This window comes from Halorubellus amylolyticus (assembly GCF_034808145.1).
GTDB lineage: Archaea > Halobacteriota > Halobacteria > Halobacteriales > Natrialbaceae > Halorubellus.
In genome coordinates this window covers 491,473-548,010 of sequence record NZ_JAXHGM010000001.1, presented here as the reverse complement: position 1 = coordinate 548,010, position 56,538 = coordinate 491,473, and the positions used below count along the sequence as shown (strand labels likewise).

Genomic DNA, 56,538 nt, shown 5'->3' with positions numbered 1-56,538 from the left:
GTCAGGACACCGGCGCCGCGAACGACGCCGAGCGAGACGGTGACGGCGACGCCGACGACGTAGAGGACGACGCGGACGCGGACGGCGATGCTGACGCGGACGGCGACGCTGACGAGAAGGAGGAGAACGCTGACGCTGCCGCGGACGAGGGCGAGTGGGGTGTCGACGCCGACGAGAGCGAGTGGGGCGTGGACGCGGACGAGGGGCAGGACGCGGAGGCCGCGGATGCGGTCACGCAGGCGGCGTTGAACCGCGACGAGGCGGTCACGCAGGCCGTCCTGCTGTCGTTCGTCGCGGGCATCCCGTTCGTGGCGTTCGGCGTCCTGTTCGGTGAGCCCGCGATATCGCTCCTCGGCGCGCCCGACGAGGTGGCGCGGGTCGGCAGCGCGTACCTCGCCATCATCTTCGCCACCGCACCCGCTCGCATCGTCGGCCTCACGGCCGCTCGCGCGCTCCAGGGGACCGGCGACACGCGGACGCCGATGGTCGTGAACGTCGCCGGGAACCTCCTCAACATCGCGGGGTCGCTCGTCCTCGGTCTCGGACTGCTCGGCGTGCCGAGCTATCGCGTCGTCGGCGTCGGCGTGGCGACGGCCGCCGGGAACGTCTTCATCGCGCTCGTCCTCGCCGCCCTCATCGCGTCCTCGTACACCGACGTCGGGTTCGTCCGCCCGCGGTCGACGGTCGTCGGCCGCCAGCTCGTCGCGGTCTCCGCGCCGCGCATCGTCGAAGGGCTGTCGAACACCCTCGCGAACTTCCCGTTCAACGCGCTCCTCCTGTCGTTCGGGACGGACGTGAACGCCGCGTACCAGATCGGTCTCCGCATCTACCAGCAGGTCACCGGCCCGCTCTCGCGCGGGTTCAACGTCGCGGCGAGCGTCGTCGTCGGGCAGGCCCTCGGCGAGGGCGACGCCGCGGCGGCGCGGGAGAACGGGTGGGCGACCGCGGCGCTCGGCCTCGTCACCGTCGGCACCGCGGGCGCGCTCATCTTCGCGTTCGCGCCGACGCTCGTCGGCCTCTTCACGGACGACGCCGGCACGGTTCCGAACGCGATCGGGTTCACGCGGACGTTCGGCGTCGCCGCGCCGTTCCTCGTGACGTTCGTCGTCGTCTCCGGCGCGCTCCAGGGCGCGAGCGATACCCGCACGCCGCTCGTCGCACGGGTCGTCAGCCTCCTCGTGTTCTACCTCGGGTTCTCGTACGTCGCGAGCGTCGAGTTCGGCTGGGGCGTCCCCGGCATCCTCACGGGCGTCGTCCTCCACTACGCGAGCGCCGCGACCATGGTCACGCTCGGGTTCTGGCGCGGCGACTGGGCGAGTCGCGCGAGCGACATGTTGCGCGAACGCGGCAGCGCCAGCGACGACTGACCGAGGCGCTGACCCGCGTTATCCGTTGCTTTCGTCGAAGCGAGTTGTGCACAAGACACTTGTAGTATCTCTCGGAATTCCGTGACGTGCGAACCGAGTACCTCCTCCTCGGCGTGGTCGCGCTCTCGGTCGTCCTCGGCGTCGGCGTCGCCGTGGGCGTCCCCGACGCGCTCGACCCACCAGAGGACACGCCCGACCGCCCCGAGCGGCCCGCGCACGTCGACGTCGTCGAGATGACGATCGCGCCCGGCGCCGTGGGCGGCGAGAACGCCACCCTCCGCGTCCGACCGTTCGTCGCGCAGCGCGGTGGCGCGGCGACGAACGTCACCGTCCTCCTGCGCGCGGTCGACCACGACACGGGGTTCGTCGCGGCGACCCAACGCCTCTCCTACGGGACGCTCGACGGCGACGTCACCCGGACGCGCGAGGGCGCGCTGACGGTCGCTCGCCAGGGCGGCTACGACGTGCAGGCCATCGTGTACGTGAACGGGACGCGCGTCGAGACCGGCACCCGGGCGGTCCGGGGCGTCGGGACGCTCACGCCGGACTACCGCGACACGCCCCTCCAGTTCCAGGAGTTCGACGCCGGGATGCCAGTCATCGAGTACAACATCGAGGCCGTCGAGGACGGCCGGTCGACGCTCGCGGTGTCGACGTACCTGACGAACACCGGCGACCGCGCGGTCGGCGACCTCGAACTCGTCCTGACGGCGCGCCAGAACGGTTCGAACGTCGTCGCGGACCGGACGACCATCCAGGTCGGCGAGGTCGGGAGCGGGAAGACCGTGCAGCCGACGGGCGACCTCGTCGTCCCGGCCGACTACAACTACTACCTGGACGCGGTCCTGTGGCGCGACGGGACGGTCGTCGCGACCGCGCGCTCCACCGCGAACCTCGCGCCCGGGACGGGCCTGGAGGTCGACGACAACACGACCGCCGGCGGCGAGGGGTTCCAGGCGAGCGACTTCGAGGCGACGGAGTCCGGCCGCGAGCAGGGCACCGGGACGCCGCCGACGGAGACGGCGTCCGGCGGTACCGGCGGGTCGCCAGGGTTCGGCGCCGCCGTCGCCGTCGTCGCGCTCGTCGCCGCGGCACTCATCGCGAGGACCAGACCATGACTGACGAGACCACCTCGACGAACGCATCGACGCAGGACCACGACGCCGACGACGGGACCGCCGACGCGGACCGCGACGCCGATGCAGCCGAGCGGCGGGACGCCGACCGTCGAGCTACCGACCGGGAACCTCGCGGCCGCTCCCGCACCGGGTTCTTCGGTGGGGACCTCTACGAGCGCCTCCAGTGGCTGGCGCTCGTCGTGCTCGTGCTCGTCGCCGTCGCGACGCTGTTCTCGTTCTACACGAACGTGACGCGACTCATCTCCATCTGGGCGAGCCGGCGGTACGAGCCGGCGCTTCAGGCGGCGTTCGCGCTCGCGGTGCTCGCGACGTCGCTCGCGGGCATCGTCGCACTGTCCCGGAACCTCCGCTGAGCGCCCCGGGTTTGGGGCAAGGGTCAAAGTCCCTCCCGTCGAACTACCGGGTGATGAGAGCGAAGCGGGAGTTCCGGGACCGCGACGACGTCTCGGTCTCTGTACTCGACGCCCTGGTCGAACGGGGGGAGGAGGGGATGACCGTCTTCGAACTCCGGTCGCACGTCGACGCCGCCATCGACGAGATCGAGCCGGCGTTGACCGAGTTGAAGGACGACGACCTCATCGAGGTCGACCGGTCGGGCGGACAGATGATCCTGAAACCCGATCCGCGCGTCGTCCCGGAGGAACCGGAGGACGACGACCCGTCGCTGTTCGACGCGCTCCGCGACAGACTCCCGTTCTGACGGGGGCGGCGCTGACTCTCGTTCTGAATGGGTCGGTTCGTGTTCGGGCGAGCGACCCGGGACCGTACTGGTTTTGCCGTTCGGGCGTCCACGCCTCCACATGACCATCATCGATGACGTGCACGAGGCCCACGGGGCGACGTTCGTCGAGCGAGGCGGGCGGCGCGTCGTCCGGGATTACGGGCGGCCGGCGCGGACGGCGATGGCGGTGCGGCACGTCGTGGGCGCGTTCGACGCGGCGTACGGCGTGGTGACGGTGTCGGGGAGCGACCGTCGGGCGTTCGTGAACGACGCGGTGACGAACGTCGTGCCGCGCGAGGACGGCGAGGGCGTGTACGCGCTCCTGTTGTCGCCGGAGGGTCGCGTTCGCACGGACATGTACGTCTACGAGGCCGACGGGCGGTTGCTGTGTTTCACGCCGCCGGGGCAGGCCGGGTGGCTCGCCGAGGAGTGGGATTCGCGGACGTTCGTGCAGGACGTGGACGTGGCGCGCGCGAGCGACGAGTTCGCGGTGTTCGGCGTGCACGGCCCGAAGGCGACGGAGAAGGTCGCGAGCGTCCTGAACGGCGCGGGGACGCCCGCGGAGCCGCTGTCGTTCGTCCGCGGGTCGATGGGTGACGCGGGCGTCACCGTGATCCGGAACGACGGGCTCGCGGGCGAGGAGGGCTTCGAGGTCGTCTGCACGGCGAGCGCGGCCGAGCGAGTGTGGGACACGCTCCTGCATCACGGGAACAACGCGACGCCGTTCGGGTACGCGACCTGGGAGACGTTGACGCTCGAAGCCGGAACGCCGTTGTTCCAGACGGAACTGGACGACCGGGTTCCGAACGTCTCCGGCGTCCGGAACGCGGTGGACTACGAGAAGGGCTGTTTCGTCGGGCAGGAGACGGTGGCGCGCGTCGAGAACGTCGGTCGGCCCTCGCGGCGGCTCGTCGGCGTCGAGCTCCCGAGCGTCGAGGCGGCGGGCGTGCTCCCGGGTGCAGGTGCCGCCGTCAGCGTCGACGACGAGGCGGTCGGCGAGGTGACCCGCGCCGCGTGGAGCCCGCACCGCGAGGCCGGGGTGGCCTTCGCGTTCGTTCCCTACGACACCGACGTCGACCGCGTCGAGGTCACCGTTGACGCGGCCGGCGACGACGATGAGGGGGACGAGGAGGACGCGGTCGTCGGCGGCGAGGTCGTCGCGCTCCCGTTCGTCGACGGGAGCGACCGGTCCGCGCGCCGCCCGTCCTACGAGTGACCACGGGTTCGGTCGACGAAACAAGCGACCCGAGAACGAGCGCCGACGCTCGTATCCGTCGTTGTCTGGCGGTTTGAACGGTCAATATCGGTGAGCAAGTTTATCTGTCGCGGCAACCAGTTCTCAGTCATGTCTACCGCCCCCCACTCTCGCCTCTCCACGGGGGTCGAGGGTCTCGACGACGTCCTCGAAGGTGGCCTGGTCCCGAACCGGGCGTATCTCCTGCGCGGCGGCCCCGGGATGGGGAAGACCATCCTCGGCGAGCACTTCCTGACCGCGGACGACGACGCCACCAGCCTGTTCGTCTCCCTCGAGGAGTCCGCGAGGAACCTCGAATCGAACGCGGCGAGCGTCGGCATCGACCTCGCTGACGTCCACGTCGTCGACTACAGTCCCGACGCCACGGAGTTCGGCGACGGCGGCGCGTACGACGTGTTCGCACCCGGTGACCGCGGCGAGTCGCTCTCCGAGCGCATCCGCGACGCCGTCGAGGCGCACGACCCCGACCGCGTGTTCGTCGACCCGTTGTCGCGACTCCGCCAGTTCACGTCCGACGACGCGACGTTCTACGAGGAGGTCGGCGCGTTCACGTCGTACGTCCGGGAGACCGGCGCCACCCTCCTGTTCTCGACGCAACCGACGATGACGTCGCCCGACGAGGAACTCGAGTTCGTCGCCGACGGCAGCATCGAGCTGGCGAGCGAACGCAAGGGGCGGACCGTCAGCGTCCGCAAGCACCGAGGTGCGGCCTTCCAGTCAGGCGCGCACACCGTCACCATCGACGGCGACGGGATGCACGTCTACCCGAAGCTCGTTCCGGACTCGCGGAGCCGCGAGTTCGACGCGGCGATGCAGTCCACGGGCGTCGCGGAGCTCGACCAACTGCTCGGCGGCGGGATTTCCCCCGGCACGGTCACCGTCATCAGCGGCACGACCGGTGTCGGGAAGACGACGACAGCGGCGCAGGTCGCGGTCGCGGCGGCCGAGCGCGGCGACCGCACGGTCGCGTACCTCTTCGAGGAGGCCAGGGACACGTTCGTGCATCGCGCGGACGCCATCGGGATGCCGGTCGCGTCGATGCTCGACGACGACAGGTTCGCGCTCGAGACCGTGGAGGCGCTCGCGGTGTCGCCCGACGAGTTCGCCGCGGGCGTCCGCGAGGAGGTCGAGGAGCGCGGCGCGCGCGTCGTCGTCATCGACGGGATCGCCGGGTACCGGACCGCGATTCGCGGTGCCGACGACGACCTCGTCAGGGAACTGCACGCGCTCTGTCGGTACCTCCGCGGGATGGGCGTCACCGTCCTGCTGACGGACGACGTCCACACCGTCACGGGGGACTTCGAGCCGACGAGCGAACGCATCAGTTACCTCGCCGACAACATCCTCTTCCTCCGGTACCTCGAGCACCGCGGCGAGCTCCGGAAGGCCATCGGCGTACTGAAGAAGCGCTCCAGCGACTTCGAGCGGACGCTGCGGGCGTACGAGATAACGGCGACCGGTATCCGCATCGGCGACCCCCTCAGGGAACTCAGGGGTATCCTGACCGGGACCCCGGACTGGTCGCGCGAAGATGAGTGACCGCTCGAGCGACCGGTCCGCGTCGAACGACCACGAGTCGACCTGGCTGGGGACGGACACGTCGACGGTCGTCGTCGGCGTCGCGGACGCTGGCGTCCGCCGGTCGCTCGAGTCGTGGTTCGACGACGGCGCGTACGACGTGCGGGTGGCGTCGCCCGACGACCTGCCGCCGGACGGCGACCTGTACGTCGTCGACACGGGCGCGCTACGAACCGCCGCACCACAGATAGAGCGCTGGAAGGCGGCGGCGTCGGTGTTCACCCCGTGCCTGCTCGTCGCCGAAGGCTCCCGGAGCGAGCGGATCGCGGCCAGCACGGACGAGGTCCTCGATGCCGTGGACGACGTCCTGGAGACGCCGCTGCGGACGCCGTCGCTCAAACGGCGCGTCGACAGCCTCCTCAGGGCGCGCGTGCTCGCCGCGCAGCTCCAGGAGCGCTCCCGCGAGCACGAGCGCCTCGTCGAGCTGCTCCCCATCGGGTTGTTCGTGCTGGACGACGCCGGAACGGTGACGTACGCGAACGAGCACGCCGGGTCGCTCGTCGGCGTCGACGCCACCGCGGTCTCGGGGACGTCGTTCTCGGCGTTCGTCCGGCCCGCGGACCGGGACGCGCTGGCGTCGGTCCTCTCGCCGGACGGTCCGTCGACGGTCACGGTCCACTTCGAGTGCGAGCACGCCCCGGAGCCGCTCGACCCGGTCGACCGCGTCGTGATGGACGCGTCCGGCGACCGCGTCGTGGAACTCACCGCGGGCATGATGGCGGACGACACGACGCAGGTGCTCGCGCAGGACGTCACCGACCGGGAAGCCCGCGTCGAACGGCTTCACGTGTTCGAGCGAGCGGTCGGGGAAGCCGGGGTCGGCGTCACTATCGCGGACGCGCAGGCCGACGACCTCCCGCTCGTGTACGTCAACGACGCGTTCTGCGCGCTCACCGGCTACGACCAGGAGGCGGTGCTCGGCCGGAACTGCCGGTTCCTCCAGGGCGAGCGCACCGAGCCGGCGGTCGTCGACGAGATCAGAGCGGCGCTCGAGGTGGGAGCGCCGGTGTCGGTGACGATACGGAACTATCGCGCGGACGGCACGCCGTTCTGGAACGGACTCACGATCACGCCCGTCACCGACGCGGACGGCACCGTCACGCACTACCTGGGGTTCCAGCGCGACGTCACGGAGCGCCGCGAACGGATGCGGTTGTTCGAGCACCTGCACGAGGCGACCGAGCGACTGCAGGGCGCGCGGACCCCGACGGCGGTCGCGGAGTCGGCGGTCGAGTCGCTCCGTGACATCCTCGAGCTCGACGTCGTCGTCTGCTGGTTCCCGAACGCGGATCGGACGCGTCTCGAACCGGTCGCGATGGCGGGCGTGGACGAGGGGCTCCCGCTCGAACCCGGGTCGCCGGACTGGACGGCGTTCGTCGACGGGACGAACGTCACCGAGGTCCCGGTCACGGAGCACGGCACCGACGCCGAGCGAGGGTTGCTGTTCTCGCTCGGCGAGCACGGCGTCATCGGTGCCGCCGACCCGGACCGCGAGTACACGCAGGCGGTCCGGGACGCCGGACACGCGTTGGCGGACCACGTCACCGTCGCGCTCGACCGCGCCGAACGCGAGGCCGAGCTCGCGGCGACGACCGCGGACCTCGAGAACACGCTCGAACGCATCAAGGACGGCTTCATCGCGCTCGACACCGACTGCCACATCACGTTCGCCAACCAGCAGGCGGAGTCGCTCCTTCCCTACACTGCCGCGGAACTGCAGGGCAAGAGCCTCTGGGACGCGTTCCCGGACGAGGTCGGCGGGACGTTCTGGACGGAGTACCACGAGGCGGTCGCGACCGGGGAACCTCGGACGTTCCAGATGCACTACGGCGAGCTCGAGCGCTGGTTCGAGATGACGGCGTACCCGAGCGACGACGGCCTGACGCTCTACTTCCGGGACGTCACCCGCGAGCGCGAACGCAAGCGCGAGCTCGAGCGGTACGAGACCATCGTCCAGACCGCCGGCGACCCGATATACACGCTCGACGAGGACGGGTACTTCACGAGCGTGAACGACGCGTTCCTCGCCCTCACCGGGTACGAGCGGGACGACGTCGTCGGCGAGCCCGCACGGATCATCCTCGCGGAGTCCGACATCGAGGCGTGCGAGCGCGCCATCGCCTCGCTCCTCTCGTCGGGGGGACCGGACCGGGAGACGGTCGAGCTCGACGTCGTGACCCGGTACGGCGACCAGCGCCGCTGCGAGATCGCCATCGCGCCGCTCCCCGGCGAGGTCTTCGGTGGGACCGTCGGCGTCATCCGCGACCTCACCGAGTTCAAGGACAACGAGCAGCGGCTCGCGGTCCTCGACCGCGTCCTCCGGCACAACCTCCGGAACAACCTGAACGTCGTCACGGGTCGCACGACCGCGCTCCGGGACCACGACGACGAGAACGTCCGCGAGTCCGTCGAAGCGGTCGAGGAGGCCGCGGCGGACGTCCTCGACATCGCGAACAAGGCGCGAGCGTTCCAGCAGGCGCTGGAGGACGCGCACGCGTCGCGAGAGACCGTCGGTATCTGCGCGGTCGTTCGCGAGGTCGTCGACGACGCCGCGGCGGCGAACGGCGACGCGTCGGTCGCGCGCGAGCTCGACGTCGACCCCTCGCTGCGCGTTCGCGGGAACGAGGCGGTCGAGCTCGCGGTCAGGGAGCTCGTCGAGAACGCCGTCGCGCACAACCCGGACGTGACCCCGTCGGTCCGGGTGACGGTGACGCGAAGCGGCGACGAGGTACGGGTCGTCGTCGCCGACGACGCGCCGCACATCCCCGAGCAGGAGGTCACCGTGCTCGAATCGGACGTGGAGACGCCCCTCGAGCACGCGAGCGGCCTCGGTCTCTGGCTCGTCCGCTGGACCGCGACGACGTTCGGCGGTCGACTCGCGTTCGACACCACGCCGGGCGGGAACCTCGTGACGTTCGCGCTCCCCGTCGTCGAGGACTGACCGAGCGACCGGAGTCGCGCGTCTCCGACCGGCGCGTAGCGGGCCGCGGACGGGGACGGCGCGTGCGGCGGTTCAGACGTCTCGGAGTCGCGCGCTCCCGTCGCCGGCGCGTTCGAGCACCCGGAGCCCGTCCGGCGTCTCCACGGTCATCGCCTCCCCACCCGCGCCGCCGACGTTCTTCCTCGTGACGTCCTCGCAGACGACGTTCCCCTTCCGCGTCACGCGCTCGTGAGGGGTGTGCCCGACGACCTGGTTCGGGGCGTCAGCGGGAAGGTGCTCCCAGCCGAGCCAGAGCGGGCCGGCGTCCCGCCCCTTCGGGTGCGCGCCACCGGCACGCGTCACCCACTCGTCGTCGAACGCGCGCTCGAACGTCCGGTACGCGTCGGCGTCCGTGCCGACGACGTCCGCGACCGACGCCGCGACCGCCTGGAACACGTCGTTCGCGCTCGCCGGGTCGACGCCCTCGACCGCACCCGCGTGACTGTACGTGTACGCGTAGCCGTCGTACGCGACCGCGAGGTCGCCGTCGGCGACCGCGTCGAAGAACGACCGACGGGTCGCGTCGTCGACGCGGTCGCAGTACCAGCCCGGCGACCCGACGCCGCCCGCGAGCACGAACTGCTCGTGGTTCCCGCAGTGATAGCGGACGTGGCCGTCGGGCGCCTCGCCCCGGAGTCGGCGGACCGTCTCGACGACGCGTTCGCTGTCGCCACCGCGGTCGACGAGGTCGCCGTTCGCGACGAGGACGTACTCCCGGCCGTTCCGCCCGCCGGCCCAGTGGAGGTCGCCGTCCGCGTCGCGCTCGACGAGCGGCGCGAACTCGGGGTGGTCGGCGGGGAGCGAGAGCGCGGACGCGAACGACTCGTAGTAGCCGTGGACGTCGGAGAGCGACAGCACCGTCGGCGGGGACGTCTCGTCGTCGACGAGCGCGAGCACGGTGTCTCGCGGTGCGTTCGCGTCCGACGACATCGTCACGACCGCCCGAGCCAGCTCGCGAGGTGCTCGCGCGAGAACACGCTCGTCGGCTTGTCCATGTGCACGCCGATCTCGCCGGAGAACGCCTTCAGGCCGACGCGTTGGACCGGCTCTGGGAGCGAGTACGCTCGCCGGATCGCGTGCCCGAGCCGTATCTCGGTCGCGAGTTCGTCGCGCCACGCCGCCTCGTACGCGCCGAGGGTCCCCGGCCGGTCCGGTTCGATCTCGCGGGCGGCGTGGTCCGCGCTCCGCATCCCGTAGAGGATACCGCCGCCAGTGAACGGCTTCGTCTGCGCGGCCGCGTCACCGATCAGGAACCCGCGGTGACTCGTGACGGTGTCGGGCGGGCCGACCGGGATGAGCCCCGAGCAGCGCTTCGCGACGTCGACGTCGTACCCGCTCGCGCCGACGAGGTCGTCGAACAGTTCGTTCACGTCCGGGCCCGGGGACGCCGCGAGCCCGTACTCGACGCCGGCGTCGCCACGCGGGATGCGCCACGCGAAGAACTCCGGCATCGTCAGGTGGACGTCCACGCGGTCGCCGTGGTCGGCCTCGTCGCTGAACCCGAGCACGCCGTGCAGGAGTTCGCCCGGTTCGGGGAGGCCGAGGTCGCGGCGGACGCGAGAGGTCGGGCCGTCGCAGCCCGCGACCATCTTCGCCTCGACGTCCTCGACGCCGTCGGGGCCGCGGACCGTCACCGTCACCGACTCCGTGGCCTCGTCGACGTTCGTCACGGTGTGCTCCTCGCGGACGTCCGCTCCCGCATCGCGCGCCAGGTCGGCGAGGTGGCGGTCGAGACCGACGCGGTCGATGACGTTCGACACGACCTCGGTCTTGTAGAAGTCCTCGAAGTCGCTCCCCGGTCCCTCGACGTGGAAGCGCGCGCCGTACACCTCGTTCTGCAGGAGCGTCTCGCGAGCGTCCTCGCCAGCGTACGCCCAGATGTCCCCGGAGACGTGCCCCGAACACGCGAGCGGCTCCCCGAGCCGCCCCTGTTCGAGCGCGAGCACGTCGTATCCGGCCTCGGCCGCCCGGCGCGCGAACCGCGCTCCGGCGGGGCCGACGCCGACGACGACGAAATCGTACATGCACGGAGAGAGCGAGGCGAGCGGTAAATTCTTCCCGATTGCACGCGCCGCCGGTCTCCTCGCCGACCGGCTCAGACCGCGACGAGACCGCGCGCCGTCCCGCCGCCCTCGTCGAAGGGAACGTCGACGTCGACGCGCGTCCACGACTCGCCGGCGTCGGTCGTCCGGAACAGGCCGCGGTTCGACGCGGCGTAGCACTCGCCCGCGTCGTCGCCTGCCGCGAGCACGGGTCGGGTCGTGCCCTCCGGGTCCGGGAGGCCGTCCATCGCGCGCTCCCAGGGGTCGTCACCGCGCTTCCGGTACACGTACGATTCGGCGCGGCCCGGCGTGTGCGCGGTTCGCGCTCCCGAAGCCGCACTCACCAGGCGAACCGCGGGGTTCGCAGGGTCGACCGCGACGCTCCAACAGTACCGATGCCCGAGGCCCTCCTGGGGGTGCTCCCACGCGTCCCCGTGACGGGCGCTCTCGGCGTACCCGTCGCCGGCGGCGGCGTACACGCGCCCCGGCGCGTCCGGATGCGTCGCCATCGCGTGCGTGTCCCGGCGCGACCCCGGCGGCCGCTCCACGAACGACGCCGTCCCCTCGTCGACGTCCAGCACGACGAGCGCGCCCGCCTCCACCGCGACCAGCACGCGGCCCTCCCGGCCCGGGTCCGGTTCCAGCCACCGCACGTGATGCGTGTGCGGTCGCGGCGGGAACGCCCACTCGCCGCTCGACGGCAACGCCATCAGTCCCGGAAGGTGCGCGAACGTCTCGCCACCGTCGACCGACCGGTAGACGCGCGACGGTTCCGTCCCCACGAACACGACGTCCGCGTCCCACGGCGCCACCGCGACCGCAGTCACGTGCGACGCGTCCACGCCCGCGCCCGCAACTGCCGCGTCGAGGTCGACGCGCGACCACGACCCGCCACCGTCCGTCGTCCGGAACACCCCCGCCCCCGCCGTCCCGGCGAACGCACGCTCCGGTCGCGCCCGCGACGACGCCACGCACTCCACGCGAACGCCGTCGCCCGCATCACCAACGTCGCTCGAATCGCCCGCGTCGCCCGTCGTGGGCACGAACGTCTCCTCGACCACCGGTGCCGTCGGGTCGACCACCGCCACGCGGCGGTCCGTCGCGACGTACAACATACCCCCACACACGCGTCGCTCCCCGAAAAACGACGTGCCGAAGGTGACCGATCGACGACCGCCGACGAACCACCGACGAACCGCCCGTCAGGGGAGGTCGCCGTTCGCGAGAATCTGCGAGCCCGACCCGTCCGGCGTCGTCCACAGCACGAGCACCTGCTCGTTCTCCCCGAAGTCGCCGCCTCCACCGGTATCCTCGAGCACCCACTCCTCGCCGGGGCGCCACGCGTCGCCGCTCGGCGGCGTCGAGTCCACCCACGACAGCGTCCCCGAGGAGACGTCAGTGCCCGCGTACTGCACCTCGACCCGGTCGAGCTCGACGTCCTCGCCGCCGTCGTGCTCGATGACGAACTGCTCGCTCGCGTCGCCATCCCACTTGTCGTCTCCGCCCTGGTGGGCGTCGTACCGGAACTCGGCGTCCGGAACCGACGTCGTCGTGCTCGCACCCAGCACGAACACGCCGATGACCGCGGCCATCGTGACCGTGATGCCGACCATCAGCACGACGCCGACGACTGGCGATACCGCGTCGTCGTCCGAAAGCAGCGTTCCCAGTTGCATGGTCCATCCCCCGGACGAGCGCCGTCGCCCGTTATGTAACCACGTACACACCAGTTCTTAATATAGTTAATGGAATTGCGAAATTAAGACGGGTTCGAGTATTCGTCGGACACCATTTCAACTACTTGACTTCTCAGCCAGGACATCGAAATCGAAGCCGTGGTCGGCCGTCCCGCCGCCCGACCGAGGATTCGACGAAGGTTCAAGTACGTGAACGAAGCGACGGTCGACGTCCGCCGACCACCACCCCGGCGCGGCCTCGACGGGAGCGCGGCGCACCGCCCGGGCCCGGCGAGCGCCGCCTGAACGCCATACACCGGACAATTGCAGCGATGCAACCGGGGACTGCACCCGCTCCAGCGCCACCGCGTTCGGTGGCTCGGTTCGACGGTCGAGCGATCGCTTCGCGACAGCACGAGCAGATGCCCGGGAGTCGGTCGCGGGCGACGCCGGTCAGTCGTCGGTCGCGGGCGCGGCCTCGGGCTCCTCCTCGGCGTGCTCCATGTCGCGCGTCTCCGGCTCCACGCGCTCGCCGCGCGGTCCCTCCGCGTCCACGGCCGGGAGGAGGTCCCGGAGGTACCGGCCCGTGTGCGACGCGTCCGTCTGCGCCAACGCCTCGGGCGTGCCTTCGGCGACGAGTTCCCCGCCGTGCTCACCGCCTTCCGGCCCCAGGTCGACGACGTGGTCCGCGTTCTTCACGAGGTCGAGCTCGTGCTCGATGACGACGACCGTGTTGTCGTTGTCGACGAGTCGATGCAGGACGTCGATGAGCTTCTTCTCGTCCGCCGAATGCAGGCCCGTCGTCGGCTCGTCCAGTAGGTACAGGGTGTTCCCGGAGTCCTTCTTCCCGAGCTCCTCCGCGAGCTTCACGCGCTGCGCTTCCCCGCCGGAGAGCGTCGTCGACGGCTGCCCGAGCCGCATGTAGCCGAGGCCGACGTCCTTCAGGAGCTTCAGGCGCCGCCGGAGTCTGGAGGACGACTCGAAGAAGTCGTGCGCCTCGTCGACGCTCATGTCGAGGACGTCCGCGATGGTCTTCCCCTTGTAGGTCACGTCGAGCGTCGCGTCGTTGTACCGCGCCCCGTCGCACGCCTCGCAGGGCACGTAGACGTCGCTCAGGAAGTTCATCTCGATTTTCACCGTGCCCTGCCCGCCGCACTCCTCGCAGCGTCCGCCCTTGACGTTGAACGAGAACCGACCCTTCTCGTAGCCGCGTTGCTTCGAGAGCTTCGTCTCCGCGAACAGCTCGCGGATGTAGTCGAACACGCCCGTGTACGTCGCCGGGTTCGACCGCGGCGTCCGCCCGATGGGGCTCTGGTCGATGAGCCGCACCGTCTCGACGTCCTCGATGCCCGAGATGTCGTCGTGCTCGCCGGGGTTCACCGACGTGTTGTCGTTCATGCGACGAGCGAGGCCCTTGTAGAGGACGTCGTGCATGAGCGTCGACTTCCCGGACCCGGAGACGCCCGTGATGGCCGTGAAGCACCCGAGTGGGAGGTCGACGTCGAGGTCCTTCAGGTTGTGCTGGCGTGCGCCCTCGACGGTGAGGTGGCCGTCGGCGCTCCGGCGCTGTGCCGGGACGGGGATCTGTTCGCGGCCGGCGAGGAAGTCGCCTGTCACGGACGCGTCCGTGGAGACGATGTCGTCGTAGTCGCCCTGCGCGACCACCTCGCCACCGCGCTTGCCGGGGCCGGGCCCCATGTCGATGACCTCGTCCGCGCGCCGCATCGTCTCCTCGTCGTGCTCGACGACGATGAGCGTGTTCCCGAGGTCGCGCAGTTCCTCGAGCGTGTTCAGGAGGCGGTCGTTGTCGCGCTGATGCAGGCCGATGCTCGGTTCGTCGAGCACGTACAGCACGCCGACCAGGCCCGACCCAATCTGGGTCGCGAGCCGGATGCGCTGGCTCTCGCCGCCGGAGAGCGTCGCGGCTTCGCGGTCGAGCGTGAGGTACTCGAGGCCGACCTCGGTCATGAACCCGAGGCGGGCGCGAATCTCTTTGAGAATCTCCTTGGCGATCTTCGTCTGGCGCTCGTTCAGGTTCGCCTCCACGCCCTCGAAGTGCTCCAGGGCGTCACCGATGCTGAGACGGTTCACGTCCGCGATGCTCGTGCCGTCGACGAGAACCGCGCGACTCGCGGGCTTCAGTCGCGACCCGTCGCACGCCGGGCACTCGGTGACGCTCATGTAGTCCTCGATGTGGTCGCGGGTCGAGTCCGAGTCCGTCTCCAGGTACCGGCGTTCGAGGTTCGGGATGACGCCCTCGAACCGCTTCTCCTTCCGGCGCGTCCCGTTCTTCGTCCGACGCTTGAACACGACCTCCTCGCTCGTCCCGTAGAGGAACGCCTGCTTCACGTCGTCGTCGAGCTCCTCGAACGGCGTGTCGAGGCTCACGTCGAAGTGCGCGGCGACCGCGTCCAGCCGCGTCTGGTAGTACGACCGGTTGTAGCTCCACGCCTCGAACACGTGCTTGAGCGGCTTCGATTCGTCGACGACGACCCGTGCCTCGCTGACCTCCTTCGTCTCGCCGATGCCCTCGCACTCCGGGCACGCGCCGTGCGGGGAGTTGAACGAGAACGACCGCGTCTCGATTTCGGGGATGTCGATGCCGCAGTGCGTGCACGCGAGCGCTTCGCTCAGTTCGACGACGAGCCGGTCGTCGGTGGTGTCCGCGTCGTCGCCGTCGGCGTCACCGAGCGCACCCGTTGACCGGGCGGCGGACCCGCCGAGGGCTTCCGCGGCGCCTTCGGGCGGGTCGGGGACGACGACCTTCACGACGCCGTCGGCCTCGTCGAGCACCGTCTCGACGGAGTCAGTGATGCGCGGCCGTTCCTCGGTGCTGACCTTGATGCGGTCGACGACGACGTCGATCGTGTGGTCGTAGTTCTCGTCCAGGTCGGGTCGGTCCATCGTGAGGTCGTACGGTTCCCCGTCGACCTCCACCCTGGCGTAGCCCTCGCTCACGAGACGGTCGAACTCGTCCTCGAACGCGCCCTTCTGGTCGCGGACGACGGGCGCGCACAGCTTCGCCTTCGTGCCCTCGGGGAGTTCCGTGATGCGGCTCACCATCTCCTGGGCGCTCTGTTCGCCGACCTCGCGTCCGCACTCGGGACAGTGCGGGGTGCCGACGCGAGCGTACAGCAGTCGCAGGTAGTCGTGGAGTTCCGTGACCGTGCCGACCGTCGACCGTGGGTTGTTCGCCGCGGCCTTCTGGTCGATACTGATCGCTGGCGACAGGCCCTCGACGGTCTCGACCTGGGGTTTGTCCATCTGCCCGAGGAAGTTCCGGGCGTACGCCGACAGCGACTCGATGTAGCGACGCTGGCCTTCGGCGTACACGGTCTCGAACGCGAGCGAGGACTTCCCGGACCCCGAGAGGCCGGTGACGACGTTGAACTTCTCGCGAGGGATCTCGACATCGATGTCCTTGAGGTTGTGTTCTTCCGCGCCGCGGACCTCGATGTACTCCTTTGTCATTGGGGGTAGACAGTGACTGCACCGGTGAAGGGTTGTCGGTTGCGTTCGATACGGTGGGGTTCCGCGTCCGTCCGACCCGTCCGTTCGTTTAAGACCGATGGTCGGGCAATGGGTGGTATGGCTAGCGACCGGACCTACGACATCCAGGGACTGGACCTCGTCGACGACCACTACACCGTCGAGCAGGCGCTCGTCCGGAACAAGTACAAGGCGATGGATTCCCACGGGAACGTCGTCATCCGCGGGAAGCAGAAGATGTTCAAGATGAAGGAGGAGTTCCCGTTCGTGGACGCGGACGGGAGGGAGGTGTTCACGGTGAAGGCGGGCGGTATCATCGACGTCGCGGGGAACTACGTGCTGACGGACGCACGGACCGGCGAGGACCTCGTCATCCTCGACAACGACTACAGTATCTTCCAGGACACGTGGAAGATCCGGGACGCGCGGACGGAGGCGAAGCTCGCGGAGATCAACTCGCGCGGCGGGCTCGTCACGGTCGCCCGGAACGTCCTGCCGTTCGGCGAGTTGATCCCGCACAAGTACGAGATCACGGACCGCGACGGCGACCACGTCGGGAGCATCGAGGGCCAGTTCTCGCTGAAGGACCGCTACGAGATCCACATCGACGACGCGAGCGACGTCCCGAAGGAGCCGGTCGTCGCGGCGGCGATGGTCATCGACGCTATCCAGGGGAACTGACCGCGGGCGTTCGGGTCTCGAAGGTGGACGGCATCAGGCGGCGCGGAGTTCGAGGACGACCTCGCTACCGGTGTCGGGGTCGCCGAAGGAGACGCCGCCGCCGAGCGACCGTGCGACCCAGGAGACGACCCAGAGCCCGAGGCCTTCGCCGTGTTCGACGCGCGAGACGGACCGGTCGCCGGTGAGGAGGTCGCGTTCGTGGTCTGGGATGCCGGGGCCGTTGTCGGCGACGACGATGTCGACGCTGCCGTCGTCGGCTGGTTCGACGAGTATCTCGACGACGGGGTCGGGCCGTTGGGCGTGCTCGACGGCGTTCTCGACGAGGTTCTCGACTGCGAGGTCGAGGCGTTCGTCGGCGTTCGCTATCGCTTCGTCGGGCGCGTCGGTGGTGATGGTGGCGTCGGGGTACGTGTCCCGGAGGCGGTCGGCGAGCGACCGGACGTTGGCGGCGACGTTCGTCGGGCCGGTGGTGAACGTGGAGTCCTTCCGGATGACCTGTTCGAGCTGGTGGACCTTGTCGGCGAGCGCGGCGGCGTCCTCGGCGCGCCCGATGACGTGCCGGAGGATGCCGACGGCGTCGGGGTCGTCGAGGTCCTCGGTGAGCTGGTCGAGGTAGCCGGTGACGATACCCATGTCCGTGCGGAGGTTGTGGCGGAGGACGCGATGGAGGACCTGGAGGTGCTGTTCGCGGTCGTACTGGTCGGTGATGTCGGTGTAGATACCGAACGCGTGGACGTCCTCGCCGTCGACGTGGTAGGGGATGCCCCGGAAGAGGAAGTGGCGGTCGCCGTCGGCGGTCGCACGCGTTATCTCGGCGCTGACGGTCTCGTCGGCGAGCGCTCGAGCGTCGAGTTCGCCGGCGGTCTCGTCGTCGTCGCCGTCCGGGACGAGGATGTCGTTCACGGGCGTGCCGAGGACGTCGCTCTCGTCGTGGCCGAACACGCGCTCGAACGCCGGGTTGACGGAGTCGATGACGGGTTCGCCGTCCTGGAAGCTGGAGTCGATGACGGGGTCGGGGAGGTGCTCGAACAGCGACCGGAAGCGGTCGCGTTCCCGGTCGCGTTCGGCTTCGGCGGCGAGCAGGTCGCTGATGTCGCGGATGGCGCCGATTGTGCCCTGGTACGTGCCGTCGTCGTCGCGGAGGACGGATAGTTCGATCTCGGCGGGGATGGGGTCGCCGTCGGCGATGAGGGCGTCGGCGCGGTACGTCCGCGTGGCTCTGGGCTCGTCCGCGTCGAGGAGTTCGGCGATGAGTTCGCTGCCGCGGTCGACGCTCTCGGGGGGTAAGAACTGTGAGACGTGCGAGCCGAGGACGTCCTCGCGGTCGTGGCCGGAGGCGTCGACGACCTCGTCGCTCGCGAGGACGATGCGGCCGCGTTCGTCGAGGACGTACGTCATCTCGCGGACGTTGTCGACGACGGTCTGGTAGAGCGAGAGCGTCTGTTCGCGGCGGGCGCGGTCGACGCCGGCGGCGGCGTTCGCGGCGAGTATCTCGGCGAGTTGGACGTCGGCGTCGGCGATGGCGTCGACGCCTTCTGCGCCGACGGCGAGGACGCCGTGGTCGCCGAGCGGGAAGAACATGAGCGCGCAGTCGGCGTGCTCGATGACGGTCGGTTCGCCGCTCTCGAAGACGCGGCCGACGGGTTCGGCGCCGGCGTCGTACGTGGGCTGCCAGTCGTGGTCGTCCGGGCGGGCGGCGGCGAGCGTGAGGGTGCGGGGGGCGTCGTAGGCGTCGTGGACGGCGGCGAGTGCGGTGACGTCCTCGACGAGCCAGACGCTCGCGCGCTCGAAGCTGAGGATCTCGACGGCTGCGTCGGTGACGACGGTCGCGATGGATTCGGGGCGGCGCGTCGTCATGAGTTCGCGGGCGGTGGCGAGCAGGCCGCCGAGGGTCTGGTCGTTGGGGGTCGTGACGCGTGCGTCGGCGTGATGCGTGACGCGTTCGACGAGGCGTGCCGTCGGGTCCGACCAGACCCCGAGCGGGAGGTACTCGGTTGCGGCGCCGGCGGCGACGGCGGCGGCGAGGTCGTCGTCGGGGTGCTGGCTGGTGAGGACGGCGGGGACGCCGGGGTGGCTCGTGGTGAGGCGTTCGAGGAGTCGTCGGCCGCTCGGGCCGTCGTCGCGTTCGTGCGGGCAGACGATGCAGTCGACGCGTGCGGACCCGAGGACGTCGCTGGCTTCGGATTGCGTGGCGGCGGTGTACACCAGGAGGTCCTCGCGGTCCGTGAGGGCGTGCCGTGTGGTGTCGTCGTCCCCTTGCACGTAGAGGACTGCGGTCTGCGCGCTCATCCGCGTCGCGTGTCTCTAGGCGGGGGTGTCATCATGAAACTGTCTGCCGACGACCGCGCGTTCGGGGTGACGAGTGCGCGAGGACGCGGCGTCGTCCGCGTTCCCCACCGGAAGCGAACGCTTTGCTCCGGTTCCGAGTAAATTCTCCGCCAGAATTATGGTCGTGCCTGTCGACGTGGAGTGCATGACGCTATCGACGCTGCTCGTCGCGGTCGGTCCGGGGGACGCGGACCGGGTCGACACGCTCGCGGCGGCCGTGACGGACGTGGCGGTACCGACCGGCGCTCGCGTGGTGCTCCTGCACGTGTTCGAGGAGGACGAATTCGAGGAGGTCCGCGAGCGACTCGACCAGTCCGAAGCGAGTCCGACGGCGGCCGCTCGCCGCCAGCGGACCGTCCGCGACCTGACGGCGGCGTTCGACGACGCCGACGTGGCGTACGAGATTCGGGGTCGCATCGGGGGCAAGTCCGACGCCATCGTCGCCGCGGCCGAGGACGTCGCCGCGGACCGCGTGTTCGTCGCCGGCCGCGACCGCTCCCCGACCGGGAAGGCGGTGTTCGGGTCGACCGCGCAGTCCGTGATGCTCTCGGCGCCCTGTCCGGTGACGTTCGTCCGCGCAGGGACGAACTGACCGACGGGTGCCGGTCGTCGGCCCGATACCGTGTGCGTCGGGCGACCACCCCGCAGCGCACGCTTATGTTGTCAACCGGCGTATGATACTGCATGGAGTACGAGATACGGAACCGGCCGTCGTTCGCCGCGGTCGAGGTCGACCTGAACCAGGGCGAGACCATCATGGCCGAAGCCGGGGCGATGGTGTCCCACGAGGACGGAATCAGCATCCGGACGGACCGCGGCGGCGGCGGCCTGATGAAGAACCTGAAGCGGTCGGTCCTCGGTGGCGAGTCGTTCTTCCGGAACACGTTCACCGCCGACTCGCCGGGGTCGGTGACGCTCGCACCGCCGCTTCCCGGTGACGTCGTCCAGTACGACCTCGACGGGACGCTGTTCGTCCAGAGCGGGTCGTACCTCGCGGCGACCCCCGAGATAGACGTCGACACGAAGTTCGGCGGCGGCCGGTCGTTCTTCGGCGGCGAAGGGCTGTTCCTCCTGGAACTCGCAGGGACCGGCCCGGTGTTCATGTCGAGCTACGGCGCGGTCGAGGAGCGCGAGCTCGCGGCGGGCGAGCGGTTCGTCGTCGACACCGGCCACATCGTCGCGTTCGAGGGCGAGGTGAACTGGGACGTCACGAAGGTCGGCGGCCTGAAGTCGACGCTGTTCTCCGGCGAAGGCCTCGTCGCCGAGTTCCGGGGACCGGGACGGGTGTGGCTGCAGACGCGGAGCCAGGACGCGTTCCTCTCGTGGCTCATCCCGAACCTGCCCTCGACGAACGACAGCAACTGACCGGGAACGCGACGAAAACCCACCCGGAATGCAGCGATGACCGGCCGCTCGGGCGACCGTGCCGGCGCCAGCTTTCTTCCCACCGCTCGCCCGCGAAACTCGGTTTCGAGTAAATGCTACAGCGTTAAGTGCGCGCGGGTTCGTCACTCGAACGAGAATGGCCACGTACGCGGGCGTCGACCTGGGCGCCACGAACATCCGGGCCGTCGTCGGCGACGCCGACGGGCGCGTCGTCGGGTCGAATCGTCGAGGAACACCGCACGGGCCGACCGGTATCGCCGTCACCGAGGCCGTCCTCGACGCCCTCCGTGGCGCGTGCACCGACGCGGGCGTCGCCCCGACCGACGTCCAGGCCTGCGGCATCGGCTCCATCGGTCCGCTCGACCTCGCCGAGGGGAGCGTCGAGGACCCCGCGAACCTCCCCGACACCATCGACCGAATCCCGCTCGCCGGCCCCATCGGACAGCTCGTCGACAGCGAGCGCGTCTACCTCCACAACGACACCGCCGCTGGCGTCATCGGCGAGCGCTTCCACTCCTCGCGGAACCCCGACGACATGGCGTACCTCACCATCTCCTCCGGCATCGGCGCGGGCGTCTGCGTCGACGGCCGCGTCGCCGCCGGCTGGGACGGGAACGCCGGCGAGGTCGGGCACTACGTCGTCGACCCCCGCGGCCGGATGGAGTGCGGGTGCGGGAAGGACGGTCACTGGGAGGCGTACTGTTCCGGCGAGAACATCCCGCGGTACGCGAAGCTGCTCGCGGAGGACGACCCCGCCGTCGACACCTCGCTCCCGCTCGACGACCCCGACTTCTCCGCCGCGGACGTCTTCGAGCACGCGGACGACGACGCGTTCGCCGCGCACGTCGTCGACCAGCTCGCGCACTGGAACGCCATCGGCGTCACGAACCTCGTGCACTCGTTCGCGCCCCTCGTCGTGTTCGTCGGCGGCGCGGTCGCGCTCCACAACACCGAGCGCGTGCTCGACCCCATCCGCGAGCGCGTGAACGAGATGGTGATGACGAACGTCCCCGACATCCAGTTGACGACGCTCGGCGACGACGTCGTCGTGAAGGGCGCGCTGGCGAGCGCCATGACCGAGGGAACCGGCGACCGGAAGCACCTCACCGCCTGACCGACCCCGCCGACTCCGTGTCATCCTCTGACAGGGTTGGTAAAATCAACGTCGTACATTCGCTATCTTTTAACTATACGGCGGGTTGGTGTGCTGGTATGCGACGAAGAGACGTCCTCCGTTCGAGTGCTGCCGCGCTCGCCGCCGCCGGTCTGGGCGGAGTCGCGAGCGCAGACACCGCATCGTACGCCCCCAAGGGCGAGGTCTCCGTCGAAGGCGCCCAAGAGGTCGCGACGACCACCGACGGGAACTTCGCCGCCGTCGCCGCAGGCAAGGGGTTCGCGGTCGTCGACATCAGCGACCCGGCGTCGCCGAGCATCGCCGCGGAACGCGGGAACCTCCTCGGTGACGACGAGGACGGCCCCATGCAGATGATTGCGGACGTCAAGATCGACGGCGACCGCCTGCTCGTCACCGGCCCGAACAACTCGCCGCGCCAGGGCGACCTGCCGAAGGCCGCGCTCCTCTACGACATCGCCGACCCCGCGAACCCGGAGCGCCTCGACGTCCTCACCGTCGACCACCCCATCCACAACAGCTTCTTCACCGACGGCTACGCCTACCTCACCGTCTCGGACTTCGAGTACGAGGGCGCGAAGATCGTCGACACCAGCGGCGACAGCTTCGAGGTCGTCAACTCCTACTCCATCGTCGACCACGACGAGAAGTGGAGCGAGGTCCACGGGTTCCTGCGGTCCTGTCACGACCTCTACGTGCAGGACGACGTGATGTACCTCGCGCAGTGGGACGCCGGGACGTTCATGGTCGACGTCAGCGACAAGGCGAACCCCGAGATGCTGGGGCGTGCCGGCGGGCTGCCCGCCGAGAAGCTCTCGCAGGTCCCCCAGGGAAGCCTCGGCGCGGTCGGCCTCCAGCCGCCGGAGAACTCCCACTACGTCCGCCCGAGTCCCGACGGGAACTACCTCTACAAGGGCGCGGAGTCCTGGGACATGAATCCCAACGACGACAAGCGCGGCGCCGGCGGCATCAGGGTGTTCGACATCTCCGATATGGCGAACCCCGAGGAGGTCGGGAACATCCACCCGCCGGGCGCCGAGAACGAGGGTCGCGGCGGGCAGTTCACGACGAGCCACAACTTCTCGGTGCGCGGCGACCGCCTGTTCTCCTCGTGGTACTACGGCGGCGTCATGGTCCACGACGTGAGCGACCCGGCGAACCCCGAGCGTCTCGGGTGGTGGCGGAACCCGAGCGAGACGATGTTCTGGGGCGCAAAGGTCGCGGCCGACCGCGACCTCTTCGTCGCCGGGAACATGCAGGGGAGCGTGATGACGTTCTCCACGGAGGGCGGCGAGATGGCGGACCCGCCGGGCGTGTTCACGCCTCCGGAGGAGACGAGCCTCGTCTCGAAGATCGACTGGTCGCAGTACCTCGAGAGCGAGAGCACGACGACCGAGCCGACGACGACCGAACCGACGACGACCGTGCCGACGACGACCGAGCCAACGACGGCCGAGCCGACGACCGCCGAGCCGACGACGACCACGGAGGACGGGTCGACGCCCGGGTTCGGGGCGCTCGCGGCCGCCGGCGGCCTCGGGCTCGGTGCCGCGCGCCTCCTCGCTCGCGACGACGAGAGCGCGGACGCCGAGGAGTAGCGACCGCCGACCGGTCCGGGTCCGTTCGTCGGCCTCGCTGCCGGTAGACAGTCTTATTGTCGGTGCTCCGTTGGACGGTTGCATGGAACGCGATCACCGGTCCCTGCAGCGACGCGACGTCCTTCGCGCGGGCGTTGGCGGGCTTGCGCTCGCGACGCTCGGGTCGACGGCGAGCGCGACCGACACGGGAGCGACCCCCGCCGCGTCGACTGGGGCGTACGCGCCACGGGGCCAGGTCGACATCGACGGTGCGGCCGAGGCCGTGGTGACGCCGGACGGTGAGACGGCGTTCGTCGCGGTCGGCAGCGGGTTCGTGACCGTGGACGTCTCCGACCCGGCGACCCCGACGGTCGTCGCGGAGACCGCTGGCCTGCAGGGCCCGGACGGGAGTGCCGTCCGCGAGGTCCTGGACGTGAAGTACGACGACGGCCAGTTGCTCGTGCCGACCGCGGCGCAAGGCGGTGGGCCGCGCGGGTTCTACCTCTACGACGTCAGCGACCCGGCGAACCCGACGCAGGTCGGTGACTGGTTCGCGACGCCCGAGAACGGCATCCACAACGCCGCGCTCGTCGACGGCGTCGCGTACCTCACGACGAGTTTCAATCTCGAGGTCGACATCGTCGACGTCTCCGGAGACTCCTTCGAGCGCCTCGCGACCTGGGAGCCCGGCGACTGGAACGAGGACTGGGCGCGCCCCAAGAACGCGCCGCTACACGACCTCTACGTCCAGGACGGGGTGGCGTACTGCGCGTACTGGGACGCCGGCGTGTTCGTCGTCGACGTCTCGGACCCCGCGAACCCGTCGTTCGTCTCGCGCGTCGGCGAGTACACGCTCGAAGAGAACCAGGAACTCACGCAGCCGGCGTACTTCGAACCGGGCGGGAACGCCCACTACGTGACGGTGAACGAGGACGCGTCGCTGATGGCCGAGGGCGGCGAGTCCTGGGACCTCGAGGCGGGCGACGGCTCGGGCGGGCCGTCGGGCATCACGTTCTACGACATCAGCGACGAGACGAATCCGGAGCGCGTCGGGCACGTCGACCCGCCGGTGTCGGCGAGCAACGCGTACCGCGGCGGGACGTGGACGACGAGCCACAACTTCGACCTCCGGAACGGCAAGCTGTACGCGTCGTGGTATCAGGGTGGCGTGAGCGTCCACGACGTGAGCGACCCGGCGAACCCCGAGCGCGTCGCGTGGTGGGCGTCGCCGACCGAGCGCGCGTTCTGGACGGCGAAGCTCGCGGCGCCCGGCGAGTTCTTCGTCGCGTCAAGTCACGCCGTGGGCGGGATGAGCGGGGACGTCACGCACGGGTTGTTGACGTTCCCGGACGTCGCCGGCGAGATGAGCGAGCCGCCGTCGGCGGTCGCGTGGTCCTGCGAGGAACTGGAAGCGCGGTCGCCGACCAGTACGGAGACGACGACCGACCCCACCACGACCGAGCCGACGACGACGTATCCGACCGAGGGCGGCGGTGGGACTGGCGTCCCGGAGACGACGACCGGGTCGTCGACGACGGTCGTGGACGACGACGCCGACAACGGCAGTCCACTCCCCGGGTTCGGCCCGGTCGCGGCAGTCGGTGGACTGGCGGTCGGCGCGGCGCGACTCCTCCGACGGCGCGGCGACGACGACGCCTGAGTCCGCACGACCGTCGACCCGATGCGGACGCCCACGGCGTGCGGTCTCTCACGGTCGTTCGAGAGGAATCGTGCGACCGATACCCAAACGTTATCCTCGCGCGCAGGCTATCCGGACCTAATGAGTACGGACGCGACCGACGCCGACGCGACCGAGGAGGCGCTCCGGGAGCGCGTCGAGACGTGGCTCACGAAGCAGATGCCCATCATCCAGATGCACGGTGGCACGAGCGCCGTCCGGGAGGCGAACCCCGAGACCGGCGAGGTCATCGTGGAACTCGGCGGCGGCTGCAAGGGCTGCGACGTCGCGAACATCACCACCGGGAACATCGAAGCGGAACTCCTCACGTGGGACGAGATCGAGGACGTCACGGTGCGCGTCCCCGACGCGGGCGAGAGCCTCGGCGTCGACCAGGCCGAGTCCATCATGGGCGTCGACCGCACCGAAGGCGGCCGCGGCGACTGGGGCTCCAGCAACCCCGGCAAGGACTCCTTCTAGCCGGCTCCAAGACGCCCGCGCCGAACCGCAGTTTCGCGTGCGAACGTTCTCCTCGCTATCGTCGATAACGAACGGAGAACGCTTCAGGAATCGGTTGCTCGCGAACGTCAGGGTCGTTCTCCCCGCGCTCCGACGGTCGGGCGTCAGCCGCCCAACGTCGTACCATTCCGGTGAGCGCTGCCCGAGGCACCAGTCCAGTGAGCGCCGACGATGGTATCGGCCCGGCCGTCGCTGGTCGATGGGTCGAGGAGAGCCGCGGAGAAGGAGCGTCGGCGGTCGCGCACCCGGTCAGTCCCGGCCGAGCTTCTCGCGAGAGATCTTGATGCCCGTGGGGGTGACGATGAGCTGGTCGTCGCCCTTCTGGACGATGTCGCCGCCGACCTCGTCGGCGACCTGTCGGAGTTCGTCGACGATGTGTTCGACGGTCGCGTCCTCGGTGCGGAGGCGCGTGATGTCGGCGATGACGAGGTCGCCGTCGTAGACCGCGTCCTTGATGTCGATGGCGTCGGCCTGCCCGTCGACCTCGGCGATATGCACCTGCATCGCGGCGTCGCCAGAGGCCGCGGCGTCGAAGTCGCCGACGTCGAGTTGCACGTAGTCCTCGGTGCTGCGTTCGTTGCGGCCCCCGAGGATCTTGCTCATGAAGCCCATACCGAGAAGGGACCGACGGCAACCGTATAGTTCTTGCGTCAACCCGCGTCGAGGGGCGTCGACTCCCGCAGCTTACTTGTCGCCTCGGGGAGACGTTTCGGGTATGCGTCAGTCCCTGTTCGCGTGGTTCGGCCTCGCCCTCCTCCTCGTCCCGACCGTGTTCGCCGCCGTGTTCGGGTTGCGAGCGGCGCTCGAACAGTCGACGATGCCCCTGTTCGTCGTCGCCGGCGCCCTCGGCGTGCTCGCCGGGCGCGTCGCCGCCGTCGAACTCGGTTCCGTCAGCGTCTCCTGGCGACAGCTCCTCGGCGGTTCCTACCTATTGGTCGCGTTCGCGAACGCCCTCAGCTTCGCCGGCATGTTCTCGACCGCCGATTCGACGGCAAGCCTCGTCGCGGCTGGGGGCGCGGTCGTGGGGTCGCTCTGCCTCGCGTTCATGGGCATCGACATCGCGCGCGACGGCCGGCACTTCCAGGTGACCGGGAACGTCGACCGCGTCCTCTCGCTCTGAACCGTGGCCGGCGACCGTCGGCCGCGCCGCCGACGCGCGATGGCGCTACCGGGCGTGCTCGCGCTGCCGCGAGACGGACGCTTTTCAGCCTCGGTTCGGTACCATCCGACATGACGTTCAGCATCTGCGTCCGCGAGACGTACGAGGACGAGGCGGGCGACGAGCAGACGCGGTTCGGCGTGGCGGTGACGACCCGGTTGCCGGGGGTCGGGACGATGTGTCCGTTCGTCAGCGAGAACGGCGCGGTCGCCACGCAGAGCCTCGTGAACGAACGCCTCGGTCGGAAGGGCATCGAGTACCTCGACGACGGCCTCCGCGTCGAGGACGCCCTCCAGTCGCTGTTGAACGCCGACGAGAACGCCGAAGCGCGCCAGCTTCACGGCGTCGGTCGCGACGGCGAGTTCGCGTTCAGCGGCGACGAGTGCATGGACTTCTACGACGACGTCGTCGGCGACGCCCACACCGTCGCCGGGAACCTCCTCACCGGCTCCGACGTCCTCACCGCGACGAGCGACGTCTACGAGGGGACGCGCGACGACGACCGACCGCTCGCGCTCCGCCTGATAGACGCGCTCGAAGCCGGGCACGAGGAGGGCGGTGACAAGCGCGAGGACCTCACCGTCCAGTCCGCCGCGGTGAAGGTCGCGACCACCGAGAGCCGCGAGCCCGAACCGTACTACGACGACCTCCGCGTCGACGCCACCGAGACGCCGCTCGCGGACCTCCGAGAGACCTACGAGTACGCGAAGCAGGGGTACGAGGCGGCGCTGGAGAAGTACGGCGACGCCTACGAGGACGACGACATGGACGCCGCCGAAGAGGGATAGTCAGCATGGACGCCGCCGAGGAGTGACCGGCCGCGCCGCGAGACCGCGGTGTGGGAGCGCGCGTCGCTAGACGTCGAACTCGTAGAGGTCGTCGCCGACGTGATGGACGCTCTCGACGACCTTGCCCTCGTCGCCGACCATGTCGTCGCCGTCGACGAGCGCGCGCCCGATGGCGAGGACCTTCCCGTGGGACTCCTCGGCGATGGCGACGAGGTCGCCGGACTCGATTGCGTCGTCCGCCTCGACGATGCCGGGACGCATGACGTCCGCGCCGTTCGAGACGAACGAGATGGCGCCCGCGTCGACCGTGACGACGCGCGTCGCCGGCGGGTGCTCGTTCGCGCCCGAGACGGTGAGGAACGGTTCGTCCTCGACGTAGAGGACGTCCGGTTCGCCGTCGACGAGCACCACGTCGAACTCGCCGTCCTCGATCTCGACGAGTTCGTACGTGTCGCCGTCCAGGTCGACGCCGAGCGCGTCCGCGACCGCGTCCTCGACCTCGCGTACGTCGTCGCTCCGGAGATGATGCCGGGACTTGACTTCCATACGCGAGAATCTCGACAGCGACCGGCTTAAAGGACGCGTCTCGCGGCGTGGCGCGACGTGGTACCGTCGCGGTGTTGCGCGGTTCGGGACACCGGGCGAAACTACAAGTTCCGAGGCATCGTCGGTGCGCGTATGTGGCGGTCAGGGAGCAATTCAGGGAGCGACCCGGTCGCGTGCGTGGCGTGCGGGGCGGAGGTGCCCCGCGACGACGCCCGCGAGTACGACAAACACGGGGACCGTTGGGAGCGCAACGGGAAGGCGTTCGAGTACCTCTGCAAGCCGTGTTTCCGACGCGAGTGCCATCAGCCCCGCGACGAGCTCGAGGCGTTGCTCGTCGAGCTCGACGCGGGCGACGGGCAGAGCCAGGAGTCGTTCCTCGCGGCGTACGTCGACGCCGTCCACGAGCGCTACGGCCAGATCGAGGAGTGACGAGGCGGGAGCGCGGAGTCGTGACGACCAGCGGTCGCGGGGGTATCGTGTGGGTTATTGCTGTGAGACGCGACATCGAGCGATATGGCTACCCATGGAGGTCGCGGTCGGGGGCCGTCTAGACCGCGGTTGCCAGCAGTGTTCCCGCCCGCATTGACGCCGCGCTCGCGACTCAGTCACGACCTCGGGTCGCGCGTGATCGACGGGGACGACGCGACTCGCGTCGCCGCGTTCGAGTACGTCACGGGGAACTGGGCGCTCGCCGCGTTCGGCGTGACCGAGCACACCGCTGTCCTCCGCGTCCGGTCACCCACCGGTCGCGAGCGCTTCTACGGCGCCGCACGCGCAAACCTCGACGAAGTGGTGCCCGTGATGACCGCTGACCCGCGCTGGGAACCCGAGACGTAGCGGGCCCTACAGCCCGGTGTCCGCGGTCTCGTTCCGCATGGTGCCGAGGAACTGCATGAAGTCGGTGCCGCCGGTGCCGGTGGCGTCGCCGGTGGCGGCGACGATGTACTGGACGACCTGCGAGAGGTGTATCTTCCGGAAGTCGTGGAGGGCGTCGATGGCGTCGTTGTACGCGTCGACGAGCGCCGGGTCGCTCCCGGCGACGTACTCGCGGAGCCCCGAGGCGGCCTCGAAGTCGGCGACGAGCGCGCGGTGCTCGGGCGGCATGTACTCGCGCATGTCCCGGAGGTGGTCGAGGAGACTGGTCGCTGCGTGGTCGACGTCGAGCGCGCCGTCGAGCGCGGGGAGGACGCTGCTCTGGGCGCCGCTGCCGCCGCGGTACGATTGCGGGCCGGAGAGCGCGTCGACGCCCTCGTAGACGACGTCGTCGAACCCGTCGAAGTACGGGCGGTAGTCGGTCGCGAACACCGCGGGGTCGTTCCCTTCGGTCATGCGTTGCATGATGCGCGTGCACTCGCCGAGCGATTCGGCGATCTCGCGACACGCCGCTTCGACGAGCGCGCGGTCGTCGTCGTGGACGCCCTGGTAGGCGTCGCCCGCGGCGACGAGCGCGCGACCGGCGGCGGCCTCGATGGCGACGTGGACGGCGTAGAACCAGCGTTCGTCGTCGAGGCCCGTGAAGGAGACGACGGCGTCGACGTTGTCGACCGCGAACCCCTCGCGTGGGTCGCGGAGGTGCCAGTTGTGCAGTCCCTGGGTGTCGTACGCGAGCATCGGTTTCTGGTCGAGGCGGTCGCTGGCCTCGTAGAGGGGAACGGCGAGCCCTGCGGGTATCGAGTCGACGGGGTCGGCGTCGATGGCGTGGACGTGCGCGCTGGCGAGGAACCCCGCGACCTGACGGAGGCGGACGACCTGCCGGTCGGTGAGGTCGTCGACGACCGCCGGGTCGACCGGTTCGAGCGCGCGGGTGCGGTCGCGGAGCGTCCCGTCCGCGAGGTGCTCGGGGAGTGCGTCGACGAGCGCGTCCAGCGCGTCCAGCGCGCCGGCGGCGCCGGGCGGGACTGGGTCGTCGCTGAACGAGACGAGCGGGTCGTCGTCGGGGAGGAACCCGCGGGCGCGACTGACGCCGTGCGCTCGCGGGTCCGGGACCGACCCGGTTTCTGCATCCATACTACACACGTAGGGCGGATGGGGTCAATCAAACTTCCCGGCGACGTCCGTGCGTAACCCGCCAGAAGGGCCGCGTAGCGTGCAGGTTCGTACGTCGAAGAGCGCATCTGGCGGACGCCGGTCGGGCGTCGGTCAGCGGACGTGGTCGTCGTCGGACCCGGTTCGCAACCGGTCAGCGAACGTGGTCGTCGACCGCGTCCGCGACCTCGTCGACGGCGTCGGCGGCGAGAGCGACGTCGTCGGTGACGCTGCAGAAGCCGTGGGCGAGCGTCGGGTAGTGGGCGTGCGTGACGGGGACGTCGGCGTCGGCGAGCGCGTCGACGTACGCGGCGGCCTCGTCGCGGAGGACGTCGACACCGGCGGTGGCGACGACCGCCGGCGGGGCGTCAGCGAGCAGGTGCGATGGCGCGCCGAGGGGGGCGGCGAAGGGATTGTGGGCGTCGACGGGACTGCGGAGGTAGCGACGCCACCCCCACGCGACGTCCGCGGTCGACAGGAGCGCCGCGTCGTCGTGCTCGTCGTAGGACGCACGGCGGGCGCGAGCGGCCGGCGCGCTCGGCCCGTCGAACGCGCTCTCGGCGGACAGCATCGGGTAGAGGAGCACCTGGACGTCGAGGTCGACGCCGACGTGGCCGGCGCGGAGCGCGGTCGCCGCGGCGATGCCGCCACCGGCGCTCGTCCCGGCGACCCCGACAGCGTCCGTGTCCGCGCCGAACGCGTCCGCGTACTCCCCGGCCCACTCGACGACGGCGAACGCGTCGTCGACCGCCGCCGGGAACGGGTGGTCGGGCGCGAGCCGGTAGTCGACCGAGAGCACGACGCGACCAGTACCCGCCGCGAGCGCCCGGCAGACGTCGTCCGCGGAGTCGAGCGTCCCGAGGACGAACACGCCGCCGTGCGCGAACACGAGCACCCCCGGGTCGCCGTCGACGCCGGCGTCGCGCCGCTGACGGTCCGTCGGACGGTACGCGCGAACCGGTATCGAGTGCTCTCCATCGGGACCGTCGACGGCAAACTCGCGGACGGTCGTCATCTCGGGGCCACCACCGTCCCCGAACACGTCGTCCTCAAGGCGGCGCGCCGCGTCGACCGCCATCGAGTGCCACGGCGGCAGTCCCGTCTCCGCGAACGACTCGACGAGCCCCGCGAACTCCGCGTCCAACTCCCCGCCCTCGGCGTCTGTCATACGCGTCGCCTCGCCCGGCGGCGACCTAAACCCACCGCCGCCAGCCCGAGAGCGGTCGAGGGAGCACCGAAGCCGGACGTGGTCGACGCCCGGCACCGAAATCGGTACGTGCCCGCCCGTCGTGCCCGTCAGTATGGACGACTCCGACGCGGGGACCGCGCTGGAACGCGCCCGAGAACGCGACGCCGACGACGAGCTCGCCGAGTTCCGCGAGCGCTTCGACGTCCCCGACGAGTACTACATGGACGGGAACTCGCTCGGCCCGATATCGACCGACGCCGCGGACAGCCTGGAGGACGCCGTCGCGGAATGGCGGGACCTCGGCATCCGCGGGTGGACCGACTCCGACCCCGAGTGGTTCCACTACGGCGAACGGATCGGCGCCAAGCTCGCGCCGCTGGTCGGCGCGCGCGACGACGAGGTCGTCGTCGCGGACTCGACGACCGTGAACATCCACAAGCTGATCGGGTCGTTCCTCGACGCGCGCGACGACGACCAGCCGGCGGGCGTCCTCGCGAACGACCTGGACTTCCCGACGGACCACTACGCGATGGCCGCCCAGCTCCGCCAGCGCGACCTCGACCCGGACGAGCACCTGCTGCGCGTCGAATCCGACGACGGTCGCACCATCGACGCGGACGCCGTCGTCGACGCCATCGAGGAGGAGGACGTCGGTATCGTGTTCATGCCGAGCGTCCTCTACCGGAGCGGCCAGCTGCTGGACGTCGAACGCATCACGGAAGCCGCTCACGAGCACGGCGCGTACGCCGGGTTCGACCTCGCGCACTCAGTCGGCGTCGTCCCGCACGACCTCCACGACGTCGGCGTGGACTTCGCGGTCTGGTGCAGCTACAAGTACCTGAACGCCGGTCCGGGCGCGATCGCCGGGCTCTACGTGCACGAGCGCCACCACGGCGTCGAGCCCGCGCTCGCGGGCTGGTGGGGCAACGACAAGGAGACGATGTTCGACATGGAGCTGGCGTTCGACCCCGCACCGCACGCCGGCCGTCACCAGGTCGGGACCGTGTCCGTCCTCTCGGCCGCGCCGCTCGACGGCGCGCTCGACGTCGTCCACGACGCCGGCATCGACGCCATCCGCGAGAAGTCCGTCGCGCTCACCGAGTTCCTCGTCGACCTCGCCGACGACCGCCTCGCCGCGCACGGCGTCGAGGTCGGGACGCCCCGCGACCCCGACCGCCGCGGCGGGCACGTCGCGCTCGAACACGAGGAAGCGTATCGACTCACCGAAGCGCTCCGCGACCACGGCGTCGTCACCGACTTCCGCCAACCGAACGTCGTCCGCGTCGCTCCCGCCCCCCTCTACGTCGGCTTCGAGGACGTCCACGACGTCGTCGCGATAATCGAGGACATCCTCGACTCCGGCGAATACGAGGACTACGACCAGCAGACCGGCGGCGTCACGTAATCGCTCCCGGCGCGCCAGACGACGACACGGCCGCCGCGGAAGGTCCTCGTCGACCGCGGGCGACGTGCCTCGCGCCGCCGCGCTCGTCGCTTCGCTCTACCGCCTACCGCACCGCCCGGCACCACGGAGTGCTATAGCGACCGCGGGCGACGTGCCTCGCGCCGCCGCGCTCGTCGCTTCGCTCCTCGGCGGCGGCGCGTCGGCACGCCTGTCGACACGTTTTCCTGCCCCACCCGCGTAGCCGGTGCCATGAGCGATAACGCGCAGGCCGAGGCCGGGACCGCCGAGGGCCAGGGCCCGGTGAAGATAGACGAGGAACTCGCGCGACACCTGGAGAACAAGCGCGAGGACCTCTTCGAGAAGTTCGACATCCGCGACGAGTTCCCGCCCGACGTCATCGAGGAAGCCGAAGCGCGTACGGAGGGCGTCCAGCAGGAGATCCAGGACGAACTCGACGAGCGCGAGGACCTGCGCGACCTGACGACGTGGACGACCGACCCCATCGACGCCCAGGACTTCGACGACGCGATCAGTATCCGCGAGAACGAGGAAACGTACACGCTGTGGGTGCACATCGCGGACGTCACGCACTACGTCCACCCGGAGACGAAGATGTGGAGCGAGGCGGTCGAGCGCGCGAACACCGTGTACCTGCCGGCGTACACGATGCACATGCTCCCGCCGACGCTCGCCGAGACCGTCTGCTCGCTCGTCCCGAACGAGGACCGCCTCGCGCACACCGTCGAGATGGAACTCGACAAGGAGAACCTCGGGTACGAGGAGATAGACATCTACAAGTCCGTCATCGAGAGCGACGAACGCCTGACGTACAGTCAGGCCGAGCAGCGCCTCGACGACCCCGACGCCGACCTCCACGACGAGAACCAGATGGTGTTCGAGGTCGCGGACCAGATGCACGAGCAACGCAAGGAGGACGGGTCGCTCGTCCTGAACCCGCGCCGGGACCGCGCGCACACCATCATCGAGGAGTGCATGCTGAAGGCGAACAAGGCCGTCACGCACGAACTCATGTGGAATCGCGGCGTCGAGGCGATGTACCGCGTGCACCCCCAGCCGACGCCCGACGAGTGGGACAAGGCCCTCGTCGAGATACAGGACCTCGACGGCGTGTCGATCCCGGGCGGGAGCTGGGACGACCCGCGGAAGGCCGTGAACGCGACGCTGGAGGACGCCCCGTCGCGGCACCTGGACAACATCCAGTGGGCGGTGATGAAGGTGATGCCGCGCGCGAAGTACATGAGCGACCCGTTCGGCGGGCATCACGCGCTGAACTTCGACATCTACGGGCACTTCACGAGCCCCATCCGCCGCCTGAGCGACCTCATCAATCACTGGATAGTGTACACGAACGACGTCCCCGAGGACCTCCAGGCGCTGTGTAAGCGCGCGTCGGACAAGCAGAAGGACGCCGAGACGTGCGAGCGCGAGTACAAGGACTTCCTCACGGAGGTCGGTCTCGACGCGAACGCCGTGAACAACCGCGGCCTGGAGGTCGTCGACGACCCCGAGGACGCGGACGTCACCGGCTACTGAGACGCGAGCGCCGTCCTCGAACGAAGCCGTCAGCAACCCTTCTCGGTACCGTCGCGCGTTCCCGAACACCCACAACCCCTCCCGACGTTGGAGGGGGTATGCCGACTGCACCAGACCTGAGCGGGTCGACCGCGTTCATCACGGGGACGACGCGCGGTATCGGGAAGGAGATCGCGCTCGCGCTCGCCGACGCCGGCGCGAACATCGTGTCGACGGGGAAGACCGTCGACGACTCCGACAGCGACCTGGAGGGGACCATTCACAAGACCGCCGAGGCGTGCGAGGCGAAGGGCGTGGACGCGCACGCTATCCAGTTGAACGTCCGCGACGAGGACGCGGTGGAGGCCGCCGTCGAGGAGGCCATCGACGAGTTCGGAGAGATCGACATCGTGATCAACAACGCGAGCGCGATCCAGCTCGCGAACGTCGAGGACCTGCCGGCGAACCGCTTCGACCTGATGACGGACGTGAACGTCCGCGGGACGACGCTCGTCTCCCGTGCGTTCATCCCGCACCTCAAGGAGCAGGACGGGAGCTGGATTCTGACGAACGCGCCGCCGGTGACGACGGACCGGTCGCCGGGGAAGGCGCCGTACGCGTGGTCGAAGCTCGGGATGAGTTTCGTGACGCTGAGTCTCGCCCAGGAGCTGTCGGCGCACGACGTCGGCTGTAACAGCTTCTGGCCGGCGACCGCCATCGACACGCGCGCGACGCGGTACTTCGGGCTGGGGACCGAGGACGACTGGCGGACGCCCGACGTCGTGAGCGACGCCGTTCTGGAGATTCTCAAGCGCGACCCCGCGGAGTGCACGGGGAACGCGTTCTACGACGAGGAGCTGCTCGTGGAGGCGGGCATCGAGGACTTCGGCGAGTACAACCTCACCGAGGGCGACCCGGCGCCCACGAGCGCGCAGATGTTCGACGCCGAGTACGAACGCTCGTACTGACGTCGCCACCCGCGACCGGAACTCGGCTACCGACCCCCAACGTATTTCTTTCGAGACACGAAACGCGAGTACTGATGGTGACAGGGTCGATCGTCGCGACCGCACTGGTGATCTTCGTCCTGCTCTCGCTGGTGGTGTTCGTCGCGAACGAGAGCACGCTCCTCCGCGACGTCACCCCCTACGAGTCGACGTGGCCGCACCCGAACCGTGAGACGGCGCAGGTGGTCCTCGACGACGGTCGGGCGTTCGACGACCGCGAGTGGGAGGCCGTGGAGCGTACGCACTCGTATCTCGCCGCGAACCCCGAGGCGTGCGTCGACGACCTCCTGCTCGACGTCCGACCGCTCGCTCGCTGCGGGCGCCTGTCCCCGCGCGCCTGGTGGGCGGACGTCGTCGCACCCGGGTTGGCCGCGGAGACCGACGTCGACCTGGACGCGGTTCGAGCGGGGGAACGCGAGGCACCCTCGACGGCGCTCCGCGAGCGCGCGAGCGACCTCCCGGGCTTCGGTGACGCGACGGCGTTCCGGCCGGCGTACGCGCTGACGCGACCACGGGACGAACCCGCGTTCGGGGCGACGCTGCCGGGACCGTTCGCCGTCGCGGACGTGGACGTCACCAGTCGTCGGGTGCTGGTCGAGGGCGCGGACGACCGGGCGGCGTTCGACGTCGTCGACCGCGACGGCGACCTCGCGGTGGCGCCGGCCTCCGGCTCGTACCGTCGCGAGGACGTCGCGGGCCCGGCCGCGGAGTGGTTCGTCGACGCGGCGAACGCGCTCGAATCCGCGCTCCCGGCCCAGTTCGACGCGCTCGACGACGCGGCTTCGCCGTGGCCGGCTGCGGACGGCAGCCCCGCCGGCGCAGGAGACGAGACCCCGGCCGTCGTCACACCTGCGGAACGCGGCCCGACCGTCGACGCGTTCGACTGCACCGTCCACGGCCGACCGGACGCGACCACCAGCGACGACGAGCAAGCGGCTGACGCGCCCCCGACCGACGAGAGCCGGACGATGGTGGACGTGGCCGCGGGCGACGACCGCACCGCCCTGCTCGTGGGCGACGATGGCGTCGTCCGATTCCCGTCGGTCGATGCACGCCGCGGACACGACCGCACCTGGGCGACGCGCGCCGTCGCCGCCGCGGACGTCGCCGTCCAGCACTCCCGAGACCCGGAACCTATATTACACTGACGTTTTAAGAGGAACTAAATCGGCGTTCCCGTCCGCTCGCGCTCGCAGCACGACGGGACGAGACGGACAGCGAGTCGAGCGCGACCGATCAGAGCGCGACCACACCAACGCGACCGAAACCAACGATGACCCCCGACACAACCACTACACGCAGCCTACGAACGAGATGGTTTCCGAGCTAGAAGGCTGGGTCTACGTCGTGGGCGCCTGCGTGGTCCTCTTCGGCCGCAGGTATCTCCTCAGGCTCCGCGACCGGTCGTACGACGACCCCCTCGCGGACGCTATCGACGAGGCGTCAGAGGACGCGTCCACTCGTGACACCGTCGGGAACGACGGTGAGAGCGTCGTCGACGTGCTCGGTGGGCAGACCACCGCCGAATCGGACATGACGATGACGACCGCCGACGGCCGAACGTTCACCGGCACGGAGCTACAGACCGTCGAGGACGCCCGCGAGCACGCCCTCGCACACCCCGAAGCGAGTTCCGAGGAGCTCGTCGCCGCCGCCGACCCCGTGAACAGCGTCACACCCGACGGCGTCGACGCGCACTGGCGCGACGTCCTGCGACCCGGACTCGCCGCGCTCACCGACGTCGACGTGGACCGCATCGACGGGAACGACGGGAGCGACGTCACTGTCGAACCCGAGACGGACGCCATCGACCGCGACGACGACGTGTCGACAACCGACGCTCCGGCGACCGACGACGAAGCGGGGGAGGCGAGGGACGACGACGTCCCGCGAGCGACCGCGCGCGTCGACGAATCCGCAGCGCAGACGACGTCCAGCGCGCTCGACGGCGGGACGCTCGCCCCCGGACCCGACGCCGACAATGACCGGCGCGGGAACGCATCGGCCGGCGGCGACGACGCCACCGACCTCGGCGTCGGCGTGCTCGCCCCGGGGAGCCGATTCCACGTCAAGTGGGTCGCTCGCGACGACGAGCACGCTCGCGTCACCGACGGCGAGCACGTTGCGACGTTCGCGCTCGTCGACCGCGACGGCGACCTCGCCGTCCGTCCGCTCGACAGCAAGTACCGGACCGACGACGACGTCCCGAGCCGCTGGTACGTCGACGCGGCCGCCGCGCTCGAAGACGCGCTCCCGGACGCGTACGACGACCGCGACGCGCCCGAGAGCGCGTGGCCGAACGCCAGCGACAGCGACTGAACGCCGAGTGACTCGACTCCACCTCGCGGCGGGCTACTGGTCGGTGCGGTACTCCGCGATGGAACTCGGCCACGCCGGCAGCAACGGCGCACGGGACGTGAACTCGTAGAGGCCCTTCCGGAGCGCGCCCTTCCCGTACTGGACCGTGGACTTCGAAATGGGCGTCCGCCGGCCGACGACGCTCGTATCGCCGTTCGAGAGCGCCTCGACGACCTGCTCGACGGAGACGTCCGCAACGCCCGCAGCGTCGACCGCGACCTCCGTGTACGCCCGCCCGACGTTCGGCAGGTAGTGCGCGTCACTGCCCGCGACCGCCCCGTAGCCGTACGACGCCGCGTACCGACGCGCCCTGCGATTCCGCCAGCCCGTGAACAGCATCGAGTTGTACACCTCCACCGCGTCCACCGTCGTGTCGTCGAGCACCCGCCGGCGGACGCCGTGCCGCGTCCGCTGGAACGGATGCGGCACCACCGCCGCCCCACCGAGTTCCCGCACGCGCTCGACGGTCTCGCGATAGCGCATCCCGCGTGCCGGCCGCTCCTCGACACCGATCGCGAGCAGGTGTCCCTCCGCAGTCGACACCTCCACACCCGGGATACCGACGAGCCCGTACTCGGGAGCGAGCTCCGCCGCCTCCACGCTCGCCGTGATACGGTCGTGGTCCGTCACCACGACACCGTCAAGCCCGATATCGCTCGCGTGCTCCAACAGGAGCTCCACGGGCTCGTGCCCGTCGTACGACAACGACGAGTGCACGTGCAGGTCCAGCGAGAGCAGCGTTCGGTCATCAGCCATCAGTCATCCACTCTTCTCCCCCGACCGACGTGAACCTTCTCCCCCGAAGCATCGGGTTCCCGCTCGCGACGTGCCGCGATTTAGACATCGAAGACGAAGCGTGACCGAGTGAGGGGGAGCGCGCTCAGTCGCCGACGGCGTGCTCGCTCTGCGCGCTCACGGACCCGACCGACTCCTGCCGCCACCGCTTCTCGACGTCCCGGTTCGCGACCACGACGAGGTCGCCGTCCTCCGTGCGCAACCGCGTCTTCCGCAGATCTATCGCGACGATCTCACCGGTGACGCTCGCACTCTCCACCACGTCCCCCTCGTTGAAGTCCGGGTCGCGGAGGAGGTACACGCCCGCGACCGTGTCCGCGATCATCTCCTTCAGCGCGTACGCCACGCCGAGTCCGACGAACCCGCTCGCCGTCCCGAGACTCGCCGCCACGTCCCCCAGTCCGACGATGTTGAACAACGCGAGCGCCGCCCCGAACCACAGGAACACGCCCACGATAGCGACCCAGAGATCGACGACGAGCTGCTGGTCCGCCGGATATATCTCGTCGAACACCCGCCGCACCACCGCGAGCACCACGCGAATCAACACGTACGCGATCGCCAGGAACAGTATCCCGAGCAGCACGTGCGGTATCGCCTCCACGATACCACGCACGAACTCCTCGATCACCGCCTCCACGTCCACCGGCTCCGCACCAGTCTGCGTCTGCATACCACACGGGACTCCCGGCCCACACGAAAACCCACGGGACGAATCGAGTCGGTCGTGGGGACCTAGACAAGCGGACGGAAGGAACGGGGACTACAGCGAGCCCGTTGGCTCCGTGAACGGAGTGAACTGAGAAATGGACTCGCTGGGATTTGAACCCAGGGCCTCTTCCTTGCGAAGGAAGCGATCTACCTCTGATCTACGAGCCCGCGGTCGCGTTTCTTCGTAGTGGGTGGTGGTTATTTGTAGCTTGCGTTTCGTCGGTCCGTGTGGGTGTTTGGCGGGGGTGCGAGGACGTCGAGGCGGCCGGCGGCGAGCCCGAGGAGGACGCCGGTGAAGTGCGCAATGAGAGCGACGCCGGGACTGGCGGTCACCCAGGTGAGGACGGCGGCGATTGTGAGTGCGAGCAACCATTCGACGGCGGGTCCGACGCGGAGGCGGTCGGCGAGCGCGGTCGTGAGGCGGTTCCCGCCGAGGACGTACCCGTAGAGCGCGAGAACGGCGCCACTTGCGCCGAGGACCGCACTGCCGACCACCGGCCCGTCCAGTAGTCCGTTGAGGAGACCACCGAACCAGACCTGCGTGAGTCCAGCGAGTGCGCCGGTGAGGAGGAAGAACACGTGGAACCGGAGGCGCGTCGTATACCGCTCCAGGACGAACCCCACGAGCACGAGCGCGATCGCGTTCGACACCAGATGGCCGACGCCGGCGTGCGCGTACACGCTCGTGAACACCGTCCACGGCCGCAGCGTCACGGGACCACCGAGGACGAACAACGTCTGGTACACCTGCCCGAGCCCGAGCGCCAGCTCGAACAGCGCGGTGACCTGCTGGAAGACGAACACCACCGCGAACGCGACGAGCGTGTCCACGGTCGGACTCCCACGGAGACCCATACACGACCCTAGCGGCCTCGCGGCTCTTCAGTGTTGAGGAGAGTGAAAGAAGCCGTGCGCGAGAGAGACGCCTAGTCCTCGAGAACGATCTCGATGCTGACGTCGTTCGGAACCTGAATCCGCATCAGCTGGCGGAGCGCACGCTCGTCCGCGTCCAGGTCGATGAGACGCTTGTGGACGCGCATCTCCCAGTGCTCCCACGTCGCCGTTCCCTCACCGTCCGGGGACTTCCGCGAGGGCACCTCCAGCGTCTTCGTCGGCAGCGGAATCGGCCCCGACAGCGACACGCCTGTCTTCTCCGCGATGTCGCGGACGTCGTCGCAGATGTCGTCGAGGTCGTCGGGGCTCGTCCCGGCGAGTCGAACGCGAGCCTGCTGCATGGATTACTCGCGGTCTTCGACGGACAGGACCTTCCCGGCCGCGATGGTCTGACCCATGTCGCGGACCGCGAACGAACCGAGCTCGGGGATCTCCGAGGACGGCTCGATGCTGAGGGGCTTCTGCGGGCGCACGGTGACGACCGCTGCGTCGCCGGTCTGGATGAAGTCGGGGTTCTCCTCCGCGACCTCGCCAGACGAGGGGTCCATCTTCTTGTCGAGGCTCTCGATCGTACACGCGACCTGCGCCGTGTGGGCGTGGAAGACCGGCGTGTACCCGGCCGTGATGACCGAGGGGTGCTGCATGACGACGATCTGTGCCTGGAACGTCTCGGCGACGCTCGGCGGCTCCTCGGCGGGGCCACAGACGTCACCGCGGCGGATGTCGTCCTTGCCGATGCCGCGGACGTTGAATCCGACGTTGTCGCCGGGTTCGGCCTTCGGGACTTCCTCGTGGTGCATCTCGATGGTCTTGACCTCGCCACCGACGTCACTGGGCTGGAAGCTGACGTTGTCGCCGATGTTCATGATTCCGGTCTCGATACGCCCGACGGGGACGGTACCGATGCCGGAGATCGTGTAGACGTCCTGGATGGGGAGTCGGAGGGGCGCGTCCGTCGGCGGCTCCGGCTCGGGCAGGTCGTTGAGGGCCTCGATGAGGATCTGGCCGTCGTACCATTCCGTGTTGTCGGAGCGCTCGGCGATGTTGTCGCCTTCGAACGCGGAGATCGGGATGAACTCGGCGTCGTCCGTGTTGAACTGGACCTGCTTGAGGAGGTCGGTGACTTCGCTCTTGACCTCCTTGTACTTCGTCTCGCCGTAGTCGACGAGGTCCATCTTGTTGACACCGACGATGAGCTCGCCGATGCCGAGGGTGCGCGCCAGGAAGACGTGCTCCTGGGTCTGCGGGGCGACGCCGTCGTCTGCGGCGACGACGAGGACGGCGTTGTCGGCCTGGGACGCGCCCGTGATCATGTTCTTGACGAAGTCGCGGTGGCCAGGACAGTCGACGATGGTGAACTCGTACTCGTCGGTGCTGAATTCCTGGTGGGCGATGTCGATGGTGACACCGCGCTCGCGCTCTTCGGCGAGGTTGTCCATGACGTAGGCGAACTCGAAGCCGCCCTTGCCCTTCTCTTCCGCTTCCTCGCGGTGCTGCTCGATGACGTGCTCGGGTACGCTCCCCGTCTCGAAGAGGAGTCGCCCGACCAGTGTGCTCTTCCCGTGGTCGACGTGGCCGATGATGGCCAGGTTCTGGTGTTGGTCGCTCATTGGTTGTCTCACGCGCAGAGGCGCTGTGTGGAATCCTTTCGGCAGAAACGGTTAAAACGATTTCGATACGCGCTACCCGATACCCCGTCGCCGTCTGGTGGTTTGATGTTGTCAATGTCACGCATGGTCGAGTTGGCGACGTCGATACCGGACCAGGGCGACGACGGTCACGAAGGTGGCGTGTACCCGGAGTAAGACGATTCTACGAAGACGGGTCGAGTCCGGTCAGGCGACCCGATTCCGGCATCGGTGCGAAGCCTGCCCTCGGACGCTGGTTCAGTCCGCGAGTCGACGGACGTCAGCGAGGACGGCGCTCGCCGTCTCGTCGCCACCGGCACCGCGGCCGCCGAGTTCGAGCGCACCGGCGGCTTCGGTGTCGAGCTGGACGACGTTCCGCGTGCCGGTGACGGCGAGCGGTCCGTCCTCGGGGACGAGTCGCGGCCCGACGCGGGCGCCGTCGGCGGTCGCTTCGCCGACGAGACGGACGGTCCGGCCGTCATCGGCGGCGAGGTCGAGCGCGCTCGGTGGGATGGAGCGGATGCCTTCGACGTCGGCGTCGGCGAGCGTGTACGTCGCGTCGCCGTCCGCGAGGACGTTCGCGAGGATGACGCACTTGAGCGCGGCGTCGGTCCCGTCGACGTCGAACGTCGGGTCCGCTTCGGCGACACCGAGGTCCTGCGCCTCCGCGAGCACGTGCTCGTAGGAGAGGCCTTCGGCGGCCATCCGCGACAGCACGAAGTTCGCGGTCCCGTTGAATATCCCCTTCGCTGCCGTGACCTGCGAGCGACCGTAGTCCTCGATGGTCCCGAGGACGGGGATGGCGCCGGCGACCGTCGCTTCGAACCGCACTCGACCCGCGCTCTCGGCTTCGAGGTCGACGACGTCGGCGTAGCGTTCCGCGACCGGGCCCTTGTTCGCGAGGACGACGTCCCTGTCGCGAGCCAGCGCGCGAGCGACGTGCGAGAACCCCGGTTCGGCGTCGTCGAGCGTCGTCGGCGTCGCCTCCACGAGCGCGTCGTACTCCGCTTCGAGCGCCACCTCGGCGTCGAGTTCGCCGACGCGCCCACGCTCGGACTTCCGTTCAAGGACCGCTTGCGCGTCCACGCCGTCGTCGTCGACGACAGCGGTCCGGGAGTCCGCGACCGCGACGACGTCGTGCCCGTGCTCGCCCGCGAGCGCGACGACGGACCGACCGACCGCGCCCGCACCCATGATCGCGAGCCTCACGCCGACCCCTCCACGAGCGGTTCCACGACCTGCAGGTCCTTCTCGTCGGCGACCGCTCGAACCGTCTCGAGCGCCTCGACGACGCCATCGGACTCGACCGCCAGATGCACGCGAGCACTCGACACGTCATCGGTCCCCTCGGGCGCGTCCAGCGACAGGTCGGTGACGGACGCGGCCGAGCACGCCTCCACGCGCGAGAGCGTATCGGACAGGTCGGTGTCGACGAGATGCCCGACGAGCAGGACCGTCACCTGCTCGGTGTACGCGTCCTCGCCGGCCTGGATGACGGTGACGCCCGCGTCCCGGAGCGCGTCGACGACGACGTCGAACCGGTCCGGGCGACACTCCAGGTCGACCTCGACGGGGATGTTCCCGCGCGGTGTGAGGTTCCCGCGCTCGTGGTAGATCGAGAGCAAGTTCCCGCCGTTCTCCGAGATCGGTTCCAGTGCCCGCAGCAACTCGCCGGGTTCGTCGACGAGCTCCAGCCGGACCGTGTACGCCCGCACCGCCGCGTCCACGTCAGTGGCCACCCGAGCCACCTCCCTGTCGGTTCCGTCGGTCGTCCATGGGAGAACCAATCGCGTTCTCTCGTATAAGCCTTCAGCCACGCACAAGTCTCGCCGTCGTCGAACTTAGCCATCAGAGGAGACGACCGCTGTCGTCGAGAGTCGTCCCGACGACGATATCGTCGGAAGTCGTCCCGTCGTCGCTGTCGTCAGTAGTGGTACGCGGTGTAGCCCGCGCTCGGAACCGGCGTCCCGGAGTCCTCGTTCTCGAGTTTCTCGATCGCCTCCTCGAAGTCCGCCGTCCGGACCTCGGTGCGTTCGTCGCGGATCGCGAACATCCCGGCTTCGGTCGTCATGCTCTCGATCTCCGCGCCCGAGTACCCCTCGGTCTGCGCGGCGAGCGCCTCGAAGTCCACGTCGTCGGCGACGTTCATGTTCTGCGTGTGGATCCGGAAGATGTGTTTCCGGCCTTCGGCGTCCGGCTCGGGCACCTCGATGAGGCGGTCGAAGCGACCGGGGCGGAGGATGGCGCGGTCGAGCATGTCGAAGCGGTTCGTCGCCGCGATGATGCGGACGTTCCCGCGCGCCTCGAACCCGTCCATCTCGCTGAGCAGCTGCATCATCGTCCGCTGGACCTCCGCGTCACCGCTAGTCTTCGACTCCGTGCGCTTGGCGGCGATGGCGTCGATCTCGTCGATGAAGATGATGGCGGGTTCGCGCTCCTCGGCGAGCTCGAAGAGGTCGCGGACGAGCCGCGAGCCCTCACCGATGAACTTCCGGACGAGTTCGCTCCCGGCCATCTTGATGAACGTCGCGTCCGTCTCGTTCGCCACCGCCTTCGCGAGCATCGTCTTCCCCGTCCCCGGCGGCCCGTACAGCAGCACGCCGCTCGGCGGGTCGATACCGACGGTGTCGAACTGCGCGGGATTCACGAGCGGTTCCTCGACGGCCTCCCGTACCTCCCGGATCTGCTCCTCGATACCGCCGATGTCGTCGTAGACGACGTCCGGGCTCGCGTCGACCTCCATCGCTTGCGCGCGAGCGTCGGTCTCCCCGGAGAGGATGGTCTGCACGCTGAAGGAATCGTTGACGGCGACGCGGTCACCGGCCTGCAGTTCGTCCGCCATCCGCCGCGAGACGTCCGTCAGGACCTCCTGATTGTTCCCGTGCTGCTTGACGACCGCCTCCTGCTGCTCGTCCGCGACCTCCTCGACGGTCGCGATGTACAGCGACGAGGTCTTCAGCGCCTCGTTCTCGCGTTCGGTGTGGTCGACTTCGGCTTTCAGTTCCTCGCGTCGCTCGTCGGCGGTCTCGAGTTGGCTCGAGAGCTCCTCGTGGACGTCCGTGATCTCCACGAAGTGCTCTCGAAGCGCCTCGAGGCGTTCCTCGTCCGACATGTCCTGGTCGAGATCGAGCCTGGGACGGTCGGGCAATGAGGGACTCCGGGACATTCGTTGTCGGTCGTATGCGACGGTCGTAAAAGGACCTTTGGGTTAGCGCACGCCGAAGGACACGCGGCCGGACGAACGCATCGAATCGCCCGGCGTTCCGGCGGCATCTCGGCGTCGAGTCCGCTCGACGCTCGTTCGGGGACAGGGCTTTTTATCCGGTGGCCGCGTACCGAACGTCCATGAAGTTCGTTATCGTGGGGTACGGTCGCGTCGGCAAGCGAACGTCCCGCATCCTCAGCGAAGAAGACCACGACGTCGTCCTCGTCGACAACGACCACGAGCGCGTGGAACGCGCCCGCGAAGCCGGCTACACCGTGGTCGAAGGGGACGGGCAGGCCGAATCCGTCCTCGAGGAAGCCGGAATCGCGAACGCGGACGCCATCGGCGCCCTGACGCCGGACCTGAACGTGAACTTCGCCGCGTGCATGGTCGGGAAGCACCACGGGGCACGCACCGTCCTCCGGATCGACGAGGACTACCGCGAGGACATCTACGAGAAGTACGCCGAGGACGTCGACGAGATAATCTACCCCGAACGGCTTGGGGCGGCGGGCGCGAAGACGGCGATGCTCGGCGGTGACTTCAACGTCCTCGCGGACATCACCGAACAGCTCCGGTTCTCGGTGTTCACGGTCGACGCGGACTCGCCGCTCGTCGGGCAGCGCCTCGTGAGCGTCGACCTCCCCGAGGAGGCTCGCGTGTACGCGCACGGAAGCGCGGACGAATCACTGACCATCCCGCTGCCGACGGTCGAACTCGAGGCCGGTGACCGCGTCGCGGTCGTCGTCGACCAGGACGACGTCGATGCCGTCCGTAAGAGCTTCCACGCGGCCGCCTGACCGGCCGGTCGTCGTCGAGCCGTCGGTCGAAAGGAACCGTCGGGGTTCCGTCGTCGTGTGACCCCACGTCGGTACCCAAGGGGAGAGAGACAGCGACGGGCGCGCGATGGATTCGGATGGGAACTGAGGCCGTGTGCGCGCCCATCGATTCCATGCGTCCGGGTTTCAATAAAACTCCGTCAGACGACCGGCGGACGGAGGTGTGACGGGAGCGTTTTTGCCGGTGGCCGCCGGAGACGAGCGTATGTTCGTCTCAGGGACTGGATTGCCGCTCGCAACGCCGTTCGACGAGGCTGGTGACGTGGACGAGGCGGCGTTACGGTCGCTCGTCGAGACCGTCGAAGCGGAGGGCGTCGACTTCGTCGTGCCGTGCGGGTCGAACGGCGAGGCCGTCCACCTCGGCGTGGACGAGCGAACGCGCGTGGTCGAGGTCGTCGCCGACGCGGCGACGGTGCCCGTCGTCGCCGGGACGGGGCATCCGAGCGAGCGCGTGACCGTCGAGCAGACGCGGGCGGCGGCCGACGTCGGCGCGGACGCGGCGCTGGTGGTCTCCCCGTTCTATCACCAGCACGACGCGAGCGCTATCGCGACGCACTACGAGCGCGTCGCCGACGCGAGCCCGATACCGGTCTACCTCTACAGCGTCCCGAAGTACACGGGGACGACGCTTCCGCCGCGGACCGTGCAGTCGCTCGCCACGCACGAGAACGTCCACGGCATCAAGGACTCGAGCGGCGACCTGGAGACCCTCCAGCGGTACGTGGCGTTCACCGCCGACGCCGACTTCGACGTGCTCGTCGGGTCCGGGAGCGTGTACGCAGCCGGGCTCGACGCGGGTGCGGTCGGTGGCGTGCTCGCGCTCGCGAACGTCGTGCCCGAGCTCGCCGCGGACGTTCACGAGTTACACGTGGCGGACGAGGGCGACGCGGCACGTGCACGCAACCGCGACCTCGTGGAGCTGAACCGCGCGGTGACCGCCGAGTACGGCGTCCCGGGACTGAAGGCCGCGATGCGTTCGCGCGGCTACGCCGCCGGCTACCCGCGTCGCCCGTTCCAACCCGTCGGCGACGACGTCCGCGCGGAGCTCGTCGCGCTCGTCGACGAGGCACTCGCCGCCGCGTCCGTCGAGTGATTCGAGGCGGCGACCGGCGCGTTCTTTGACCGGGGCCGTGAACGTCGACGCATGACCTGGGCCGAGCTGTTCGACGCGACGACCGACCTGGACGTGACCGAGGTGGACGTCAGCGAGACGCTCCGCGAGCACCGCGAGGGCGACGATGAGTGACGCGTCGCCGACGCGGATCGTCGCGGACGCGGACGTCCTCGCCGCGGACGTCCTCGTCGGCGGTGCGAGCCGCGACGCGCTCGACCACGTGCGCTCGCACTCGTGGCTGACGCTCGTCGCGAGCGACCACCTGCTGGACGACGCCGAAGCCGTGGTCGCGGCGCTCGCCGCCGACGACCTCGCCGCCGCGTGGCGCGAGCGCGCCGCCACCGCGACCGAACGCGTCGACCACGACCCCGGCGACCACCCCGGTCTCGCGTCCGCGGTCCGCGGCGACGCCGCGCACCTCCTGTCGTTCGACGACGCGCTCGGGAGCGTCCACGCGGGGATGAGCGTCCAACCGCACGCGAACCTGTCGGTGAGACCACCGGACGCGTTCGCGCGCCTGTTCGACGCCGCGAGCCTCTACGCCGTCGAGTTCGACGACTACTACCCGGGCCCGGACCGCGACCCGCGCGCCTAGACGCTCTCGCGGAACGCCTTCGCGAGCGCGACGTACATCACCGGCGCGGACACGAGCACCCACAGTGCGCCCGCGCCGACCATGACGACGTCGTCCGCGAACACCCAGAGGACCACGGCGACGACGACCAGCTCCGACAGGACGGTGAGCGCACCTGCGACTCGCGCCACACCGACCGCTTCGAGTTGCGACTCCGACATACGCTGTCGGGCAGCCGGACGCGTCAAAACGATACCGGCCGAGCGGCAGGTTCGGGTTTCGGTGGTTCGCTACCGGTCACCGTTGACGCGTTCGACGACCCGCCGGAGGATGGGACGGGGCGTGATGCGCTCCCCGTAGTACGTCGCCTTGCTCACGAGGCTCGGGAGGATGACGGTGTCATCGCCGAGGAGACCGCGGTAGCCGGCGGCGGCGACGGATTCGGCGTCGTTCATGAACATCGACCCGACGACGGAGTCGGTCATGTCCGCGCGGTCCTGGAAGTTCGTGTCGACGGGGCCCGGGCAGAGGACGCTGACGTCGACGCCGGTGTCGCGGTTCTCGATCGCGAGCGCCTCGCTGAACGAGTTCACGTACGCCTTCGACGCGTAGTAGCCGGCCATCTTCGGGCCGGGAACGAACCCGCCGGTGCTCCCGACGTTCAGAATCTTCCCGTCGTCGCGCTCGCGGAAGTCCGCGAGGAACAGTCGCGTGAGGACGACGAGCGTCTCCACGTTCAGGCGGAGCTGGGTGCGTTCGGAGCCGAGGTCGGCGTCGTGGAACTCGCCGTACGTGGCGATTCCGACGTTGTTCACGAGGATGCCGACGTCGAGGTCGCGTTCCTGGACGTCGTCGTAGAGCGCGTCCGCGGCGTGTGGTTGGTCGAGGTCGTGGACGATGGTGGTGGCGGTGACGCCGTAGCGGTCCTCGAACTCGCTGGCGGCGTCGGCGAGGGCGTCGTCGCTGCGGGCGACGAGGACGACGTCGTGGCCGTGGCGAGCGAACTGGCGGGCGAGTGCGCGACCGATGCCGCCGGAGGCACCGGTGACGAGGGCTGTGTCCTTCACGGTCGAAGTCGCGGGCGCCGGGACGTTAATCGCTCCGCTCTCGGAGCGCGAGACCGGGTCGCGTCGGGACTCGTCCGGGCCGGCTCGGCCGTGGCGACTGGGGGCGTGCAACGACGGCCGTCGCGAGCGCGTCGGTCGCCGGACGGCGCGCTCGCGGGGTGGGGAGACACTGGTCCGGGAGCTGGACGTCGGTTACGGCGGACTCGCGGACCGCATCGGGTCAGGGCACGACGAGCGTCGCCGCGTCCTCGGTGAAGAAGGCTGGGACGGAGTGGGAGACCCGCGGTTACTGCGCGCCCTTCCGTTCTGCGGGTTCGCCGGCGAGCCAGTCCGCGAACTTCGCGAGCGCGCGACCGCGGTGACTGACGGCGTTCTTCTCGGCGGTACTCATCTCCGCCATCGTCGTGCCGTCGTGCTCGAAGATGGGGTCGTAGCCGAACCCGCCGTCGCCGCGCGGTGCGACGATGGTGCCGGGGACGCTCCCCTCGAACGTCTCCACCTGGACGTCGCCGTCCGTGCCGTCGTCGCCGTCCCCTGGGCGGTGTGCGTACGCGAGCACCGTCCGGAAGTGACCGCGTCGGTCGTCCTCGGCCTCGCAGAGCCGCCAGACGCGGTCGACGCCGAGGGTGTCCTCGACGAACGACGAGTACGGGCCGGGGAACCCGTCGAGGGCGCGAACGAACAGGCCGGCGTCGTCGACGAGCACCGGGTCGACCCCGCCGAGGGCGTCGAACGCCTCCCGGGCGCCCGCGGCGGCGACGGTCGCGAGGTCGCCCTGGACCTCGGTGTAATCGTAGTCGACGCGCTCGACGTCGTCGAGGTACTCGCGGGCCTCCTCGGCCTTCCCCTCGTTGCTCGTGACGAATCGGATGGACATACCGGAGTGAGCGGCCGCGGTCGGTAAGGAGGCGTCGGTCCGCGGTCGCCCCGGCGGTCGCGGTCGAGTGGCGCGGTCGAGTGGCGCGGTCGTCGTCGCGTCAGACGTCGAGGTCACCGAGGACGCGGCTCTCGGCGCGCCGGAGGTGTTCGGCGGCGGTCCCGGGCGCGCAGTCGATGGCGTCCGCGACGTCGGCGACGCCGGCGTCGCGCGGGACCTCGTAGTAGCCCATGCGCTGTGCGGCGCGGACGGCGTCGCGCTGGCGGGCGGTGAGGTCGACGCCGACCTCGGGGTCGCCGGGCGGGTCCTCGCCGACCCGGTCGACGGTGACGTCGATGGCGTCCGGGACGCCGTCGAGGACGCCGCGGAGGGCGTCCGGTGCGCCGACGACGCCGAGGGACATCGTGCGGTCGGTGTGGTACGCGACCGGTGGGACGGCGACGACGTCGTTCCCGTCGAACGTGTCGAGGAGGGACGCGTCGACGTCGTCGGGGGATTCCTCGACGTAGACGTAGAACGCGTCGTCGGTGATCGGTGCGAGGTCGAACGTCCGGATGCGGTCGAGGTCGGCGAGACGGTCGGCGTAGGGCTCGCGGTCGCCGCGGACGTGGAACAGGAGGGTGTTCCCGTCCGGTCCGCGGTAGTTCCAGTGGATGAGTCGATAGTCGGCGTAGTCGCCGTGCTCGCAGACGAACGCGTGCATCGGGTGGATGGCGTCCCCGGGCAGGTCGAGCGTGAGCCGGAGGTACTTCACGCCCACCGATTCCGGACGCCAACTTAAAAGCTCTAGTGGCTGAGACGATGGAACCGAGCGTCGGTCCCGCGTGGGTTCGACCATGCGACATCGACGAGCCGACGGGGGTGCGCGACCGTGAGCGAGGCCGTTGTACGCGAGCGCGAGGCGGAATCGGAGACGGGACCGACGGTCGAGGCGCTCGAGGACGCGCTCGGGCGGCTCGCGGTCGGCCGCGACGACCACGTGAACGCGCCCGCGGTCGTCGTCCGTCCGGACGCGGTCGCCGAGGCGGTCGCGACCCTGCGGGACGCGCTCTCGCTCGACCACTGCGCGTGCGTCACCGCCCAGGAGTACCCCGACCGCTTCGAGACCATCTACCACCTCCGGGACTACGACGACCCGCGGCGGGAGGCGAGCGTCGTGGTGCCGACGACCCGCGAGTCCCCGCGGAGCGAGAGCGCCGCGAGCGCGTTCCGGACGTGCGACTGGCACGAGCGCGAGGCGTACGATCTGCTGGGCGTCGAGTACGACGACCACCCGGACCTGCGACGCATCCTCCTCCCCGAGACCTGGCAGGGCCATCCCTTGCGCGAGGAGTTCGACCAGAACCGCCCGCAGGTCGTCACGCTCGAATCGCACGCGAACCCGCTCGCGGACGACCAGCGCGCGGGCGGCGACAGCGACGCGGACCGCGACACGATGTTCCTCAACATCGGCCCGCATCATCCCTCGACGCACGGCGTCCTCCACGTCGAGACCGTGCTCGACGGCGAGACCGTCGTCGACGTCGACCCCGACATCGGGTACATCCACCGCTGCGAGGAACAGATGTGCCAGTCCGGCACGTACCGCCATCAGATCATGCCGTACCCCGACCGGTGGGACTGGGCGTCCGCCGGCCTCCTCAACGAGTGGGCGTACGCGAGAGCCATCGAGGACCTCGCGGACGTCGACGTTCCCGAGTACGCGCAGGTCATCCGGACGATGGGCGCGGAACTCTGCCGGATCGCCTCCCACATGCTCGCGGTCGCGACGTACGCGCTCGACGTCTTCGGCGAGTTCACCGCGGTCTTCCAGTACGGCATCCGCGACCGCGAGAAGGCTCTCGGCCTCCTGGAGGAGTTGACGGGCCAGCGGATGATGTTCAACTACTTCCGCGTCGGCGGCGTCGCCTGGGACCTCCCCCAGCCCCGCGAAGCGTTCTTCGAGCAGGTGCGTGACGAACTCGACACGCTCCCCGACGCGATGGCGGAGTACTACGACCTGCTCGCGTCGAACGAGGTCTTCCAGACGCGCACCATGGGGACCGGCGTCCTCGACGCCGAGACCGCGAAGACCTACGGCTGCACGGGTCCCGTCGCGCGCGGGTCGGGCGTCGACTACGACCTCCGCCGCGACGACCCCTACGGGTACTACGACGAGCTCGACTGGGACGTCGTCACCGAGGACGACGGCGACAACCTCGCGCGCGTCCTCTGTCGGATGCAGGAGGTCGAGCAGTCCGCGAGCATCGTCCGCCAGTGCGTCGACGTCCTCGAGGACTGGCCCGAGGACGAACGGACCGTGCAGTCGAACGTCCCGCGGACGCTGAAGCCCGAGCGCGACAGCGAGGTGTACCGCGCGGTCGAGGGCGCGAAGGGCGAACTCGGCATCTACCTGCGGAGCGACGGCACCGACACGCCCGCGCGCTTCAAGATACGGAGTCCGTGCTTCTCGAACCTGCAGGCGCTCCCGGAGATGGCCGAGGGCGAGTACGTCCCTGACCTGGTCGCGACGCTCGGCAGTCTCGACACTATCATGGGCGAGGTCGACCGCTAGAGAGGGAGAACGACTCGGCCGCTCAGTCCTCGACGACGACCTCGACGGGGTCCTCGTCGGCGCTCGCGGCGTCGTCGCTCCCGCCGCGCTCGTTCCAGAGGAGCGCGCCGACGACGGCGAGTGCGACCCACGACCGCCAGTTCGCGAGGTTCAGCGTGTACCCGATACCGAACGGCTTCTCGACGAGCATGCTGTCGCCGGGCTGCCAGTAGGACTTCAGCATGCGGCTGATGCTCGGGCGTTCGAAGTTGTACGGGATCCCGAAGACCTCTCCGCTGCTGGGTTTGTCGGACATACGAGAGGATACGCGCGGTCGACTTATCAAGGTTGTCGTCTCCAAACGCGGGCGATGACGGCCTCGCACGGCGGTCTCCGCGGCGTCGCGGAGACCGCGTCACTGGTATCGGCCGCGTCCTTCGACGGCTTCGAGCTGGTCGAGGACGCGGTCGTCGCCGGCGGCGGCGTAGCCCTCGCGGAGCGCGGCGCGGAGCGGCGCGGGGTCGCTGGCGGTACCGACGAGGCTCTGATCGAACACGTGGAGGTCCATCGCGTAGTCCTCGACCTGCTCGGTGTGGTACCCGAGCCCGAAGTCCACGAGGAACACGCGCTCGTCGTCGGCCGCGTCGGCGGTCTCCCCCGAATCGTCCTCGGCATCGTCGTCGCCGTCGCCGGTGACGCGGACGTTCCGCGTGGTCGGGTCGCCGTGCACGAACCCGGCGTCGTGGAGCGCCGCGAGGTGCGCGCCGACGGCGCGGACGCGCTTCGGCGTGAGTGCGCGAGCGAGGTCGCGGTCGCCGACGTGCTCGAAGACGAGCGTTCCCTCGTCGTCGTCGACGTCCCGGACGACGGGCGTCGGGACGCCCTCCGCGCGTGCGGCGTGCGTGAGCCGTGCCTCGCTGCGCGTCCTGGTCTCGCGGAGGCGCGCGTCGAGCTCGGGATGCCGGTACGCCTTCGGGACGCGTCGCTTCGTGACGACGTCGCCGACGTCGACGACCGCCTCCGCACCGCGGACCTCGGTGCCGGACTCGGGCGCGATGGCGACGTCCTCGTCGGCTTCGCGCCACGTCACCGGGACCTCGTCAGGCCGGAAGTTCGCGTCCACGTTCGAGGCCTCGACCGCGAGCGTGTCGCCGGCGGCGTACATCTTCGCGCCCAGTAGCGCAATCATGCCGGCGTTGTCCCGGAGGAATCGCGGTTCGGGCGCGTAGAACGCCGCATCGCGCGCGTCGCACATCTCGCGGAGCATCCGCGTGAGTCGCGCGTTCTGTGCGACGCCACCGCCGAGGACGAGCTCGTCGCTCCCAGTCAGGCTGAGTGCGCGCTCGGTGACCTCCGCGAGCATCGCGAAGATCGTCTCCTCAAGGCCGCGACAGACGTCCTCGACGGGAACGCCGTCGTCGTACGCTTGCTTCGCGGCGCTCATGATGCCCGAGAACGAGAAGTCCATGCCCTTCACGACGTACGGCAGGTCGACGTACTCGCCCTCCCTGGCGTGCGTCTCGACCTTCGGGCCGCCCGGATGACTCCAACCGACGTGCCTCGTGAACTTGTCGATGGCGTTCCCGACGCCCGTGTCCATCGTCTCGCCGAGCACGCGATACCGGCCGTCGCGGTACCCGAGCAGGTGGGCGTTCGCGCCGCTCGCGTTCAGGCAGACCGGCGAGTCGAACCCCGAGCGATGCCGGCCGATCTCGAGGTGCGCGACCATGTGGTTCGCGCCGACGAGCGGCACGTCGAGCGCCTGCGCGAGCGCTCGCGCGGCGGTTCCGACGATACGGAGACATGGCCCCAGGCCGGGGCCGCGCGAGAACGCGACCGCGTCCACGGGCGGCCCGTCGCCGTCGTGGCGGTCGCGAGCGTCCGCGAGCGCCGCCTCGACGACGGCCGGCACCGCCTCCTGCATGTGCTCGGCGGCCTCGCGCGGATGGATCCCGCCGCTCTCGGGCTCGTACGCCTCCGAGTGGATGCGGAAGTCGTCGCGCGCGCCGTCGTACACCGCGGCGCTCGCGCACCACGCGGTCCCCTCGATGCCGAGGACGCGAACCGGCTCGCCGTCCAGAGTCACGCCGCCGTCGACTGCCTCCCCTGCGTCGGCCATCTACTTGCCCACGACTCGACCACCCAGCGAGAAGACGACTTCGGTCCGCACGCGCCGTCGCGTCGACGTAAACGGTCGGGTTCCAAGACGAGGGGTGGACGCTATCCAAGACGAGAACGGTCGCTGTCCGACGCCGAGAGCGGTCGCTACCGGTCGAACGCGTCGAAAGAACGGTCGCGGTCGGTTACGACGGCGTTACTTCCACTCGGTGTAACTGCACTTGCCGCAGTGCAGTCGGTCGCCGTAGTCGCCGAGGAACGTGTCGCCGCAGCGCGGGCACTGTTCGCGGTCGTGCTCGCCGTCGTCCGTGTAGAACTCGTGTGCGGGCATCCGTTCAGGCCTCCTCCGCTTCCTCGCCGGCGTCGCCAGTGATGGCGTTCCGGTCGAGCATGTGTTCCTGTTCGACGTCCTGGGCGTCCTCGGCCGTCTCGTAGACCTTCGCGTAGCCGACGGTCTTGCGCATCCCGAACTTCGTGTCGAGCTCGCGGACGACGACCTCGTCGGCGTCCTTGTTGAGCTTCGCCGCGAGGCTGTCGCGGACGGAGAGGCGCGAGGGCGTGGCTTCGTCGTGGACGACTTCGAACGTCACGTCCGTGCGGTGCAACATCGGGTTCTCCTCTTCGGAGAGTATGTCGACGTCCATGGTGTCTCAGTTACCGTAACTACCCCGCGAAACGCCTAAAAGGATTTCGAAGTGCCCAACCGACGGCGGACTGTACAGCTAGCTTATTTATTCATGGTCGAGTACCCTCGCCATTGGTTTTATCACTCTCCGGGGAATTGGGGGGGTATGCTCGGTTCACTGCGGCGTGTCGTCCCGAACGCGATCCGACGACGGTACGCCCTCAAGTTCGGTATCGTCATGCTCTGCCTGGGCGTAGTCGTCGCGGGCATCGGCGTCGCCGCGACCACACAGGTCCAGAACGAGGTCGAGGACGGCGCGAAAGCGGAGTACGAACAGATATCCAGACAGGAGTCCGCGAAGCTCGCGACCTGGAACGAACAGAACGAGCGGCTCGCCAGCCACCTCTCGGGCACCCTCGCCGTGCGACGCGGCGGCCTCGCGGATATCGAGTCGCTGTTCGAGAACCGGACCGACAGGCGCGGCATCTACCGGCTCGACTACGTCGACCTCCGCGAGAGCGAGGTCGTCGTGTCGACGCGACGCGCCGAGAACCGGTCGCTGTCCTCGCTCGACATCACTGACGCCGAACGCCTCCGTACCGTCTCGACCGCCGACGGGGGCGGGTTCTACGGCGCGTACGAGCGCAACAGCGTCGAGGCGATGACGTACGCCGCCGCGACGCCGGACGGCGACCACGCCGTCCTCGTGACGATGGACGCCGGCACGGTCGCCGCGGACCTCAAGGGCGCGACGGAGAACGGCGCCGTCGCCGTCCTCGACCCACAGAAGCAGATCATCTTCGACAGCCAGTCCGAGGAGGGAACGGGCAAGTACCTCACGACGTACGACGCGGAGCGAGCGGACCGGTACGTCGGGTCGACGAGCGAGTCACCCGGCTTCTCGGCGTCCGTCGTCACCGGACCGGCGTCGGGCGTGCTCGTGGGCGAGGAGGGGTACGGGCTCCCCAGCGAGCAGTACGTCGCGGGGTACTCACCGGTCGAAGGCACGGACTGGGTGGTGGTCGTGCACGAGCCGACCACGACCGCGTTCGGGTTCGTCAAGCAGGTCCGGCAGTACGGCCTGCTCGTCACGGGCGGGATCGTCGTCCTCATCGGGCTGGTCGGGCTCGTGCTCGGCCGGAACACCGCTCGGTCGGTCGACGACCTCCGTGGGAATGCTCAGCGCATGGAGGACGGCGACCTGGAGGTCGACTTCGACTCCGTCCGTATCGACGCTATCGGACAGTTGTACGCCGGATTCGCGTCGATGCGGGACGCGCTCCGCGAGCAGATCCGGGACGCGCAGGAGGCCCGGGAGGCCGCCGAGCAGGCGCGCGCGGAGGCGGAGGAGATGAACGAGCACCTGGAACGGAAGGCCGACGAGTACGCCACCGTCATGCAGGCGTGCGCCGACGGCGACCTCACCGAACGGATGGATCCGGCGTCCGAGAGCGACGCGATGGAGTCCATCGCCGTCGAGTTCAACGAAATGGTCGCCGAGATCGAGTCGACCACCGCGGAGGTCAAGGCGTTCGCGAGCGAGGTCGCGACCGCCAGCGAGCAGGTCACCGCCTCCAGCGAGGAGGTTCGGTCGGCGAGCCAGCAGGTCACGGAGTCCATCCAGGAGATCAGCGACGGCGCGGAACGCCAGAACGAGAGCCTGCAGTCCGTCAGCGGCGAGATGGAGCAGCTGTCGACGACCACCGAGGAGATCGCGGCGTCCTCGAACGAGGTCGCGGACCTCGCCGAGCGCACCGTCGAGACCGGTCGCGAGGGGCGTGCGGCCGCGGAGGCGGCGATCGACGGGATGGCGGCGTTGGAGAGCGATTCCGAGAGCGCGGTCGCGGCCATCGAGGCGCTCGAGGACGAGATGAGCGAGATCGACGAGCTCATCGAGTTCATCGGCGACATCGCGAAGGAGACGAACATGCTCGCGCTGAACGCGAACATCGAGGCGAGCCGCGGGACGGCGGAGGCGAGCGACGACGGCGACGAAGGGT

Annotated in this window: 54 protein-coding genes and 1 tRNA gene (2 of these 55 cut by a window edge); 28 read left to right on the top strand and 27 right to left on the bottom strand. The window is 69.7% G+C overall.

What is annotated here, in order from left to right; genetic code table 11:
* The 7 genes from SM754_RS02720 to SM754_RS02690 all read left to right on the top strand — a co-directional run.
* On the top strand, positions 1 to 1,367 hold the 3' portion of the coding sequence (locus SM754_RS02720; protein WP_323674676.1) for an MATE family efflux transporter. 223 nt of this gene lie to the left of the window's left edge; only the last 1,367 of its 1,590 coding nucleotides appear in the window; its start codon lies off the left edge, out of view; its stop codon occupies positions 1,365 to 1,367.
* Positions 1,368 to 1,453: 86 nt separating this feature from the next.
* Positions 1,454 to 2,485 (top strand): DUF7490 domain-containing protein, encoded by a 1,032-nt coding sequence (locus SM754_RS02715; RefSeq protein WP_323674675.1) that lies wholly within the window; start codon positions 1,454 to 1,456, stop codon positions 2,483 to 2,485.
* Positions 2,482 to 2,859: a DUF8060 family membrane protein gene (locus SM754_RS02710; protein WP_323674674.1), complete on the top strand. Its 378-nt coding sequence runs from the start codon at positions 2,482 to 2,484 to the stop codon at positions 2,857 to 2,859. The genes SM754_RS02715 and SM754_RS02710 overlap by 4 nt, the downstream gene beginning before the upstream one ends.
* Positions 2,860 to 2,912: 53 nt before the next feature.
* Positions 2,913 to 3,206, top strand: coding sequence for a DUF6432 family protein (locus SM754_RS02705; RefSeq protein WP_323674673.1), 294 nt, complete (start codon positions 2,913 to 2,915; stop codon positions 3,204 to 3,206).
* Positions 3,207 to 3,306: 100 nt separating this feature from the next.
* Positions 3,307 to 4,443, top strand: a complete 1,137-nt coding sequence (ygfZ, locus tag SM754_RS02700) for a CAF17-like 4Fe-4S cluster assembly/insertion protein YgfZ (protein WP_323674672.1) — start codon at positions 3,307 to 3,309, stop codon at positions 4,441 to 4,443.
* 129 nt (positions 4,444 to 4,572) lie between these two features.
* On the top strand, positions 4,573 to 6,021 hold the full coding sequence (locus tag SM754_RS02695) for an ATPase domain-containing protein (RefSeq protein WP_323674671.1): 1,449 nt from the start codon (positions 4,573 to 4,575) through the stop codon (positions 6,019 to 6,021).
* A complete protein-coding gene (locus SM754_RS02690; RefSeq protein WP_323674670.1) occupies positions 6,014 to 9,001 on the top strand; it encodes a PAS domain S-box protein in 2,988 nt (995 codons plus the stop codon). The genes SM754_RS02695 and SM754_RS02690 overlap by 8 nt, the downstream gene beginning before the upstream one ends.
* A 72-nt stretch (positions 9,002 to 9,073) precedes the next feature.
* Here the strand turns inward: SM754_RS02690 and SM754_RS02685 are convergent, their stop codons facing one another.
* From SM754_RS02685 to uvrA, 5 genes are all read right to left on the bottom strand, one after another.
* Complete coding sequence (locus SM754_RS02685; RefSeq protein ID WP_323674669.1) at positions 9,074 to 9,970, bottom strand: metallophosphoesterase; 897 nt, start codon at positions 9,968 to 9,970, stop codon at positions 9,074 to 9,076.
* A gap of 2 nt (positions 9,971 to 9,972) precedes the next feature.
* Positions 9,973 to 11,064: a geranylgeranyl reductase family protein gene (locus SM754_RS02680; protein WP_323674668.1), complete on the bottom strand. Its 1,092-nt coding sequence runs from the start codon at positions 11,062 to 11,064 to the stop codon at positions 9,973 to 9,975.
* A gap of 71 nt (positions 11,065 to 11,135) precedes the next feature.
* Complete coding sequence (locus SM754_RS02675; RefSeq protein ID WP_323674667.1) at positions 11,136 to 12,197, bottom strand: beta propeller repeat protein; 1,062 nt, start codon at positions 12,195 to 12,197, stop codon at positions 11,136 to 11,138.
* 87 nt (positions 12,198 to 12,284) lie between these two features.
* Positions 12,285 to 12,758 carry a type IV pilin domain-containing protein gene (locus tag SM754_RS02670; protein ID WP_323674666.1) on the bottom strand — a complete coding sequence of 158 codons (474 nt, stop codon included), beginning with the start codon at positions 12,756 to 12,758 and terminating at the stop codon, positions 12,285 to 12,287.
* A gap of 453 nt (positions 12,759 to 13,211) precedes the next feature.
* Positions 13,212 to 16,229, bottom strand: coding sequence for an excinuclease ABC subunit UvrA (gene uvrA / locus SM754_RS02665; protein ID WP_323674665.1), 3,018 nt, complete (start codon positions 16,227 to 16,229; stop codon positions 13,212 to 13,214).
* Positions 16,230 to 16,346: 117 nt separating this feature from the next.
* Between uvrA and SM754_RS02660 the strand changes: the two genes are divergently transcribed.
* The gene (locus SM754_RS02660; RefSeq protein WP_501993732.1) at positions 16,347 to 16,928 is read left to right on the top strand and encodes an LURP-one-related/scramblase family protein; all 582 of its coding nucleotides are present in this window, start codon (positions 16,347 to 16,349) and stop codon (positions 16,926 to 16,928) included.
* A gap of 33 nt (positions 16,929 to 16,961) precedes the next feature.
* Here SM754_RS02660 and SM754_RS02655 read toward each other — a convergent pair whose 3' ends face one another.
* Complete coding sequence (locus SM754_RS02655) at positions 16,962 to 19,217, bottom strand: PAS domain S-box protein (protein WP_323674663.1); 2,256 nt, start codon at positions 19,215 to 19,217, stop codon at positions 16,962 to 16,964.
* A gap of 184 nt (positions 19,218 to 19,401) precedes the next feature.
* Between SM754_RS02655 and SM754_RS02650 the strand changes: the two genes are divergently transcribed.
* The 6 genes from SM754_RS02650 to SM754_RS02625 all read left to right on the top strand — a co-directional run bounded on the left by SM754_RS02650 (position 19,402) and on the right by SM754_RS02625 (position 25,509).
* Positions 19,402 to 19,848, top strand: a complete 447-nt coding sequence (locus tag SM754_RS02650) for a universal stress protein (protein WP_323674662.1) — start codon at positions 19,402 to 19,404, stop codon at positions 19,846 to 19,848.
* A 92-nt stretch (positions 19,849 to 19,940) separates the two neighbouring features.
* A complete protein-coding gene (locus tag SM754_RS02645) occupies positions 19,941 to 20,621 on the top strand; it encodes a TIGR00266 family protein (RefSeq protein ID WP_323674661.1) in 681 nt (226 codons plus the stop codon).
* Positions 20,622 to 20,778: 157 nt separating this feature from the next.
* The gene (locus SM754_RS02640; protein ID WP_323674660.1) at positions 20,779 to 21,756 is read left to right on the top strand and encodes an ROK family protein; all 978 of its coding nucleotides are present in this window, start codon (positions 20,779 to 20,781) and stop codon (positions 21,754 to 21,756) included.
* 98 nt (positions 21,757 to 21,854) lie between these two features.
* On the top strand, positions 21,855 to 23,372 hold the full coding sequence (locus SM754_RS02635) for an LVIVD repeat-containing protein (protein WP_323674659.1): 1,518 nt from the start codon (positions 21,855 to 21,857) through the stop codon (positions 23,370 to 23,372).
* A gap of 82 nt (positions 23,373 to 23,454) precedes the next feature.
* On the top strand, positions 23,455 to 25,011 hold the full coding sequence (locus tag SM754_RS02630) for an LVIVD repeat-containing protein (RefSeq protein ID WP_323674658.1): 1,557 nt from the start codon (positions 23,455 to 23,457) through the stop codon (positions 25,009 to 25,011).
* Between the two features lie 120 nt (positions 25,012 to 25,131).
* Complete coding sequence (locus tag SM754_RS02625; RefSeq protein WP_323674657.1) at positions 25,132 to 25,509, top strand: NifU family protein; 378 nt, start codon at positions 25,132 to 25,134, stop codon at positions 25,507 to 25,509.
* Between the two features lie 288 nt (positions 25,510 to 25,797).
* On the opposite strand, the gene SM754_RS02620 is transcribed toward SM754_RS02625, so the two are convergent.
* The gene (locus SM754_RS02620) at positions 25,798 to 26,160 is read right to left on the bottom strand and encodes a cell division protein SepF (protein ID WP_323674656.1); all 363 of its coding nucleotides are present in this window, start codon (positions 26,158 to 26,160) and stop codon (positions 25,798 to 25,800) included.
* A gap of 103 nt (positions 26,161 to 26,263) precedes the next feature.
* Between SM754_RS02620 and SM754_RS02615 the strand changes: the two genes are divergently transcribed.
* Both SM754_RS02615 and SM754_RS02610 read left to right on the top strand, forming a co-directional pair.
* Positions 26,264 to 26,668 (top strand): DUF7994 family protein, encoded by a 405-nt coding sequence (locus tag SM754_RS02615; RefSeq protein WP_323674655.1) that lies wholly within the window; start codon positions 26,264 to 26,266, stop codon positions 26,666 to 26,668.
* Positions 26,669 to 26,778: 110 nt separating this feature from the next.
* Entirely contained in the window at positions 26,779 to 27,495 is a 717-nt protein-coding gene (locus tag SM754_RS02610; RefSeq protein ID WP_323674654.1) for a DUF1028 domain-containing protein, read from the top strand.
* Between the two features lie 66 nt (positions 27,496 to 27,561).
* Here the strand turns inward: SM754_RS02610 and SM754_RS02605 are convergent, their stop codons facing one another.
* Positions 27,562 to 28,041: an RNA-binding protein gene (locus tag SM754_RS02605; protein ID WP_323674653.1), complete on the bottom strand. Its 480-nt coding sequence runs from the start codon at positions 28,039 to 28,041 to the stop codon at positions 27,562 to 27,564.
* A gap of 132 nt (positions 28,042 to 28,173) precedes the next feature.
* On the opposite strand from SM754_RS02605, the gene SM754_RS02600 reads away from it, so the two are divergent.
* Positions 28,174 to 28,470: a DUF7562 family protein gene (locus SM754_RS02600; protein ID WP_323674652.1), complete on the top strand. Its 297-nt coding sequence runs from the start codon at positions 28,174 to 28,176 to the stop codon at positions 28,468 to 28,470.
* Positions 28,471 to 28,608: 138 nt separating this feature from the next.
* Positions 28,609 to 28,878, top strand: coding sequence for a hypothetical protein (locus SM754_RS02595; RefSeq protein ID WP_323674651.1), 270 nt, complete (start codon positions 28,609 to 28,611; stop codon positions 28,876 to 28,878).
* Between the two features lie 6 nt (positions 28,879 to 28,884).
* Here SM754_RS02595 and SM754_RS02590 read toward each other — a convergent pair whose 3' ends face one another.
* Positions 28,885 to 30,048, bottom strand: coding sequence for a PrnB family protein (locus tag SM754_RS02590; protein ID WP_323674650.1), 1,164 nt, complete (start codon positions 30,046 to 30,048; stop codon positions 28,885 to 28,887).
* A 172-nt stretch (positions 30,049 to 30,220) separates the two neighbouring features.
* Positions 30,221 to 31,234 (bottom strand): alpha/beta hydrolase, encoded by a 1,014-nt coding sequence (locus tag SM754_RS02585; protein ID WP_323674649.1) that lies wholly within the window; start codon positions 31,232 to 31,234, stop codon positions 30,221 to 30,223.
* Positions 31,235 to 31,367: 133 nt separating this feature from the next.
* Between SM754_RS02585 and kynU the strand changes: the two genes are divergently transcribed.
* The 5 genes from kynU to SM754_RS02560 all read left to right on the top strand — a co-directional run bounded on the left by kynU (position 31,368) and on the right by SM754_RS02560 (position 37,519).
* Entirely contained in the window at positions 31,368 to 32,660 is a 1,293-nt protein-coding gene (kynU, locus tag SM754_RS02580) for a kynureninase (protein WP_323674648.1), read from the top strand.
* 249 nt (positions 32,661 to 32,909) lie between these two features.
* The gene (locus tag SM754_RS02575; protein ID WP_323674647.1) at positions 32,910 to 34,214 is read left to right on the top strand and encodes an RNB domain-containing ribonuclease; all 1,305 of its coding nucleotides are present in this window, start codon (positions 32,910 to 32,912) and stop codon (positions 34,212 to 34,214) included.
* Positions 34,215 to 34,312: 98 nt separating this feature from the next.
* Positions 34,313 to 35,161, top strand: coding sequence for an SDR family oxidoreductase (locus SM754_RS02570; protein ID WP_323674646.1), 849 nt, complete (start codon positions 34,313 to 34,315; stop codon positions 35,159 to 35,161).
* Positions 35,162 to 35,235: 74 nt separating this feature from the next.
* A complete protein-coding gene (locus SM754_RS02565; protein WP_323674645.1) occupies positions 35,236 to 36,348 on the top strand; it encodes a serine/threonine-protein kinase in 1,113 nt (370 codons plus the stop codon).
* A gap of 166 nt (positions 36,349 to 36,514) precedes the next feature.
* Positions 36,515 to 37,519, top strand: a complete 1,005-nt coding sequence (locus SM754_RS02560) for a hypothetical protein (RefSeq protein WP_323674644.1) — start codon at positions 36,515 to 36,517, stop codon at positions 37,517 to 37,519.
* Between the two features lie 33 nt (positions 37,520 to 37,552).
* On the opposite strand, the gene SM754_RS02555 is transcribed toward SM754_RS02560, so the two are convergent.
* From SM754_RS02555 to pan2, 9 genes are all read right to left on the bottom strand, one after another.
* Positions 37,553 to 38,314, bottom strand: a complete 762-nt coding sequence (locus SM754_RS02555) for a CehA/McbA family metallohydrolase (RefSeq protein ID WP_323674643.1) — start codon at positions 38,312 to 38,314, stop codon at positions 37,553 to 37,555.
* A gap of 124 nt (positions 38,315 to 38,438) precedes the next feature.
* Positions 38,439 to 39,026, bottom strand: coding sequence for a mechanosensitive ion channel family protein (locus tag SM754_RS02550; RefSeq protein WP_323674642.1), 588 nt, complete (start codon positions 39,024 to 39,026; stop codon positions 38,439 to 38,441).
* Between the two features lie 134 nt (positions 39,027 to 39,160).
* Positions 39,161 to 39,232: transfer RNA gene (locus SM754_RS02545), tRNA-Ala, on the bottom strand.
* A 30-nt stretch (positions 39,233 to 39,262) separates the two neighbouring features.
* Positions 39,263 to 39,919, bottom strand: a complete 657-nt coding sequence (locus tag SM754_RS02540; RefSeq protein WP_323674641.1) for a rhomboid family intramembrane serine protease — start codon at positions 39,917 to 39,919, stop codon at positions 39,263 to 39,265.
* A 71-nt stretch (positions 39,920 to 39,990) separates the two neighbouring features.
* Positions 39,991 to 40,299 (bottom strand): 30S ribosomal protein S10, encoded by a 309-nt coding sequence (rpsJ, locus tag SM754_RS02535; RefSeq protein WP_227132365.1) that lies wholly within the window; start codon positions 40,297 to 40,299, stop codon positions 39,991 to 39,993.
* Positions 40,300 to 40,302: 3 nt separating this feature from the next.
* Positions 40,303 to 41,568 carry a translation elongation factor EF-1 subunit alpha gene (gene tuf / locus SM754_RS02530; protein ID WP_323674640.1) on the bottom strand — a complete coding sequence of 422 codons (1,266 nt, stop codon included), beginning with the start codon at positions 41,566 to 41,568 and terminating at the stop codon, positions 40,303 to 40,305.
* Positions 41,569 to 41,844: 276 nt separating this feature from the next.
* Entirely contained in the window at positions 41,845 to 42,795 is a 951-nt protein-coding gene (locus tag SM754_RS02525) for a homoserine dehydrogenase (protein WP_323674639.1), read from the bottom strand.
* Positions 42,792 to 43,334, bottom strand: coding sequence for an amino acid-binding protein (locus SM754_RS02520; protein WP_501993731.1), 543 nt, complete (start codon positions 43,332 to 43,334; stop codon positions 42,792 to 42,794). The genes SM754_RS02525 and SM754_RS02520 overlap by 4 nt, the downstream gene beginning before the upstream one ends.
* Before the next feature lie 176 nt (positions 43,335 to 43,510).
* Positions 43,511 to 44,752, bottom strand: a complete 1,242-nt coding sequence (gene pan2, locus SM754_RS02515; protein ID WP_323674637.1) for a proteasome-activating nucleotidase Pan2 — start codon at positions 44,750 to 44,752, stop codon at positions 43,511 to 43,513.
* A gap of 179 nt (positions 44,753 to 44,931) precedes the next feature.
* Between pan2 and SM754_RS02510 the strand changes: the two genes are divergently transcribed.
* The 3 genes from SM754_RS02510 to SM754_RS02500 all read left to right on the top strand — a co-directional run bounded on the left by SM754_RS02510 (position 44,932) and on the right by SM754_RS02500 (position 47,339).
* Entirely contained in the window at positions 44,932 to 45,591 is a 660-nt protein-coding gene (locus SM754_RS02510) for a potassium channel family protein (protein ID WP_323674636.1), read from the top strand.
* A gap of 244 nt (positions 45,592 to 45,835) precedes the next feature.
* Positions 45,836 to 46,723, top strand: coding sequence for a dihydrodipicolinate synthase family protein (locus tag SM754_RS02505; protein ID WP_323674635.1), 888 nt, complete (start codon positions 45,836 to 45,838; stop codon positions 46,721 to 46,723).
* A 145-nt stretch (positions 46,724 to 46,868) separates the two neighbouring features.
* Complete coding sequence (locus tag SM754_RS02500) at positions 46,869 to 47,339, top strand: DUF7384 family protein (protein ID WP_323674634.1); 471 nt, start codon at positions 46,869 to 46,871, stop codon at positions 47,337 to 47,339.
* Here SM754_RS02500 and SM754_RS02495 read toward each other — a convergent pair.
* The 4 genes from SM754_RS02495 to SM754_RS02480 all read right to left on the bottom strand — a co-directional run bounded on the left by SM754_RS02495 (position 47,336) and on the right by SM754_RS02480 (position 50,016).
* Positions 47,336 to 47,539 carry a hypothetical protein gene (locus SM754_RS02495; protein WP_323674633.1) on the bottom strand — a complete coding sequence of 68 codons (204 nt, stop codon included), beginning with the start codon at positions 47,537 to 47,539 and terminating at the stop codon, positions 47,336 to 47,338. The genes SM754_RS02500 and SM754_RS02495 overlap by 4 nt on opposite strands.
* Before the next feature lie 69 nt (positions 47,540 to 47,608).
* Positions 47,609 to 48,385 carry an SDR family NAD(P)-dependent oxidoreductase gene (locus tag SM754_RS02490; RefSeq protein ID WP_323674632.1) on the bottom strand — a complete coding sequence of 259 codons (777 nt, stop codon included), beginning with the start codon at positions 48,383 to 48,385 and terminating at the stop codon, positions 47,609 to 47,611.
* A 286-nt stretch (positions 48,386 to 48,671) separates the two neighbouring features.
* On the bottom strand, positions 48,672 to 49,262 hold the full coding sequence (rdgB, locus tag SM754_RS02485) for an RdgB/HAM1 family non-canonical purine NTP pyrophosphatase (RefSeq protein WP_323674631.1): 591 nt from the start codon (positions 49,260 to 49,262) through the stop codon (positions 48,672 to 48,674).
* 100 nt (positions 49,263 to 49,362) lie between these two features.
* Entirely contained in the window at positions 49,363 to 50,016 is a 654-nt protein-coding gene (locus tag SM754_RS02480; protein WP_323674630.1) for a helix-turn-helix domain-containing protein, read from the bottom strand.
* 117 nt (positions 50,017 to 50,133) lie between these two features.
* Between SM754_RS02480 and SM754_RS02475 the strand changes: the two genes are divergently transcribed.
* Entirely contained in the window at positions 50,134 to 51,816 is a 1,683-nt protein-coding gene (locus tag SM754_RS02475) for an NADH-quinone oxidoreductase subunit D (protein ID WP_323674629.1), read from the top strand.
* Between the two features lie 22 nt (positions 51,817 to 51,838).
* Here the strand turns inward: SM754_RS02475 and SM754_RS02470 are convergent, their stop codons facing one another.
* The 4 genes from SM754_RS02470 to SM754_RS02455 form a co-directional block, all read right to left on the bottom strand.
* Complete coding sequence (locus SM754_RS02470) at positions 51,839 to 52,111, bottom strand: DUF5808 domain-containing protein (protein ID WP_323674628.1); 273 nt, start codon at positions 52,109 to 52,111, stop codon at positions 51,839 to 51,841.
* 99 nt (positions 52,112 to 52,210) lie between these two features.
* Positions 52,211 to 53,914, bottom strand: coding sequence for a bifunctional N(6)-L-threonylcarbamoyladenine synthase/serine/threonine protein kinase (locus SM754_RS02465; RefSeq protein WP_323674627.1), 1,704 nt, complete (start codon positions 53,912 to 53,914; stop codon positions 52,211 to 52,213).
* A 195-nt stretch (positions 53,915 to 54,109) separates the two neighbouring features.
* Positions 54,110 to 54,244: a 30S ribosomal protein S27ae gene (locus SM754_RS02460; RefSeq protein WP_166039720.1), complete on the bottom strand. Its 135-nt coding sequence runs from the start codon at positions 54,242 to 54,244 to the stop codon at positions 54,110 to 54,112.
* 4 nt (positions 54,245 to 54,248) lie between these two features.
* The gene (locus tag SM754_RS02455; protein WP_323674626.1) at positions 54,249 to 54,557 is read right to left on the bottom strand and encodes a 30S ribosomal protein S24e; all 309 of its coding nucleotides are present in this window, start codon (positions 54,555 to 54,557) and stop codon (positions 54,249 to 54,251) included.
* A 147-nt stretch (positions 54,558 to 54,704) separates the two neighbouring features.
* Between SM754_RS02455 and SM754_RS02450 the strand changes: the two genes are divergently transcribed.
* Positions 54,705 to 56,538 carry the 5' portion of a methyl-accepting chemotaxis protein gene (locus SM754_RS02450; protein ID WP_323674625.1) on the top strand. The gene runs 761 nt beyond the window's last position, so the window shows 1,834 of its 2,595 coding nt (coding positions 1-1,834); it begins with the start codon at positions 54,705 to 54,707; its stop codon lies beyond the right edge, outside the window.

Bases quoted from the DNA above. Each gene is read 5' to 3' on its own strand.
- SM754_RS02710 (WP_323674674.1), top strand. From the start codon at position 2,482: ATGACTGACGAGACCACCTCGACGAACGCATCGACGCAGGACCACGAC.
- SM754_RS02705 (WP_323674673.1), top strand. From the start codon at position 2,913: ATGAGAGCGAAGCGGGAGTTCCGGGACCGCGACGACGTCTCGGTCTCT.
- ygfZ (WP_323674672.1), top strand. From the start codon at position 3,307: ATGACCATCATCGATGACGTGCACGAGGCCCACGGGGCGACGTTCGTC.
- SM754_RS02695 (WP_323674671.1), top strand. From the start codon at position 4,573: ATGTCTACCGCCCCCCACTCTCGCCTCTCCACGGGGGTCGAGGGTCTC.
- SM754_RS02690 (WP_323674670.1), top strand. From the start codon at position 6,014: ATGAGTGACCGCTCGAGCGACCGGTCCGCGTCGAACGACCACGAGTCG.
- SM754_RS02685 (WP_323674669.1), bottom strand. From the start codon at position 9,970: ATGTCGTCGGACGCGAACGCACCGCGAGACACCGTGCTCGCGCTCGTC.
- SM754_RS02680 (WP_323674668.1), bottom strand. From the start codon at position 11,064: ATGTACGATTTCGTCGTCGTCGGCGTCGGCCCCGCCGGAGCGCGGTTC.
- SM754_RS02675 (WP_323674667.1), bottom strand. From the start codon at position 12,197: ATGTTGTACGTCGCGACGGACCGCCGCGTGGCGGTGGTCGACCCGACG.
- SM754_RS02670 (WP_323674666.1), bottom strand. From the start codon at position 12,758: ATGCAACTGGGAACGCTGCTTTCGGACGACGACGCGGTATCGCCAGTC.
- uvrA (WP_323674665.1), bottom strand. From the start codon at position 16,229: ATGACAAAGGAGTACATCGAGGTCCGCGGCGCGGAAGAACACAACCTC.
- SM754_RS02660 (WP_501993732.1), top strand. From the start codon at position 16,347: ATGGCTAGCGACCGGACCTACGACATCCAGGGACTGGACCTCGTCGAC.
- SM754_RS02655 (WP_323674663.1), bottom strand. From the start codon at position 19,217: ATGAGCGCGCAGACCGCAGTCCTCTACGTGCAAGGGGACGACGACACC.
- SM754_RS02650 (WP_323674662.1), top strand. From the start codon at position 19,402: ATGACGCTATCGACGCTGCTCGTCGCGGTCGGTCCGGGGGACGCGGAC.
- SM754_RS02645 (WP_323674661.1), top strand. From the start codon at position 19,941: ATGGAGTACGAGATACGGAACCGGCCGTCGTTCGCCGCGGTCGAGGTC.
- SM754_RS02640 (WP_323674660.1), top strand. From the start codon at position 20,779: ATGGCCACGTACGCGGGCGTCGACCTGGGCGCCACGAACATCCGGGCC.
- SM754_RS02635 (WP_323674659.1), top strand. From the start codon at position 21,855: ATGCGACGAAGAGACGTCCTCCGTTCGAGTGCTGCCGCGCTCGCCGCC.
- SM754_RS02630 (WP_323674658.1), top strand. From the start codon at position 23,455: ATGGAACGCGATCACCGGTCCCTGCAGCGACGCGACGTCCTTCGCGCG.
- SM754_RS02625 (WP_323674657.1), top strand. From the start codon at position 25,132: ATGAGTACGGACGCGACCGACGCCGACGCGACCGAGGAGGCGCTCCGG.
- SM754_RS02620 (WP_323674656.1), bottom strand. From the start codon at position 26,160: ATGGGCTTCATGAGCAAGATCCTCGGGGGCCGCAACGAACGCAGCACC.
- SM754_RS02615 (WP_323674655.1), top strand. From the start codon at position 26,264: ATGCGTCAGTCCCTGTTCGCGTGGTTCGGCCTCGCCCTCCTCCTCGTC.
- SM754_RS02610 (WP_323674654.1), top strand. From the start codon at position 26,779: ATGACGTTCAGCATCTGCGTCCGCGAGACGTACGAGGACGAGGCGGGC.
- SM754_RS02605 (WP_323674653.1), bottom strand. From the start codon at position 28,041: ATGGAAGTCAAGTCCCGGCATCATCTCCGGAGCGACGACGTACGCGAG.
- SM754_RS02600 (WP_323674652.1), top strand. From the start codon at position 28,174: ATGTGGCGGTCAGGGAGCAATTCAGGGAGCGACCCGGTCGCGTGCGTG.
- SM754_RS02590 (WP_323674650.1), bottom strand. From the start codon at position 30,048: ATGGATGCAGAAACCGGGTCGGTCCCGGACCCGCGAGCGCACGGCGTC.
- SM754_RS02585 (WP_323674649.1), bottom strand. From the start codon at position 31,234: ATGACAGACGCCGAGGGCGGGGAGTTGGACGCGGAGTTCGCGGGGCTC.
- kynU (WP_323674648.1), top strand. From the start codon at position 31,368: ATGGACGACTCCGACGCGGGGACCGCGCTGGAACGCGCCCGAGAACGC.
- SM754_RS02575 (WP_323674647.1), top strand. From the start codon at position 32,910: ATGAGCGATAACGCGCAGGCCGAGGCCGGGACCGCCGAGGGCCAGGGC.
- SM754_RS02570 (WP_323674646.1), top strand. From the start codon at position 34,313: ATGCCGACTGCACCAGACCTGAGCGGGTCGACCGCGTTCATCACGGGG.
- SM754_RS02565 (WP_323674645.1), top strand. From the start codon at position 35,236: ATGGTGACAGGGTCGATCGTCGCGACCGCACTGGTGATCTTCGTCCTG.
- SM754_RS02560 (WP_323674644.1), top strand. From the start codon at position 36,515: ATGGTTTCCGAGCTAGAAGGCTGGGTCTACGTCGTGGGCGCCTGCGTG.
- SM754_RS02555 (WP_323674643.1), bottom strand. From the start codon at position 38,314: ATGGCTGATGACCGAACGCTGCTCTCGCTGGACCTGCACGTGCACTCG.
- SM754_RS02550 (WP_323674642.1), bottom strand. From the start codon at position 39,026: ATGCAGACGCAGACTGGTGCGGAGCCGGTGGACGTGGAGGCGGTGATC.
- SM754_RS02540 (WP_323674641.1), bottom strand. From the start codon at position 39,919: ATGGGTCTCCGTGGGAGTCCGACCGTGGACACGCTCGTCGCGTTCGCG.
- rpsJ (WP_227132365.1), bottom strand. From the start codon at position 40,299: ATGCAGCAGGCTCGCGTTCGACTCGCCGGGACGAGCCCCGACGACCTC.
- tuf (WP_323674640.1), bottom strand. From the start codon at position 41,568: ATGAGCGACCAACACCAGAACCTGGCCATCATCGGCCACGTCGACCAC.
- pan2 (WP_323674637.1), bottom strand. From the start codon at position 44,752: ATGTCCCGGAGTCCCTCATTGCCCGACCGTCCCAGGCTCGATCTCGAC.
- SM754_RS02510 (WP_323674636.1), top strand. From the start codon at position 44,932: ATGAAGTTCGTTATCGTGGGGTACGGTCGCGTCGGCAAGCGAACGTCC.
- SM754_RS02505 (WP_323674635.1), top strand. From the start codon at position 45,836: ATGTTCGTCTCAGGGACTGGATTGCCGCTCGCAACGCCGTTCGACGAG.
- SM754_RS02500 (WP_323674634.1), top strand. From the start codon at position 46,869: ATGAGTGACGCGTCGCCGACGCGGATCGTCGCGGACGCGGACGTCCTC.
- SM754_RS02495 (WP_323674633.1), bottom strand. From the start codon at position 47,539: ATGTCGGAGTCGCAACTCGAAGCGGTCGGTGTGGCGCGAGTCGCAGGT.
- rdgB (WP_323674631.1), bottom strand. From the start codon at position 49,262: ATGTCCATCCGATTCGTCACGAGCAACGAGGGGAAGGCCGAGGAGGCC.
- SM754_RS02470 (WP_323674628.1), bottom strand. From the start codon at position 52,111: ATGTCCGACAAACCCAGCAGCGGAGAGGTCTTCGGGATCCCGTACAAC.
- SM754_RS02465 (WP_323674627.1), bottom strand. From the start codon at position 53,914: ATGGCCGACGCAGGGGAGGCAGTCGACGGCGGCGTGACTCTGGACGGC.
- SM754_RS02460 (WP_166039720.1), bottom strand. From the start codon at position 54,244: ATGCCCGCACACGAGTTCTACACGGACGACGGCGAGCACGACCGCGAA.
- SM754_RS02455 (WP_323674626.1), bottom strand. From the start codon at position 54,557: ATGGACGTCGACATACTCTCCGAAGAGGAGAACCCGATGTTGCACCGC.